This window comes from Nosocomiicoccus massiliensis (genome assembly GCF_002871345.2).
GTDB classification, from domain to species: domain Bacteria; phylum Bacillota; class Bacilli; order Staphylococcales; family Salinicoccaceae; genus Nosocomiicoccus; species Nosocomiicoccus ampullae_A.
In genome coordinates this window covers 1,153,432-1,211,102 of record NZ_CP136964.1, presented here as the reverse complement: position 1 = coordinate 1,211,102, position 57,671 = coordinate 1,153,432, and the positions used below count along the sequence as shown (strand labels likewise).

58 protein-coding genes (2 of these 58 only partly in view) are annotated in these 57,671 nt (G+C 35.9%); 37 read left to right on the top strand and 21 right to left on the bottom strand.

Features of this window, described 5'->3' with window-relative positions; genetic code table 11:
* From dnaB to dnaA, 14 genes are all read right to left on the bottom strand, one after another.
* Positions 1–246: the start of a replicative DNA helicase gene (gene dnaB / locus CJ229_RS06310; RefSeq protein ID WP_317846534.1), read on the bottom strand. Its footprint begins 1,161 nt before the window's first position; 246 of the gene's 1,407 nt are visible here — the first part of the coding sequence; it begins with the start codon at positions 244–246; its stop codon lies off the left edge, out of view.
* 11 nt (positions 247–257) lie between these two features.
* Entirely contained in the window at positions 258–704 is a 447-nt protein-coding gene (rplI, locus tag CJ229_RS06305) for a 50S ribosomal protein L9 (RefSeq protein WP_068129086.1), read from the bottom strand.
* The gene (locus CJ229_RS06300; RefSeq protein ID WP_070457162.1) at positions 701–2,677 is read right to left on the bottom strand and encodes a DHH family phosphoesterase; all 1,977 of its coding nucleotides are present in this window, start codon (positions 2,675–2,677) and stop codon (positions 701–703) included. Before CJ229_RS06300 ends, rplI begins: the two co-directional genes overlap by 4 nt.
* 3 nt (positions 2,678–2,680) lie before the next feature.
* On the bottom strand, positions 2,681–3,601 hold the full coding sequence (locus CJ229_RS06295; RefSeq protein WP_180953379.1) for a DUF2232 domain-containing protein: 921 nt from the start codon (positions 3,599–3,601) through the stop codon (positions 2,681–2,683).
* Positions 3,602–3,663: 62 nt separating this feature from the next.
* Positions 3,664–4,941: a serine--tRNA ligase gene (gene serS, locus CJ229_RS06290; protein WP_068129079.1), complete on the bottom strand. Its 1,278-nt coding sequence runs from the start codon at positions 4,939–4,941 to the stop codon at positions 3,664–3,666.
* A 297-nt stretch (positions 4,942–5,238) separates the two neighbouring features.
* Positions 5,239–6,477 (bottom strand): imidazolonepropionase, encoded by a 1,239-nt coding sequence (gene hutI, locus CJ229_RS06285; RefSeq protein ID WP_070457165.1) that lies wholly within the window; start codon positions 6,475–6,477, stop codon positions 5,239–5,241.
* Positions 6,477–8,135: a urocanate hydratase gene (gene hutU / locus CJ229_RS06280; protein ID WP_102167061.1), complete on the bottom strand. Its 1,659-nt coding sequence runs from the start codon at positions 8,133–8,135 to the stop codon at positions 6,477–6,479. Before hutU ends, hutI begins: the two co-directional genes overlap by 1 nt.
* 53 nt (positions 8,136–8,188) lie before the next feature.
* Positions 8,189–9,685: a histidine ammonia-lyase gene (gene hutH / locus CJ229_RS06275; protein ID WP_068129073.1), complete on the bottom strand. Its 1,497-nt coding sequence runs from the start codon at positions 9,683–9,685 to the stop codon at positions 8,189–8,191.
* Positions 9,686–9,779: 94 nt separating this feature from the next.
* Positions 9,780–12,251, bottom strand: a complete 2,472-nt coding sequence (gene gyrA / locus CJ229_RS06270) for a DNA gyrase subunit A (RefSeq protein WP_219718731.1) — start codon at positions 12,249–12,251, stop codon at positions 9,780–9,782.
* A 13-nt stretch (positions 12,252–12,264) separates the two neighbouring features.
* On the bottom strand, positions 12,265–14,184 hold the full coding sequence (gyrB, locus tag CJ229_RS06265) for a DNA topoisomerase (ATP-hydrolyzing) subunit B (RefSeq protein ID WP_070457168.1): 1,920 nt from the start codon (positions 14,182–14,184) through the stop codon (positions 12,265–12,267).
* Positions 14,185–14,198: 14 nt separating this feature from the next.
* Positions 14,199–15,296 (bottom strand): DNA replication/repair protein RecF, encoded by a 1,098-nt coding sequence (recF, locus tag CJ229_RS06260; RefSeq protein WP_070457169.1) that lies wholly within the window; start codon positions 15,294–15,296, stop codon positions 14,199–14,201.
* Entirely contained in the window at positions 15,283–15,510 is a 228-nt protein-coding gene (gene yaaA, locus CJ229_RS06255) for a S4 domain-containing protein YaaA (RefSeq protein ID WP_040928956.1), read from the bottom strand. Before yaaA ends, recF begins: the two co-directional genes overlap by 14 nt.
* A 176-nt stretch (positions 15,511–15,686) precedes the next feature.
* Positions 15,687–16,820, bottom strand: a complete 1,134-nt coding sequence (dnaN, locus tag CJ229_RS06250) for a DNA polymerase III subunit beta (RefSeq protein WP_070457170.1) — start codon at positions 16,818–16,820, stop codon at positions 15,687–15,689.
* 166 nt (positions 16,821–16,986) lie between these two features.
* Positions 16,987–18,315: a chromosomal replication initiator protein DnaA gene (gene dnaA, locus CJ229_RS06245; RefSeq protein WP_070457171.1), complete on the bottom strand. Its 1,329-nt coding sequence runs from the start codon at positions 18,313–18,315 to the stop codon at positions 16,987–16,989.
* Positions 18,316–18,762: 447 nt separating this feature from the next.
* Between dnaA and rpmH the strand changes: the two genes are divergently transcribed.
* From rpmH to CJ229_RS06140, 21 genes are all read left to right on the top strand, one after another.
* A complete protein-coding gene (gene rpmH, locus CJ229_RS06240; RefSeq protein WP_040928948.1) occupies positions 18,763–18,900 on the top strand; it encodes a 50S ribosomal protein L34 in 138 nt (45 codons plus the stop codon).
* Positions 18,901–19,006: 106 nt separating this feature from the next.
* Positions 19,007–19,342 (top strand): ribonuclease P protein component, encoded by a 336-nt coding sequence (rnpA, locus tag CJ229_RS06235; protein ID WP_068129064.1) that lies wholly within the window; start codon positions 19,007–19,009, stop codon positions 19,340–19,342.
* Between the two features lie 14 nt (positions 19,343–19,356).
* On the top strand, positions 19,357–20,214 hold the full coding sequence (jag, locus tag CJ229_RS06230) for an RNA-binding cell elongation regulator Jag/EloR (protein ID WP_070709152.1): 858 nt from the start codon (positions 19,357–19,359) through the stop codon (positions 20,212–20,214).
* Between the two features lie 12 nt (positions 20,215–20,226).
* Positions 20,227–21,603: a tRNA uridine-5-carboxymethylaminomethyl(34) synthesis GTPase MnmE gene (gene mnmE / locus CJ229_RS06225; RefSeq protein ID WP_317846533.1), complete on the top strand. Its 1,377-nt coding sequence runs from the start codon at positions 20,227–20,229 to the stop codon at positions 21,601–21,603.
* Between the two features lie 11 nt (positions 21,604–21,614).
* On the top strand, positions 21,615–23,495 hold the full coding sequence (mnmG, locus tag CJ229_RS06220; protein WP_070709155.1) for a tRNA uridine-5-carboxymethylaminomethyl(34) synthesis enzyme MnmG: 1,881 nt from the start codon (positions 21,615–21,617) through the stop codon (positions 23,493–23,495).
* Between the two features lie 42 nt (positions 23,496–23,537).
* Positions 23,538–24,254: a 16S rRNA (guanine(527)-N(7))-methyltransferase RsmG gene (gene rsmG, locus CJ229_RS06215; RefSeq protein WP_070709158.1), complete on the top strand. Its 717-nt coding sequence runs from the start codon at positions 23,538–23,540 to the stop codon at positions 24,252–24,254.
* 13 nt (positions 24,255–24,267) lie between these two features.
* Positions 24,268–25,077, top strand: coding sequence for a ParB/RepB/Spo0J family partition protein (locus tag CJ229_RS06210; RefSeq protein WP_068129056.1), 810 nt, complete (start codon positions 24,268–24,270; stop codon positions 25,075–25,077).
* A gap of 13 nt (positions 25,078–25,090) precedes the next feature.
* Positions 25,091–25,879, top strand: a complete 789-nt coding sequence (locus CJ229_RS06205) for a ParB/RepB/Spo0J family partition protein (RefSeq protein WP_102167060.1) — start codon at positions 25,091–25,093, stop codon at positions 25,877–25,879.
* On the top strand, positions 25,880–26,809 hold the full coding sequence (locus CJ229_RS06200; RefSeq protein ID WP_102167059.1) for a mechanosensitive ion channel family protein: 930 nt from the start codon (positions 25,880–25,882) through the stop codon (positions 26,807–26,809).
* A gap of 12 nt (positions 26,810–26,821) precedes the next feature.
* Entirely contained in the window at positions 26,822–27,007 is a 186-nt protein-coding gene (locus CJ229_RS06195; RefSeq protein WP_068129053.1) for a DUF951 domain-containing protein, read from the top strand.
* Between the two features lie 17 nt (positions 27,008–27,024).
* Positions 27,025–28,125, top strand: coding sequence for a redox-regulated ATPase YchF (ychF, locus tag CJ229_RS06190; RefSeq protein ID WP_068129051.1), 1,101 nt, complete (start codon positions 27,025–27,027; stop codon positions 28,123–28,125).
* Positions 28,126–28,453: 328 nt separating this feature from the next.
* Complete coding sequence (locus tag CJ229_RS06185) at positions 28,454–28,747, top strand: hypothetical protein (protein WP_317846532.1); 294 nt, start codon at positions 28,454–28,456, stop codon at positions 28,745–28,747.
* Positions 28,748–28,892: 145 nt separating this feature from the next.
* Positions 28,893–29,198: a 30S ribosomal protein S6 gene (rpsF, locus tag CJ229_RS06180; protein WP_102167058.1), complete on the top strand. Its 306-nt coding sequence runs from the start codon at positions 28,893–28,895 to the stop codon at positions 29,196–29,198.
* 24 nt (positions 29,199–29,222) lie between these two features.
* Positions 29,223–29,699: a single-stranded DNA-binding protein gene (gene ssb, locus CJ229_RS06175; protein WP_068129049.1), complete on the top strand. Its 477-nt coding sequence runs from the start codon at positions 29,223–29,225 to the stop codon at positions 29,697–29,699.
* 180 nt (positions 29,700–29,879) lie between these two features.
* A complete protein-coding gene (modA, locus tag CJ229_RS06170) occupies positions 29,880–30,725 on the top strand; it encodes a molybdate ABC transporter substrate-binding protein (protein ID WP_102167057.1) in 846 nt (281 codons plus the stop codon).
* Positions 30,726–31,487, top strand: a complete 762-nt coding sequence (gene modA, locus CJ229_RS06165; protein WP_102167056.1) for a molybdate ABC transporter substrate-binding protein — start codon at positions 30,726–30,728, stop codon at positions 31,485–31,487.
* A 7-nt stretch (positions 31,488–31,494) separates the two neighbouring features.
* Positions 31,495–32,160: a molybdate ABC transporter permease subunit gene (gene modB / locus CJ229_RS06160; RefSeq protein ID WP_083286855.1), complete on the top strand. Its 666-nt coding sequence runs from the start codon at positions 31,495–31,497 to the stop codon at positions 32,158–32,160.
* Positions 32,161–32,295: 135 nt separating this feature from the next.
* The gene (gene rpsR / locus CJ229_RS06155; RefSeq protein WP_040928931.1) at positions 32,296–32,535 is read left to right on the top strand and encodes a 30S ribosomal protein S18; all 240 of its coding nucleotides are present in this window, start codon (positions 32,296–32,298) and stop codon (positions 32,533–32,535) included.
* A gap of 126 nt (positions 32,536–32,661) precedes the next feature.
* Positions 32,662–34,185, top strand: a complete 1,524-nt coding sequence (locus tag CJ229_RS06150) for an AbgT family transporter (RefSeq protein ID WP_068129043.1) — start codon at positions 32,662–32,664, stop codon at positions 34,183–34,185.
* Positions 34,186–34,196: 11 nt separating this feature from the next.
* Entirely contained in the window at positions 34,197–35,471 is a 1,275-nt protein-coding gene (locus CJ229_RS06145; protein ID WP_102167055.1) for an amidohydrolase, read from the top strand.
* Positions 35,472–35,485: 14 nt separating this feature from the next.
* On the top strand, positions 35,486–36,916 hold the full coding sequence (locus tag CJ229_RS06140) for a M20 family metallopeptidase (protein WP_257993670.1): 1,431 nt from the start codon (positions 35,486–35,488) through the stop codon (positions 36,914–36,916).
* 17 nt (positions 36,917–36,933) lie between these two features.
* On the opposite strand, the gene CJ229_RS06135 is transcribed toward CJ229_RS06140, so the two are convergent.
* Positions 36,934–37,407, bottom strand: a complete 474-nt coding sequence (locus CJ229_RS06135; RefSeq protein WP_143861254.1) for a general stress protein — start codon at positions 37,405–37,407, stop codon at positions 36,934–36,936.
* Between the two features lie 133 nt (positions 37,408–37,540).
* On the opposite strand from CJ229_RS06135, the gene CJ229_RS06130 reads away from it, so the two are divergent.
* Both CJ229_RS06130 and CJ229_RS06125 read left to right on the top strand, forming a co-directional pair.
* Entirely contained in the window at positions 37,541–38,383 is an 843-nt protein-coding gene (locus tag CJ229_RS06130; protein WP_068129035.1) for a helix-turn-helix domain-containing protein, read from the top strand.
* A 186-nt stretch (positions 38,384–38,569) separates the two neighbouring features.
* Positions 38,570–39,040, top strand: coding sequence for a hypothetical protein (locus CJ229_RS06125; RefSeq protein ID WP_070622657.1), 471 nt, complete (start codon positions 38,570–38,572; stop codon positions 39,038–39,040).
* Between the two features lie 79 nt (positions 39,041–39,119).
* On the opposite strand, the gene CJ229_RS06120 is transcribed toward CJ229_RS06125, so the two are convergent.
* Complete coding sequence (locus CJ229_RS06120; protein WP_068129030.1) at positions 39,120–39,506, bottom strand: general stress protein; 387 nt, start codon at positions 39,504–39,506, stop codon at positions 39,120–39,122.
* 186 nt (positions 39,507–39,692) lie between these two features.
* Between CJ229_RS06120 and guaB the strand changes: the two genes are divergently transcribed.
* The gene (gene guaB, locus CJ229_RS06115; protein ID WP_068129028.1) at positions 39,693–41,162 is read left to right on the top strand and encodes an IMP dehydrogenase; all 1,470 of its coding nucleotides are present in this window, start codon (positions 39,693–39,695) and stop codon (positions 41,160–41,162) included.
* Positions 41,163–41,180: 18 nt separating this feature from the next.
* The gene (gene guaA, locus CJ229_RS06110; protein WP_070457180.1) at positions 41,181–42,725 is read left to right on the top strand and encodes a glutamine-hydrolyzing GMP synthase; all 1,545 of its coding nucleotides are present in this window, start codon (positions 41,181–41,183) and stop codon (positions 42,723–42,725) included.
* A 143-nt stretch (positions 42,726–42,868) separates the two neighbouring features.
* Here the strand turns inward: guaA and CJ229_RS06105 are convergent, their stop codons facing one another.
* Positions 42,869–43,720 carry a LysR family transcriptional regulator gene (locus tag CJ229_RS06105; protein WP_102167053.1) on the bottom strand — a complete coding sequence of 284 codons (852 nt, stop codon included), beginning with the start codon at positions 43,718–43,720 and terminating at the stop codon, positions 42,869–42,871.
* A 118-nt stretch (positions 43,721–43,838) separates the two neighbouring features.
* Here CJ229_RS06105 and tcuA point away from each other — a divergent pair, with 118 nt between their 5' ends.
* Together tcuA and nadX are read left to right on the top strand one after the other, a co-directional pair.
* Positions 43,839–45,302, top strand: coding sequence for an FAD-dependent tricarballylate dehydrogenase TcuA (tcuA, locus tag CJ229_RS06100; protein WP_102167052.1), 1,464 nt, complete (start codon positions 43,839–43,841; stop codon positions 45,300–45,302).
* Between the two features lie 56 nt (positions 45,303–45,358).
* Positions 45,359–46,117, top strand: a complete 759-nt coding sequence (gene nadX, locus CJ229_RS06095) for an aspartate dehydrogenase (RefSeq protein WP_102167051.1) — start codon at positions 45,359–45,361, stop codon at positions 46,115–46,117.
* Between the two features lie 66 nt (positions 46,118–46,183).
* On the opposite strand, the gene CJ229_RS06090 is transcribed toward nadX, so the two are convergent.
* Positions 46,184–46,624, bottom strand: a complete 441-nt coding sequence (locus CJ229_RS06090; RefSeq protein ID WP_102167050.1) for a hypothetical protein — start codon at positions 46,622–46,624, stop codon at positions 46,184–46,186.
* Between the two features lie 233 nt (positions 46,625–46,857).
* Positions 46,858–48,753 carry an acyltransferase family protein gene (locus CJ229_RS06085; protein WP_102167049.1) on the bottom strand — a complete coding sequence of 632 codons (1,896 nt, stop codon included), beginning with the start codon at positions 48,751–48,753 and terminating at the stop codon, positions 46,858–46,860.
* A gap of 197 nt (positions 48,754–48,950) precedes the next feature.
* Here CJ229_RS06085 and CJ229_RS06080 point away from each other — a divergent pair, with 197 nt between their 5' ends.
* Both CJ229_RS06080 and CJ229_RS06075 read left to right on the top strand, forming a co-directional pair.
* Complete coding sequence (locus CJ229_RS06080; RefSeq protein WP_102167048.1) at positions 48,951–49,982, top strand: M42 family metallopeptidase; 1,032 nt, start codon at positions 48,951–48,953, stop codon at positions 49,980–49,982.
* Positions 49,983–49,984: 2 nt separating this feature from the next.
* Entirely contained in the window at positions 49,985–50,431 is a 447-nt protein-coding gene (locus tag CJ229_RS06075; protein WP_102167047.1) for an SRPBCC family protein, read from the top strand.
* Between the two features lie 381 nt (positions 50,432–50,812).
* Here the strand turns inward: CJ229_RS06075 and CJ229_RS06070 are convergent, their stop codons facing one another.
* Positions 50,813–51,148 (bottom strand): hypothetical protein, encoded by a 336-nt coding sequence (locus tag CJ229_RS06070; protein ID WP_102167046.1) that lies wholly within the window; start codon positions 51,146–51,148, stop codon positions 50,813–50,815.
* Between the two features lie 395 nt (positions 51,149–51,543).
* Positions 51,544–52,404, bottom strand: a complete 861-nt coding sequence (locus tag CJ229_RS06065; RefSeq protein WP_102167045.1) for a polysaccharide deacetylase family protein — start codon at positions 52,402–52,404, stop codon at positions 51,544–51,546.
* A gap of 121 nt (positions 52,405–52,525) precedes the next feature.
* Here CJ229_RS06065 and CJ229_RS06060 point away from each other — a divergent pair, with 121 nt between their 5' ends.
* The 8 genes from CJ229_RS06060 to CJ229_RS06025 form a co-directional block, all read left to right on the top strand.
* Positions 52,526–53,068, top strand: coding sequence for a cysteine hydrolase family protein (locus CJ229_RS06060; RefSeq protein ID WP_102167044.1), 543 nt, complete (start codon positions 52,526–52,528; stop codon positions 53,066–53,068).
* A 34-nt stretch (positions 53,069–53,102) separates the two neighbouring features.
* On the top strand, positions 53,103–53,858 hold the full coding sequence (locus CJ229_RS06055; protein WP_102167043.1) for an SDR family NAD(P)-dependent oxidoreductase: 756 nt from the start codon (positions 53,103–53,105) through the stop codon (positions 53,856–53,858).
* Between the two features lie 33 nt (positions 53,859–53,891).
* On the top strand, positions 53,892–54,656 hold the full coding sequence (locus CJ229_RS06050) for a M15 family metallopeptidase (protein ID WP_180953378.1): 765 nt from the start codon (positions 53,892–53,894) through the stop codon (positions 54,654–54,656).
* A gap of 120 nt (positions 54,657–54,776) precedes the next feature.
* On the top strand, positions 54,777–55,211 hold the full coding sequence (locus tag CJ229_RS06045) for a hypothetical protein (protein ID WP_102167041.1): 435 nt from the start codon (positions 54,777–54,779) through the stop codon (positions 55,209–55,211).
* A 116-nt stretch (positions 55,212–55,327) separates the two neighbouring features.
* Entirely contained in the window at positions 55,328–55,576 is a 249-nt protein-coding gene (locus CJ229_RS06040) for a type II toxin-antitoxin system Phd/YefM family antitoxin (RefSeq protein WP_102167040.1), read from the top strand.
* Positions 55,569–55,838, top strand: a complete 270-nt coding sequence (locus CJ229_RS06035; protein WP_068129005.1) for a Txe/YoeB family addiction module toxin — start codon at positions 55,569–55,571, stop codon at positions 55,836–55,838. The genes CJ229_RS06040 and CJ229_RS06035 overlap by 8 nt, the downstream gene beginning before the upstream one ends.
* Positions 55,839–56,116: 278 nt before the next feature.
* Positions 56,117–56,845 (top strand): 5-oxoprolinase subunit PxpB, encoded by a 729-nt coding sequence (pxpB, locus tag CJ229_RS06030; RefSeq protein ID WP_070457201.1) that lies wholly within the window; start codon positions 56,117–56,119, stop codon positions 56,843–56,845.
* Positions 56,835–57,671 carry the 5' portion of a 5-oxoprolinase subunit C family protein gene (locus CJ229_RS06025; protein ID WP_257993669.1) on the top strand. Its footprint extends 156 nt past the window's final position, so the window shows 837 of its 993 coding nt (coding positions 1–837); its start codon is at positions 56,835–56,837; its stop codon lies beyond the right edge, outside the window. Before pxpB ends, CJ229_RS06025 begins: the two co-directional genes overlap by 11 nt.

Genomic DNA, 57,671 nt, shown 5'->3' with positions numbered 1-57,671 from the left:
ATTGACTATATTTTTTACTTTAAAGTGTTCCATGAGTAGTAGTGGGCTAATCTTTTTATTCGCTTGATTTACCTCGAGCATACTACTATAAATGAGTTGGTGTGCGCGTTCATAAAAATCATCGATTTCTAACGTCGTCTCGACGTCTATCATAATCTCTGGATTTATTAAAACCGCACCGAGTAGTGCTTGTTCTGCATCGGTACTATGTGGCATTTGACGCGGAAAATGATTGTTATTTTCCATGACGACACCTCTTACTGTTCTACGACGTGAATTTTAAGTACTGCAGTAACTTCTTGATGTAACTTCACATCTACTTTATGATATCCAAGTGCTTTTAGCGGTTCAGGCATATCTAATTTTCTACGGTCGAGTTTAATGTCATGTTCTTTTTTATACGCTTCAATGACTTGTTTAGAACTCACTGAACCGAATAGACGACCATCTTCACCAGATTTCATTTTAATCGTAACTTCTAACTGTTCTAATTTTTCCTTTAACGCTTTTGCGTCCTCAAGCTCTTCACGTGCTGCTTCACGTTTTTGTTCTTGTTGAGCTTCTAATTTTTTTAAGTTAGCTGGAGTAGCTTCTTCTGCAAGTCCTTTTTTAAATAAAAAGTTTTGTGCATAACCTGCAGCAACTTCTTTTACTTCTCCTGCTTTACCGATATTCTTAACATCTTTTAATAGAATGACTTTCATTCTTCTTCACTCCTAATATCTTTCATTTGGTCTATGACATGTTTTAACTCGTCATATAACTCGTCCATCGTCACATCTGTACGTCTCGTTGCAGCGTTTGTTAAATGCCCACCGCCGCCGAGCTCTTCCATAATAATTTGTACATTAATATCTCCTAAAGATCGTGCAGAAATTCCAATTGAATCATCTTCCCGTGTCGCAATAACAAACGATGCACGTACACCTTCAATTTGAAGTAGAGAGTCAGCTGCTTGTGCGACAGTGACTGGATGATATGTCATCGTTTGGTCTGCTTTAACGATCGCAATACCATCAGAGTCTATCTCAGCAGATTTTATGAGATCACTACGTGCGATAAACGTATCGATATCATCTTTTAAGAACGTCTGAGCGAGTACTGGGTCAGCACCGTTTGAACGTAAGTAACTCGCTGCATCAAACGTACGACTACCTGTACGTAACGTATAGTTTCTCGTATCGACGATAATACCCGTCAACATAATCGTCGCTTCTAAACGTGACATTTTATGTTCTTGATACTGATACTCAAGTAGCTCTGCGACAAGTTCACATGCACTAGATGCATATGGTTCCATGTACACAAGTAGTGGGTTAGAAATCATTTCATCCGCACGTCTATGGTGGTCGATAACAACTTTACGCGTTGCTTTATTTAAAATATCGGTATCGAGCACCATCGATGGTCGATGCGTATCAACGACGACGACTGTCGTGCCTGGCGTCATTAAGTCAAATGCATCTTCTGATGAAATAAATGTTTCATATATATGTTCGTGGTCACGTACTTCGTTCATCATACGTGTTAACGTATCGTCTAAGTCTGACTCATTTAATACAATATGTGCATCGATTCCGTTTGATTTTGCGATTTTCGCAACACCAATACTCGCACCGATTGAGTCGACGTCAGGATTTTTATGCCCCATAATTAAGACATTTTCACCTTCAAGTAACAAGTCACGTAGGGCATGCGCCATAACACGAGCTTTTACGCGTGTACGTTTTTCCATCGGATCTGTTTTACCACCATAAAAACGTGCTGAACCGTTCACTGCTTTAATTGCTACTTGGTCACCACCGCGTCCGAGCGCTAAGTCTAACGCAGATTGTGCGAGTTGTCCGATTTCAATGTAATCTGTCGATCCTTCACCAAGACCGATAGATAACGTAACCTGTGCGCCCATTTCTTGAGTAGATTCACGCACTTTATCGAGTAGTTGAAAACGTGTGTCCTCGACCGCTTCAAGACTGATATTTTCCATAACAATCATAAAACGGTCATTTGAAAATCTACGAATGTACACATGGTGTTCTTCAGCCCATTCGTTAATCGTTGACATAATGAGGTTATTTAACTCACTTTTTAAGTTTTCCGTCATGTTTTGAGTGACATCATCATAGTTATCTAGAAATAAAATACCAATTACAGGTTTTCTATCATCGAGTTTTTTTCTTAATTTCTTTTCATTTGTAATATCAATAAAATGAAGCATCGATAACTCTTCTTCATAAAAAACTTTGTATGACTTATCTTCATAGACTGTTTCCGTCTGAGTTAGATTGTTTGTTTTAATCATCGTTAACAAATTCGGAAATACGGTGTTAATCGGTTCGTTGTACAGTTCTTCTGGCATCTCTTCTTCCATGTAGGCGTTCATCCATATAATTTCGTCGTCATCATTGATCATAATCATACCGACTGGCATATGGTCTGCCGTGTACTCTTTTCCTTTTGCGATATCATCTGCTAACACTCTTAAATTTTTTTCTGATAATGTTAGCCAACGATTAGCGTATATATATACGAGCGCTAATAAAATCCCACTTACTAAGAAACTCAGTACTCCAAAACTAAAGTGGTTGATAAATATAAATGTACTCAATATCACGATGTGTAAAAGAATAATACTAAACGGAATGAGTATGAGTTTTTTATCGAGTACTTTAAACATGTGCTATTTCCCCCCTGTCTCAATACGTCGTCTAAATCTAAATAACATATCTATAAATCCAACAAATAATGTAATTGGTTTAAGAATGACTGAAACAATCATAATGAGTACAATCCATACAATGTTAAGTTCTTTATGTTTTAAAAAGTATAAAACAAATGCTAAACCATGTATGTATATAATCCACTCTAAAATTACCATTGAGTTCATGACAATCGCATAAACTGCATCACCTAACGTATTTTGAAATAGCGTTAAGATCATAAATCCAAAATAAATATAAGCGATATTTCTCGGGAAAACCCATTTACTAAATGGTACATATGTCCAAAGTTGAGATTTGTCTGTGACTAATACTCGAATCATTAGTACCGTATAGAGTGCAATCACAAAACTCACTACAAAAAATTGTGATGGAATTAATGTGAAAAATCCTTTTACAGATTGAATAATCATTTCTGTATCAAATGTTTGACCGGTAATGCTCGATACGTCATTTAATTGTTCTGTGTACCACGCAATCATTCGTGACTCTATATTTCCAAAAGATGGTATTACCTTAAATGCTTGAAGAATAAGCACACTAGATAACGATAGTATACCCATTAAAAACGTTAAATATGTAAGTGTAACTTCTTGTGTGAAACGTTGCTTCAACGTACCTTCAAGTAATAAGACTGAACACACGATAACGATAAACATCACAAATGATAGTATTGAAAATCCGTATAGTGTTGGAATCCATATGATGAAAACCGTTATAAAGAATGTACGATCAGATTTGAACTTAATATCTAATAATAAATAGATGACAAACGGAACGAGTAAAAATCCGAGTATAAATGTAAAGTCGGTTAGTAAAAATAATATTAAACTCACAGCGATTGCTGATACGACTTTTAAATAAGGTATATCTTGTTTCAAAATTACACACCCTAAGCTTATAAAAATATGCTCCTATGAAATAGGAGCATTCAATAATATTATTATACCTTTTCGATGATAGATTGACCACCCATGTACGGTCTTAGTACCTCTGGGATAGTTACCGTTCCATCTTCATTTTGATAATTTTCAATAATTGCTGCCATCGTACGTCCAACAGCTAAACCACTTCCGTTTAACGTGTGTACATATTCAGGTTTTGAATCTTTGTCACGCTTGAAGCGGATGTTTGCACGGCGTGCTTGGAAATCTGTCATATTTGAAATTGAGCTAATTTCTCTGTAGTCACCGTATTGTGGTAACCAAACTTCAACGTCATACGTTTTTGCTGAACCAAATCCGATATCACCCGTACATAAAATAACTGTGCGGTGTGGGATTTCTAATAAGTTTAAAATATTTTCAGCATGACGTGTCATTTCTTCTAACACTTCAAATGAATCTTCTGGCTTTTCAAAGCGCATCATTTCAACTTTATTAAATTGGTGAAGTCGGATAAGTCCTCTCGTATCACGACCAGCTGAACCCGCTTCACTACGGAAACATGCTGTAGCTGCTGCAAACTTTGTCGGCACATCTTCACTTTGTAAGATTTCATTCGCAAAATAGTTTGTTAATGTTACTTCTGAAGTTGGAATAGTGTACATTGATTCGTCTTGAATTTTAAATAAATCCTCTTCGAATTTTGGCAACTGTCCTGTTCCGTACATTGCGTCTCCACGAACGATTTGTGGTGTCATCATTTCTTTATAACCATTTTCTCTATGGACATCTAACATAAAGTTAATTAATGCACGCTCTAAACGTGCACCTTCACCTGTTAAATATACAAAACGTGAGCCTGATACTTTTGATGCACGTTCAAAATCAGCCATTTTAAGCTCTTCAAGAAGTTCCCAATGCGCTTTTGGTTCAAAGTCAAATGTTTTCTGTTCACCTGTACGACGTACTTCAACGTTTTCTGAGTCATCTTTACCAACAGGTACTTCATCGTCAATTAAATTTGGAACACGGTCTAAACGATAGTGTAATTCGTATTCGACTTCTTTTAACTCATTATCGATTTCAGAAATACGTTTACCGACTTCTTGCATTGCTTGAATATCCGCATCTGCATCTTCTTTGTTACGCTTTTTTTCTGCGATGTTTTGAGATACGGTATTACGTTCTGCTTTTAACTCTTCCGTTTCTTTTAATAACGTACGGCGTTTTTCATCGTACTCAATAATCTCATCGATAACGACTGGATCCATTTCACGTTTTTTTGTTTTGTCTTTTACAATGTCTGTGTTGTTACGAATAAACTTAATATCTAACATTTATTTTCCTCCTAAATTTACTTGTAGATACAAAAAACCACGCCCCAATATACAAAAGGGACGTGGTTATATACGCGTTGCCACCCTAATTACATACGTTTAACGTATGCATCTCATTTTAAAACGAAGTGAACTTCGTTTACTTGCTGTAATAGAGATAGAAATTCACATCGCTTACTAACTATTCTCACCAACCATAGTCTCTCTAAAAGTAGGGCGAATGTTACTGCATCTCACAAGTAAATGTTATTTGATTACTTTTATTATAATAATTTTCTTCGTTATTTTCAATAATGACTATAGGTTAAGTCCAGGTTGCTCAAAAACGACTTGACCATTAGCAATTACTTTTGATGCATGGTTTACACCATAATGATACGGTACGTATTCGTGGTTTGGTGCGTTCCAAATGACGAGGTTCGCATCATCTCCAGCATCTAACGTACCACGATCTGTTTTAATTGCGTGTGCTGCGTTTACTGTTACTGCGTTCCATACTTCTTTTGGTGTCATTCTAAGTTTGATTGCACCGATTGTCATAATCATTTGTAAGTTATCTGTCACACAGCTTCCAGGGTTAAAGTCCGTCGCGAGAGCTACAGCTCCACCGTTATCAATCATTCCACGTGCATCAGCATAATCGTCTTTTCCTAAATAGAACGTTGTACCTGGTAGAAGTACAGCGATTGTGTCGCTATCTTTCAATGCTTTTTTGTCTTTATCTGAAGCGGCGACTAAATGATCTGCACTGACTGCACCTTGTTCGATAGCGAGACCTAAACCACCGAGTGGATCGATTTCATCTGCATGGATTTTTAAATCGTATCCCGCTTCTTTAGCTGCTTCCATATAACGTCTTGACTCCTCAACGCTGAAAACTCCTGTTTCAGTAAATATATCTGCAAAATCAGATAGCTTTTTAATTTCATCGTTTTGAAGTAAATCTGTCATCTCTTGTAAAAATTCTTCGTTTTCTCGGCCTTTAGGTACTGCGTGTGGACCTAAGTACGTATGTTTCATTGTGATTGGAAACTTTTCTTCAAGTGCGTGTGATACTTTTAATTGTTTTAATTCATTTTCTAAATCGAGACCATATCCACTTTTTGATTCTACTGTTAATACACCGTGCTGAATCATACGGATAATGTTTTTCGATGCTTTTTCTAACAACTCATCAAACGATGCTTTTTTAGTCGCTTCAACAGTATTTAAAATACCGCCACCTTGTTCTAAAATCTCTAAATAATCGACACCCTGAATTTTTAACGCTAACTCGTGCTCACGTGATCCACCATGAACGACGTGTGTATGAGGGTCGACTAGAGCAGGTGTGACAAGCTTTCCTTCAGCATCAATTTCTTGATCTGCTGTATAATCATCTGTCTTTTCACCACTATAGATGACTTTACCGTCTTCAATGACGACCATACCGTCTTTCACGATTAATAACTCGTCCATCTCTTTTCCTTTTAATGCACGTGTTGATTTCTTTGGTAATACTAACTCACCAATATTTTTAATAATTGTTGTCGACATTATTTATTCTCCTTTAACATTGGTATATTCATGTTGTATTTTTTCGCTGTTTCGATTGCTATATCATATCCAGCGTCAACATGTCTTACTACTCCCATACCCGGATCTGTAGTTAATACTCTTTCTAATCGTCTCGCTGCTCTGTCTGTTCCATCTGCAACGACGACCATTCCTGCATGTAATGAGTATCCCATACCAACACCACCACCGTGGTGGAATGAAATCCATGATCCTCCTGCTGCCGTGTTCACTAACGCGTTTAATACTGCCCAGTCACCAACTGCGTCACTTCCGTCTTTCATCGACTCAGTTTCACGGTTAGGACTTGCAACTGAACCAGAGTCTAGATGGTCACGTCCAATAACGATTGGTGCGCTAATTTCTCCTGTACGAACCATTTCGTTTAATGCTAACCCCATTTTCGCACGTTCACCGTATCCTAACCAAGCGATACGTGATGGTAATCCTTGGAAGTGAATACGTTCTTCAGCCATATCTAACCAACGAATTAACTTGTCATTATCTGGGAATAATTCACGCATTTTTTTATCTGCCGCTTCGATATCTTTAGGGTCTCCAGATAACGCCGCAAATCTAAATGGTCCTTTACCTTCACAGAATAATGGACGAATGAATAGTGGCACGAATCCTCCAAAGTCAAATGCATTTTTTACACCGTAATCATACGCAACTTGTCGAATATTGTTTCCATAATCGAAAACAACTGCGCCTTTTTCTTTAAATCCGAGCATCGCTTCAACGTGTTTTGCCATAGAGGCTGTAGATAACTCAACATACTTTTCAGGATTTTCTTCGCGTAGTTTTTTTGCTTCTTCTAACGAGTATCCTTCAGGTACATAACCGTTTAACGGGTCATGCGCACTCGTTTGGTCAGTAACGACGTCGATTTTCGTATCGCTATTTAGAATTTTAGGTAAAATTTCTGCAGCGTTTCCTAATAATCCAATCGATAAATTACGTCCTTCATCTCTCGCTTCTTCAGCGACTTTTAATGCTTCGTCTAAGTCTTCAATCATAACGTCACAGTATCCAGTCTCAATTCGTTTTTCAATTCGAGATTTGTCGACCTCAACAGTAATCGACACACCATCACAAAACGATACCGCGAGAGGTTGTGCACCACCCATACCACCAAGTCCAGCAGTTAACGTAATCGTTCCTTTTAAACTACCACCGTAGTGCTGGTTCGCAAGCTCTGCAAATGATTCGTATGTCCCTTGAACGATTCCTTGAGACCCGATATAAATCCATGAACCAGCCGTCATCTGGCCGTACATCATTAACCCTTTTTTATCGAGCTCATTAAAGTGTTCCCAATTTGCCCACTTAGGTACGAGTACTGAGTTAGATAAAAGTACGCGTGGTGCCTCGTCATGCGTCTTAAAAACCGCAACAGGTTTACCAGACTGAACGAGCATCGTTTCATCGTCTTCAAGATTTCTTAACGTATCGACAATCGCATCAAATGCTTCCCAGTTACGCGCTGCTTTACCGATACCCCCGTATACGACTAAATTCTCTGGATGCTCAGCAACCTCAGGATCTAAGTTGTTATATAACATACGTAAAGCTGCTTCTTGTTCCCATCCTTTACACTCAATTTCTAAACCTTTTTTAGCTCGAATATTTCTTGACATAATTTAACACTCCTTGAAAATTAAAATAGTTCATGACATAAAAAAAAGACCGATTAAATACTTTGAATAGCACGTAATGCGAGTGATAGTTGTTTGATATCATCTGAGAATTTACGGTCTTGGTCGATAAACGCCGCAACTTTTCTATATTCGTCAAATTTCTCTTTCGTTTTTGGTGATAGTTTGTCCACACCACGAATTTCTACAGCACTTAGTGCGATGAACAACTCAGTTGCAAGGACGTTTCGAACGTTTTCCACGATGTCTCTAGCGTGTCTAGCACCAATTGTTCCCATAGAAACGTGATCTTCTTGGTTTCCACTAGACGGTATTGAATCAACAGATGCTGGATGTGCGAGTGTTTTGTTTTCAGAAACTAAACTTGCCGCCATATATTGTAAAATCATTGCACCTGACTGTAGTCCATCTTCTGGACTTAAAAATGCTGGTAATCCGTCGTTTAAATCTGGGTTTACTAATCGCTCGATGCGTCTTTCTGAAATATTTGCAATTTCTGCAACACCGATTTTTAATAAATCCATCGCGATAGCGATCGGTTGTCCGTGGAAGTTTCCACCAGAGTAGACTTCGTTTTCACTAAATATTAATGGGTTATCATTTGCAGCGTTCATTTCAATTTCTAACTTTTCTTTTACATATTTTAACGTTTGGAAACTTGCGCCGTGCACTTGTGGAATACAACGAAGTGAGTATGCATCTTGTACACGTAATTCACCTTGATGTGTAGTCAGTTTTGAGTCTTTTAAATACTCTCTCATTTTTTTCGCAACGTAAATTTGCTCATCGTATCCACGTGCAATGTGAATTTTTTCATCGTATGCGTCTGTAATACCATGTAAACTTTGATGTGTTAAAGATGAAATCCATAAACTATCTTCCATCAGCTTTTCTGCTTCGATATATGTAATGACACCAACTGCTGTCATCGCTTGTGTACCGTTAATTAAAGCGAGACCTTCTTTTGCAGCAAGTTCAATTGGTTCGATTTGTTTTTCTTTTAACACTTCAATAGTCGGAGTCACTTTACCGTCTTTTAACACTTCACCTTCACCAGTTAGTGGAAGTGCCATATGAGATAACGGTGCGAGATCTCCTGAAGCACCTAAAGAACCTTGTTCTGGAATGGCTGGAATAATTCTTTCGTTAATAAATGTTTTTAACTGATCGACGAGAATTGTTCTCACGCCTGAATGTCCTTTTAACATTGTATTTAAACGTAATACCATCATGAGTAGTGCAGTATTTTCACTTAAATAATTTCCAACACCAACCGCATGAGAGCGAATAAGATTTGTTTGAAGCTGTGATGTTTTTTCTTTTGAAATTAAGACGTCACTAAACAGTCCAAAACCTGTTGTAATCCCGTAAATTGTACGTTCATTATCGATGATGTTTTCAACGATTTGTCTTGATGCATGAACTCTTTTATACGCGTCTTCGGTCACTTCAATTTTAGAATTTTCATGTTGTAAAAATGATTTAATATCCTTAATTTCTAAAGCGCTTCCATCTAATTTTAAAACTACCAACTCAATTCCTCCTTAAAACTCTGAATTTAACAACAGTATAACGTTTACATTTTTTAAAATCAAAAAAAGTTGGAGAAAATCTCCAACTTTTAATTTATTCTTCGGTATTTTCTACTTCGTCTTCAATATCCGCTTCAACATCTTTAACAACCGCTACAGTAACAACGTTGTTAGAGTCATCTAAGCGCATTAGACGAACACCTTGAGTACTACGTCCCGTAATCGATACATCACTAATCGCGAATCGAATAATGACACCACGATTTGTAACGACCATTAAATCTTCGTTTCCGTCAACCGCAGCGATAGACTCGAGTTCTCCGATTTTTTCAGTTAAGTAAATCGTTTTAACTCCGAGACCGCCACGTTTCGTTTGACGATACGCACTTTCAATCGTCTGTTTACCGTAACCTTTATTTGTCACGACTAACACGTGTTGATTTTCTTTTAATATATCAATTCCAACGACTTCATCACCTTCACGTAGACGCATTCCAAGTACACCTGCTGCCGTACGTCCCATAGAACGAACGTCGTTTTCATCGAAACGAATGAGTTGTCCTTGTTTAGATCCAATGATTACTTCTGATTGACCGTCTGTAAGACGAACTGCGAGTAATTCATCGTTATCTCTAAACGTAATTGCGATTTTACCGTTACGATTAATACGGTTAAATTCTGATAGTTTCGTACGTTTCACAAGACCATTACGCGTAACGAATAGTAGGTGATAGCCATCCGTATCTCCGTCTTTATCTTTAACCGATAACATCGTCGTGATTTTTTCGTCTTTATCGACTTCAATCATATTAACGATTGGAATACCTTTAGATTGACGCGATAATTCCGCAACTTCGTATCCTTTGAGTCGGTATACACGACCTTTATTCGTAAAGAATAATAAATAATCGTGTGTCGACATCGCTACGATTTTTTCAACGAAGTCATCTTCCACCGTATTCATACCTTGAATACCGCGTCCACCGCGTTTTTGTGCGCGATACGTGTCAGCTGGGAGACGTTTAATATAGTTTTTATGAGATAACGTGACGACGATTTGTTCTTCTGGAATTAAATCCTCATCTTCGATATCTATTGCGCCTGCAGTGATTTCTGTACGGCGCTCATCACCATATTTATCGCGAATTTCAATTAATTCTTTACGGATAAGCTCTAACAGTTTATCTTCAGAATCTAAAATCGCTTGAAGTGATTCGATAGTTTTCATAAGCTCATCGTACTCTGATTGGATTTTGTCGCGCTCTAAACCTGTAAGGCGACGTAATCTCATATCTAATATCGCTTGTGCTTGCTTTTCAGATAAACTAAATTGCTCCATTAAGCCTAATTTAGCTTCTTCATCTGTTTCTGACGCACGAATTAAAGCGATGATTTCATCGATATGATCGAGTGCAATCATGAGTCCTTCTAAAATGTGTGCACGTACTTTCGCACGATCTAAATCGAACTCTGTGCGTCTTGTTACGACTTCTTTTTGGTGCTCAAGATAGTGATATAACATCTCTTTTAACGTGAGTGTTTGAGGTTCACCATTTACAAGAGCGAGCATGTTGACACCAAACGATAATTGTAGAGGTGTTTGTTTATATAAGTTGTTTAATATAACGTTCGCGTTTTGATCGCGACGAATCTCAATGATGATTTTAACGCCTTCTTGAAGTGACGTTTCATCACGTAAATCTGTAATACCTTCGATTTTTTTATCGCGTACAAGTTCTGCGATTTTTTCGACTAAACGTGCTTTGTTTACTTGGTATGGAATTTCAGAAACGACGATACGTTCTTTACCGTTTTTCATTTCTTCAATCGTACATTTCGCACGCATAATAATCGAACCACGACCTGTTTCATACGCTTTTTTAATACCAGAGCGTCCCATAATCAGTCCTGCTGTTGGGAAATCAGGTCCTTTAATAATATCCATTAACTCTAGCGTCGTAATGTCTGGATTTTCTGAAAGAGCAAGGACACCATTAATAGATTCTACTAAGTTATGTGGTGGTATATTTGTCGCCATACCGACTGCAATTCCTGACGCACCATTGACGAGTAAATTCGGAAAGTGTGCCGGTAATACGACTGGTTCCCGTTCTGTTTCATCGTAGTTTGGTGCGAAATCGATCGTATTTTTGTTAATATCTCTTAATAGTTCCATCGCGATTTTCGACATTTTTGCTTCTGTGTAACGCTGTGCAGCTGCTCCATCACCGTCCATTGAACCAAAGTTCCCTTGTCCATGAACGAGTGGATAACGCGTTGAGAAGTCTTGTGCGAGTCTCACCATCGCTTCATAAATTGAAGAGTCACCATGTGGGTGATATTTACCCATTACGTCTCCGACGATACGTGCTGATTTTTTAAACGGTTTGTCGTTCGTCATACCGTTATCATACATACCGTATAAAATTCTACGGTGTACTGGCTTTAATCCGTCTCGAACATCTGGTAACGCACGTGATACGATAACACTCATCGCATAGCTCAAGAAGGAACTCTTCATCGTTTTACTAATATTTACGGGTTGAATATTACTATGTTCAGCCAATTAAATTTCCTCCTTAAACATCTAAGTTTTCTACATATCTTGCGTTTTCTTCAATGAATTCACGGCGTAACTCTACGATGTCACCCATTAACATCTCAAATACTTGGTCCGCTTCAATCGCATCTGACAACTCAACTTGTAAGAGTGTACGATTTTCTTCGTCCATCGTCGTTTCCCATAATTGGTCTGCGTTCATTTCACCGAGACCTTTGTAACGTGAAATTGAGATTTTTGGTGTTTCTGGTAGTGTACGACGTAGTTCTTCAAGCGCTTCGTCATCATAGACATAATGTTTTTTCTTACCTTGCTCCACTTTATAAAGTGGTGGTTGTGCAATGTAAATATATCCTGCTTCAATTAACGGACGCATAAAGCGATAGAAGAACGTGAGTAATAGTGTACGGATATGTGCACCATCAACGTCTGCGTCTGTCATAATAACGACTTTATGATAACGTGCTTTTTCTAAATCAAATTCTTCTCCAATTCCAGTACCGAGCGCTGTGATAATCGCACGAATTTCGTTATTTTCTAATATACGGTCGAGTCGCGCTTTTTCAACGTTTAAAATTTTACCTCGTAACGGTAAAATAGCTTGTACTGTCGAGTTACGACCAGATTTTGCTGAACCACCTGCTGAGTCACCCTCAACGATAAATAGCTCAGAAATACTTGGATCTTTTGATGAACAATCTGCTAGTTTTCCTGGTAAACTTGATACTTCTAAAGCAGATTTACGTCGCGTCATTTCACGTGCTTTACGTGCTGCAACACGCGCATGTTGTGCGGTAATTCCTTTTTCGACAATCATTCTTGCTTCTTGTGGGTTTTCTAGTAAATAACGTTCAAACCCTTCAGAGAATAATTGATCTGTAATCGAACGTACTTCAGAGTTACCTAACTTAGTTTTTGTCTGTCCTTCAAACTGAGGATCTGTATGTTTGATGGACACAACTGCAGTCAGACCTTCTCTAACATCTTCACCTGATAAACGTTCGTCGTTTTCTTTTAAAATATTTTGACTAAATCCGTAGTTGTTTATGACACGTGTTAACGCACGTCTAAATCCTTCTTCGTGCGTACCACCTTCATAAGTGTGGATATTGTTTGCATATGTTAAAACGTTCGATGAAAAACCTCTATGATACTGCATAGATATTTCAACTTCTACGTTTTCTTTGTCACCATCTAGATAGATGACTTCTTCAGTTAAGATTTCTTTATTTTTGTTTAGTTCTTCAACATATGACTTTAAACCGCCTTCATAGTGGTACTCATATGTTTCACCGTCTGATGTACGTTCATCTTTTAGACGAATTGTTAAACCTTTATTTAAAAACGCGAGTTCTTTTACACGTTTTTCGAGTATTTCAACTTCATATTCTTGTGTCTCTGTAAATATTTCAGCATCTGCTTTGAAACGAATAACAGTACCTGTTTTGTTTGTTTTATCGATGACTTCTAAGTCAGCATCAGGCACTCCGCGCGTATAACTTTGGAAATGCACTTTTTTATCTCTATGAACATATACTTCTAATGACTCAGATAAGGCGTTTACTACTGAAGATCCTACACCGTGTAGACCACCAGATACTTTATATCCACCGCCACCGAATTTACCTCCTGCGTGAAGGACTGTTAAAATAACCTCTACCGCAGGACGTCCCATCGATTCTTGAATATCGACTGGAATACCACGTCCATCATCGATAACTTTTACCCAGCCATCTTTCTCTAATATAATGTCGACTGCTGATGCATAGCCAGCGAGCGCCTCGTCAATAGAGTTATCGACGATTTCCCACACTAAATGGTGTAACCCTCTAGAAGACGTCGAGCCGATATACATACCCGGACGTTTTCTTACTGCTTCCAAACCTTCAAGTACTTGTATTTGGGTTGCATCATAAGATTCATGTCTTTGTTCTGCCATTTTGTCACCTTCCGCTATTTTTTAACCGTACCTTCTTCAATCGTGTATAAATTCATTTCATCCATAATTTGATGGTTAATATCACTAATTGAAGTCGTCGTTACAAACGTCTGTACACGGTTACGTATCGACGTTAGTAGGTGTGCTTGACGGTGCTCGTCAAGTTCACTGAGTACATCATCTAACAGTAAAATTGGATACTCTCCAATTTCATTTGCGATAACATCGAGTTCTGCAAGTTTTAAAGACAACGCAGTCGAGCGTTGTTGACCTTGTGAACCGTATGTCTGCACATCCATATCATTAATATAAAACTTTAAATCATCTCGATGTGGACCGATTAAACATTGTCGACGTTCTATTTCGTTATCGATTACAGATGCATAAGTTTCTTTTAAAAACTGTAATCGTTCTTCTTTTTTAAGTTCTAAACATTTAATATTTGGACGATATTCAACTGTTAAATTTTCTTGATTATTTGAAATGTCGCTATGTATTTGTTTTGCATACTCATTTAAGGCTTCAACAAATGCTTCGCGCTTATTAATGATTTCTAATGCTGCTTCAACGAGTTGATCGTTAAAGATTTCGACCATCATTTTATCGACGTGTCTTTCTTTTAAATACAAGTTTTTTTGTTTTAAGACACGTTTATAGTCTGATAAGCTTTGTAAATATATTTTAGAAATTTGACCACACTCTACATCGATAAAGTTACGACGTACTTCTGGTGCACCTTTAACAATCTCTAAATCTTCTGGTGCAAATAATACACAGTTCAGTGCCCCGACATACTGAGATAATTTAGCCATCTCAATATGATTGATTTTTGCACGTTTTCCACTTTTAGAAAGTAAAAGTGATATCGGTATTTCACTAAATCTATTTTGTACATATCCAGAAATTAATGCTTCATCTTGATTCATTCGAATTATTTCTTTATCGCGCGTCGTACGATGACTTTTTGTCGTTGCGAGACAATAGATCGACTCGAGTAGGTTGGTTTTTCCTTGTGCATTCTTTCCGATAAAAACGTTCAACTTGTCGTGAAAGTCGAGTGACAATGACTCGTAATTACGAAAATTTTCTAAATGTATACTAGATAGTTTCATCTACATACTCTATTCGATATACTCCAAACTCACCTAGATCGAGGACGTCACCATGATGAAGCTTTTTACCACGACGATTTTCGGGTTCATCGTTTAAATACACTTCATTCTCTGCAAGAAACCACTTTGCTTCTCCACCAGACTGAATAATAGACTGGTGTTTTAAAAATTGACCGATTGTAATAATTCCATCACTTAATTGAACGATTTCCATCTGTTTTTCCTCCTCGTATTGTTTATATTATACAGTATTTTCGGTGTATTTTCATCTTAATCGCTATTTTAAGGGTCATAGAGGGCTTTTATATTATTTTGTACTCCACCTACTTAATAACAATTAAAAAAGCTATATGCTCATATTTTAAAACATGAGGCATATAGCTTATAAATTTAGTAAGTTCTAATTGGTAAAATTAATTGAACAACATCGTTTGATGTACTTGATTGAATCGTAAATGGTTTCATCGTTCCAAAGAACTCAATTGAGACTTCTTCTTCAGGGATTGCACGTAGCGCGTCCATCATATATCTTGAGTTGAATGAAATTTGTAGCGGTTCACCTTCTAAATTTAGTGCACCGACTTCTTCTTCTACGTTTCCAATTTCTGGACTATTTGACGATAAAAGAACACGACTATTGTCGATTGTCATTTTAATCGCGCTATTTCCACCCTCAAGTGCAAGTAATGACACTCGGTCAATCGCTTTTAAAAATTCATTATTATTGATTACTAACTTTGTCTCGAAGTTTTCTGGGAACAATCTTGACGTGTCAGGATAATTTCCTTCTAGTAAACGAGAGATAAATCTTAAATGACCGTATTTAAATAATACTTGGTTTTGTGAGAAGTTAATTTCCACATCTTCTTCACTATCTTCGATAATTTTATTTAGTTCGTGTAATGCTTTACCAGGAATAATCGCATTACTAATTTCGATAGAGTTTTCTTTGTCATTTAACTTACGTAGCGCAAGTCTATGTGAATCTGTCGCTGTAAAATGCAGTGACTCATCAAAGAATTGCCAGTTAACACCTGTTAAAACTGGGCGAGTTTCTGAACTTGATACTGCAAAGTTTGTCTCGTTAATAATCGTTTTTAAAACAGATGCTGCGATTTTAATACTTTCTTCGTTATTCACTTCAGGAAGTAGTGGGTAGTGATCTGGATTTGATCCACTAATGACGAAATTAGATTTACCGCCACTCACTTGAATTCCAAATTGATCTGTTGATTTTAATTGGACGTAATCTCCATCTAATTTTTTAACGATATCTGTGAAAAATCTTGCAGGTAAGACTGCTTCACCAGGTTCAGTAACTGTTAAAATTTCTTCGTTATCTACTTCTGTTGGAATTGTGATTTCGATTGAAATCTCTCCGTTACTCCCTATTAGTACTAATTTGTCAGAAGATACTTCTATTTTAATTCCTGACAAAATAGGAAGCGTTGTACGATTTGATATTGCTTTTAATACGTCGTTTAGTTGTTCTGTGAAATAAGCACGTTGAATTTGTATTTGCATATGATAACTCCTTTTATTCTATATATTATATATAAAAATAGTAAAAGTCGTAGTAGGCACTGTGAATATGTGGATAAGTGGAAAACACGTTGATATATCAAAGTTATTCACATGTGTATAAACTGTTGATATTAGTGTACCATTTATCCACATTACTCACATAATATTAACCGAGTTTATTTTCGATCTCTTTTAATTCCTCTACGAATTCTTCGTCAGTTTGTAGTAATTTAGAAATTTTTTCGTGCGCATGAATAACCGTCGTATGATCTCTACCGCCAAAAATCTCTCCAATTTTTGGTAAAGAGTTATCTGTGAGTTCACGCGATAAATACATTGCGACGTGTCGTGGAAATGCGATAGAGCGCGTTCTTTTTTTAGAACTAAAATCATCTATTTTAATGCTGTAATGTTCAGCGACAACTGCTTGTATGTCTTCTATACTAATTTTTCTTTGTTTTGGCTCTTTGACAATATCTTTTAGAGCTTCCGCAACAACTTCTGGAGACATTTCTTGATTTGTTAGTTTTGCGTATGCTGCGACTCGTGTTAAGGCACCTTCTAGTTCACGAATATTCGTATCAATTTGATTTGCGATGTACAGCATCGATTCTTTTGGAATGACGACGTTTGCTTCTTCACATTTTTTCTTTAATATTGCAATTCTCGTTTCAAGGTCAGGTGGAGTAATATCTGTAATTAACCCCCAACCAAATCGTGATCGTAATCTATCTTCTAATGTAGGGATTTCTTTTGGCGTACGATCACTTGTAATTACGATTTGTTTATCTTCATCATGAAGTGCGTTAAATGTATGGAAGAACTCTTCTTGTGTTTGCTCTTTTCCTGCTAAAAATTGAATGTCATCGATTAATAAGACATCAATATTTCGATATTTATTTCTAAATGCTTCAGGTTTGTTATCACGAATCGAGTTGATAAAATCATTCGTAAAACGTTCGCTTGATAGGTATGCGACTTTAGCATCTGGACGTGTTTTTTGAATATAGTTACCGATTGCGTGCATTAAATGGGTTTTCCCTAATCCAACACCACCATATATAAATAGTGGGTTATATGCTTTTGCAGGTGCTTCAGCGACTGCGAGTGAAGCAGCATGTGCAAATCGATTTCCATTTCCAATAACAAATGTATCGAATGTGTTTTCTTCGTTAATATTAAATACACGTTCTTCAGTAGGTTCAACTGGTTTTTCATCTTTAACTATAGATGAATTTACTGATTCTTCACCAGCGACAATGAGTGTAATCTCAGGCGATTCACCGACTACTTTAAAAATAGATTCTGCAATGAGATCTTTATAATGCTCTTCTAGCCAGTTACGATTGAATTCTGAACTTGATTCAATCACTGCATTTTCTTGAGAAAGTTCTACTAATTTTAAGTCTGCGAACCAAACACCAAAACTTGCACTAGACACATTTTGTTCGATTTCATCTAAAATCTTTTTCCAAATTTCTCCTAAACCATCCATAAATTTAACCTCACTTTTAAGTTAATTCACATACTGTGGATAAATATATAAACAATGGTGATAAAAGTTATCCACAACCTTTCCACAAATGTGGATAAAACACTTATGTTTTTAGTTATTCACATAGAATTCAATAAAAATTATAATAGATAAACGTTAATATATCAATGATCCAACAAAAGTATCCACAAATTCACAAGTTATCCACATAAATAATTAAATGTGTGTTATTTTGTTTATAAGTTATGCACAATGTGGTGGAAAACTAAAATTCATTGAAAAGTTATCCACATTTTTATGAAGAAAACATCTAATTTAATCTGTTAGAATACGTAATAATGCCAAAAAAATAATTGAAATGGTATTTGGATTCTGTTATTATGTAGTAGTTGCTAAAATTATTGACAGAAAAATTCATATAGCATTGGATTACATGGAGGTGTAGTTATGCCTAAACGTACGTATCAACCAAATAAACGCAAGCGTTCAAAAGTACACGGATTCCGTGCGAGAATGAGTACTAAAAATGGACGTAAAGTACTTGCGCGTCGCAGAAGAAAAGGTAGAAAAGTATTATCTGCATAATATGAAGATCATCTAGTCATAGGTGATCTTTTTTTGTGTCAATTCATAAAGTGTCATATCATGTCTATATTTTGTATAATATGTAATCATAAAGAGGTACAGTTGTATGAAAAAAGAGTATCGTATTAAAAAACAAAAAGATTTTCAGTATGTCTTTAAAAAAGGTAAGTCTGTTGCGAATCGACAATTCGTTATTTATACGAAAGAAAAGTCTGATGAAACACATTTTAGACTTGGTATCAGTGTTTCGAAAAAATTAGGCAATGCCGTAAAAAGAAATCAAATTAAACGTCGAATCCGCGCATTTTTCACTCAACATAAAGACACACTTAAAACAACAGAATACATTGTGATTGCAAGACAGCCTGTTAAAGATATGGACTATCACGACATTGAAAAGTCTTTATTACACGTTTTGCGAATCGCAAAATGCATAAAATAATGGAGGATAGACACATGTATAAAGTTTACAGAGGTGAAACTGTAGAAGACGCGCTGCAAAAAGGTTTAAACGATTTAAATGTCGAAGAGTCAGACATCAGTATTGACGTACTACAACAAGGTTCTAAAGGTTTCTTAGGTTTAATGAAAAAAGAAGCTGAAGTTAAACTTACGATTATTAATCCGGAGTTAAAACAATTAAATACAATTGAAGCAGTTCAAATGAGGCACCTGGAAGATTCTATAGAAGAAACTACAGAATTAGAGGTTATTGAACAAGAAGTTGTAGAAGAAGAGACAGACGTTAATCAATTAGATACTGTCGAAGAAGTTGTAGGTATGAAAGAAGATACTGTTGAACAACACGAAGAGCAATTAGACGATTCATATGAAGAGACTGATGTACAAACACCGAAATTTACGTTCGATGAAGCAGTCGAAAGTACAGCGAATTATATTCAGTCTGTTGTTAATGAAATGGGTATTTCTAACTATACAGATTATACAGTCGACGATCGTACAGTAATGATTAACGTATTTGCAGATAAAGCGGCAAAAGTCATCGGTAAACGTGGATCGACATTAAATGCGTTAAGTGAAATTGGCCAGCATTACTTCAATAGAATATATAAAGGTTACGGAAGAATTATTATCGATACAGAAAACTATCGCGAAAAACGCGAAGAAATACTTGAAAATCTTGCGATTAATATGTCGAAAAAAGCAGTACGTACAAACCTACCAGTACACTTAGAACCGATGCCAGCATATGAAAGAAAGATCATTCATAACGCTCTTTATAACGTTACAAACATCAAAACTTACTCAGCTGGTAAAGAACCAAATCGTCATATTGTTATTGAAAGAGAATAGAGGGATAATCCAATGAAATTTGACACAATTTCGAGTATATCAACACCGGTTGGTGAAGGAGCCATCGCAATTGTCAGACTTTCAGGAGATGAAGCAATCGCCATCGCAGACCGACTATATAAAGGTAAAAAGAGTTTAAAGGAAGTAGACTCTCATACGATCAATTACGGTCATATCGTCGATCCAAAAACGAACGAAGTAATCGAAGAAGTAATGGTAGCCGTTATGCGTGCACCAAAAACATATACACGTGAAGATATCGTTGAAATTAACTGCCACGGTGGTATTCATACAATAAATCATATCCTTCAGTTAACATTACAAAATGGCGCTGAAATGGCAGAGCCGGGAGAGTTTACAAAACGTGCATTTTTAAATGGACGTATTGATTTATCTCAAGCAGAAGGAATTATGGATTTCATACAATCAAAGACAGATGACGCGTCTAAAATTGCGAACCAACAAATGCAAGGACGCTTAAAAGAGTATATTGAACATTTACGACAAGAAATATTAGTCGTACTTGCTCAAGTTGAGGTTAATATCGATTATCCAGAGTATGATGATGTCGAAGAAGCAACGACGCGTCAATTACTCGAAGCATCGCGCACGATTAAAACAGAAATCGAGGACCTATTAAAATCATCACGTGAAGGACGTATTTTACGTGAAGGATTAAATACAGTAATCGTCGGAAAACCAAACGTTGGTAAAAGTTCTTTATTAAACTATCTCATTCAAGATAACCGTGCAATCGTTACTGATATCGCAGGAACAACGCGAGATATTTTAGAGGAATACGTCAACGTCAATGGTATTCCGTTAAAACTCACAGACACTGCAGGCATTCGTGAAACAGAAGATATCGTTGAGAAAATCGGTGTCGAACGTTCACGTGAAGCGTTACAAAATGCAGAATTAATACTTTATCTATTAGATCATACGACTGGTTTTTCAGAAGAAGATAAAGATATATTAAACAATTTAAAAGAGCGTAACGTCATCATTATCGTCAACAAGACAGATTTAGAAGGTACAATTGATATCGATACTTTAAAATCAGATTATGATTTTCCTGTCGTGTTAACTTCTGTTACAGAGGGCACAGGGATTAAAGATTTAGAAGAAAGTATTAAAGAGTTATTCTTTAGTGGTGGTATTTCGATACAAGATTCAACTTACGTATCAAATAATCGTCATATTCATCTACTAGAACAAGCGCATAGAAGTATTATTGATGCGATCGAAGCTGCTGAAATGGATATTCCAGTAGATATGATCCAAATAGATTTAGTAAAAACGTGGCAATTACTCGGAGAAGTAATTGGTCAAGATGTTTCAGAAGAATTGATTGATCAGCTATTTAGTCAATTCTGTTTAGGAAAATAGGAGGAAAAATTATGGAGCATAATAAATACGATTGTATCGTCGTCGGTGCAGGACATGCGGGTATTGAAGCGGGACTTGCAACGGCTCGTAAAGGGTTAAAAACTTTAATGCTGACAATCAACCTAGATAATATTGCGTTTATGCCATGCAACCCGTCAGTAGGGGGTCCAGCTAAAGGTATCGTCGTAAGAGAAGTGGATGCTCTTGGCGGAGAAATGGCAAAAGTTGTCGATAAAACAAATATTCAAATGCGTATGTTAAATACGGGTAAAGGACCTGCAGTTCGTGCATTACGCGCACAAGCAGATAAATTAGATTATCAAAAAGTGATGAAGCAAGTATTAGAAGATGAAGAAAATCTAGATATCCTTCAAGCGATGGTCGATGCTTTAATTATCGAAGATGATGTCGTAAAAGGTGTCCGCACTAATATTAACACTGAATATTATAGTGATGCAGTGATTATCACGACAGGTACATTTTTACGTGGAGAAATTATTTTAGGAAACTTAAAATATTCTTCAGGACCAAACCATCAAATGCCTTCATTAAAACTTGCAGATCAATTAAAAGAACTAGGATTTGAAATCGTTCGTTTTAAAACAGGTACACCGCCACGCGTGAATTCAGACTCAATCGATTACGAGGAAACTGAAATTCAACCTGGTGACGATGTACCACGTGCATTTAGTTATGACACAACAGAATTTAATATGAATCAACTCCCATGTTGGCTGACTCACACGAATGAATTTACACACGAAATTATAAACGATAACTTACATCTTTCAGCAATGTATTCTGGACTTATCGAAGGTACAGGGCCGAGATATTGTCCATCTATCGAAGATAAAATCGTCCGATTCAACGATAAACCACGTCACCAAATATTCTTAGAGCCTGAAGGTAGACATACAAAAGAAGTCTATGTACAAGGGTTATCTACGAGTATGCCAGAACATGTACAACAAGAAATGTTAAAGACAATTCATGGACTTAAAAATGCACGTATGATGCGTACAGGTTACGCAATTGAATACGATGCGGTCGTACCGACACAATTATGGCCAACACTTGAAACTAAAAAAATAGAAAATTTATTTACAGCAGGACAAATTAATGGAACAAGTGGTTATGAGGAAGCGGCTGCACAAGGTATTATCGCGGGTATTAACGCAGCAAACAAATTACTTGGTAAAGAACCATTAATTTTAAGTCGTACAGATGCGTATATCGGTGTGTTAATCGATGACCTAGTAACAAAAGGAACAGAGGAACCATATAGATTATTAACGTCTCGTGCAGAACACCGTTTAATTTTACGTCACGACAATGCAGATTTACGATTAACTGATATTGGATATCGTGAAGGACTTATATCAGAAGAGCGTTATGAGAGATTCCAAAGTAAAAAAGCAAGAATTGAAAATGAACTTGAAAGACTCGAATCGATTCGTATTAAACCAAATGAACATACGCAGTCTATTATTGAAAATAAAGGTGGATCTCGATTAAAAGACGGCATTCTCGCTAGAGATTTACTGCGTCGTCCAGAAATGAATTACGATGATATTATGGAAATTCTAAACGAAGAATCCGTACTTTCACCTGAAGAGAAAGAACAAATTGAAATTCAAATTAAATACGATGGCTATATTAAAAAATCTTTAACGCAAGTTGAAAAAATGAAGCGTATGGAAAGTAAACGTATTCCAGATAATATCGACTACGATCAAATTCATTCACTTGCGTCAGAAGCGCGCGATAAGTTAAAAGAAGTAAGACCGTTAGATCTCGCACAAGCGTCTAGAATTTCTGGCGTTAACCCAGCAGATATTTCTATCTTACTCGTTTATATCGAACAAGGGAAAATAGCGAAAATACAAGATTAAAGGCTTATTTAAGCCTTTTTTCTTAAATTCAGAGGGATAATGATGACAAGAGAAGAGTTTATAAGTTATTTAAAAGACGAAGGTATTGAAGTGACAGATTATCAGCTCGAACAATTCGATATATACTTTAAAATGTTAGTCGAATGGAACGAAAAAATGAATTTAACAGCAATTACAGATGAAGAAGAAGTGTATGAAAAACATTTCTATGACTCAATTACGCCGTTATTTTTCTTAGATATCGAAGAAGGTACATCAATTTGTGATGTTGGTGCAGGTGCAGGGTTCCCCTCATTACCGATGAAAATCATTCGTCCAGATTTAAAAATAACGATTGTCGATTCATTAAAAAAGCGTATTACTTTTTTAAATGAATTAACAGCAAACTTAAAATTAGATAAAATTACATTAGTACATGACCGTGCAGAAACATTCGGTCAACATGGTCAACGACATATGTTTGATATCGTAACAGCACGTGCAGTTGCACGCTTAAATGTATTACTAGAATTATGTTTACCACTCGTTCGTACAGGTGGGCGTTTAATCGTATTAAAAGGTCAAAAGGCAGAAGAAGAATTAAGAGAAGCGGAATTTGCTTTAGAATTACTTGGTGGAGAATTGAGTCAAGTGTTCTCGTTATCATTACCACATGAAAATAGCGAGCGTTATATTATCGAATTCGATAAAAAACGAAAAACTCCGAGAGATTTCCCGAGAAAACCAGGTACACCGAATAAAAAACCATTAGTAAAGTAAAGGAGGAATCACGTTGAAAAAGCCATTTTCAAAGTTATTTAATCTACTCGATAAAACGGATCGTCACGTTGAAGATAAGATTGAAAAAATACCGGTTGAAAAAATCGTACCGAACAGATTCCAGCCGAGAAAAGTATTTGATAACAAATCGATCAAAGAACTTGCCGATTCTATTGAAGTTCATGGTCTACTTCAACCGATTACGTTACGACCAATCGAAGAAGGTATGTATGAAATTATCGCAGGCGAACGCCGTTTTAGAGCAATAAAATCATTACATTTTGAAAATGTCGAATCGATTATTCGCTATTTTACAGATCAAGAAGCAGCAGTTATAGCGATTATTGAAAATATTCAACGTGAAGACTTATCTCCTTACGAAGAAGCACTTGCATATAAAGACTTATTATCTATGGATGACATTACACAAAAGGATCTCGCGCATTCACTTGGAAAAAGTCAGTCCTTTATCGCGAATAAATTACGATTATTAAAGCTATCATCACCCGTTATAACGGCGTTACAAAATAATGATATAAGTGAAAGACACGCGAGGGCAATGCTTTCTTTAGATAACGCTATGCAGTACGAAGTGTTAGAAAAAGTAAAAGACAAAGATTTAACCGTTAAAGATACCGAGCAGCTCGTTAAAAACCGTTTGAAACAAAAAGAAACGCAAATTAACTTTAATGATGACATGACATTTCTCATGAATGATTTAGATAATGAAATTCAAAAAATTAAACGTCACGGTCATGAAGTGTTATGTGAAAAAACAGAAGATGAAGATACGTATATCATTAATATAAAAATTAAAAAGTAGGAGAGATGCAGAAATGAGTCGTATAGAAAGTATTCGTGTTTCTGACATCAAACCGAATCCATATCAGCCGAGACTGCATTTTGACGAAAAAGAGTTAAATGCATTAAAAGTTTCTATACAAGAAAACGGACTACTTCAACCGATTATTGTGCGTCAAACTGTTATCGGGTATACGTTAATTGCTGGAGAGAGAAGATGGCGTGCGTTTAAAGCGTTAAACTTAGAAACTATCGATGCGATTGTCAAAGAAATGTCAGATGAAGAAATGATGACATATGCGATAATTGAAAACTTACAACGTGAAGATTTAGATCCATTTGAGGAAGCGATGAGTTACAAAAAATATATGGAAACGTTGAATCTCAATCAATCAGAAACGGCTAAAAAGCTTGGTAAATCGAGATCATATATCGCGAACATGATTCGTTTATTAAATTTACCTCATTCAGTAATACAACTTATACAAGATGGTAAACTAACAACAGCACACGGACGAACATTACTCAGTTTAAAAAATCAGTTACATATTGAAGAAATCGCTAAACGAATTGTCGATGAAAAGTGGAATGTTCGTGAGACAGAACGTTTTGTACGTAAATTCGAAGCAACTAAAAAAGCCGAAAAGAAATATGTCGAAAAACCCGCACCAATCGCACGTGTTGAACAGTCCTTAAAACGACGGTTAGGTACGGATGTTGATATTAAACAAGTCGGCAAAAAGGGACAAATTGTTTTATCTTTTACGAGTGTTGAAGAGTACAAGCGACTCGTCAAATTACTGAGTGAAATAGGAGAGGATTAAATGATTCTAAACTGGCTAACGTTGATGGCAGTCGAAGCGATCGATACACCATTAGATACGAGTTTTTTAGATACGATATGGAAAAAAATCACATCTGTAGAACTATGGGTTAACGTTGGAGAACGTGTATTATGGTCAATTTTTATAGTCATTTTAGGGATGATTATTATAAAAATTGTCAATCGGATTATCGAAAATTTCTTACTAAAAAAAATATCGCTACGTCCTGGTAAAGCACAAATTAGTTTAAAGCGTAATAAAACACTTCTAAGTATGTTACAAAATAGCGTGACGGTATTTGGATGGTTCGTTATTGTCGTGACAATATTAGAAATATTTAACATACCTGTTGGAACACTGCTCGCTGGGGCAGGGATTGCTGGTTTAGCAATCGGTTTTGGTGCACAAAGTTTAGTTAAAGATATGATTACTGGGTTCTTTATCATTTTAGAAAATCAGTTCGACAAAGGTGACTTTGTTAAATTTACTAATCAAGGATCACCAATTGCAGAAGGACAAGTCGTATACCTCGGACTGAGAAGTTCGAAAGTTTTAGGTTATAACTCTGAAATGTATATGGTGCCAAATGGTACAATAGGAGAAGTTGTGAATTTTTCTAAAGAAAATTCGATTGCGTTTTTAGAGTTTTACTTACCGATTGACACAGATATTAGTCGAATTGAAAGATTATTAAGTGTATATGTTGAAGAAAATTGGCAGAAAAACGAAAGTATCGTAGAACCACCACAATTACTCGGTGTTCAAGATTTCATTAGTGGTCAATTACAATATAGAATTATGTTTATTACGCGTCCAATGGAACAATTCCAGGTGCTACGTGATTATCGTAAAAATATTCAAACACTTCTTAAAAACAACGAAATTATTCTCGGTGTTCCATCTGTAGAATTTAATGAAGAAAAGAAGTAAAGAGGTAAATATATGAGTAAAGAATTCCAGCTTGGCAGTATTGTTGAGATGAAAAAACCACATCCATGTGGAAATAATGAATTTAAAGTCACGCGTCTTGGTGCAGATATCAAAATTAAATGTACAGCGTGTGATCGTACGATTATGTTACCGAGACCAGAGTTTATAAAACGTATAAAGCATGTCAAACAATTTTAATTTGAGGAGAGAAAATAATGGCATTAACAGCAGGAATCGTCGGATTACCAAACGTTGGTAAATCTACTTTATTTAACGCAATTACTAAGGCAGGGGCACTTGCTGCGAACTATCCATTCGCAACAATCGACCCAAACGTCGGAATCGTAGACGTACCAGATGAAAGACTTGATAAGTTAACTGAAATCGTCGTACCAAAAAAGACAGTCCCAACAGCATTTGAATTTACAGATATCGCAGGTATCGTAAAAGGTGCATCAAAAGGGGAAGGTTTAGGTAACAAATTCTTATCTCACATCCGTGAGGTAGATGCAATTTGTCAGGTTGTTCGTGCATTCGATGACGACAACATTACACACGTTTCAGGTAGAGTCGATCCAATTGATGACATCGAAGTAATTAATATGGAGTTAATTTTTGCTGACTTAGAAAGCATCGAAAGACGCTTACCACGTGTTGAAAAAATGGCACGTCAAAAAGATAAGGACGCAATGTTTGAAACAGATGTATTAACTAAAATTAAAGTCGCACTTGAAGAAAACAAACCAGTACGCTCAGTTTCACTGACAGCTGAAGAAAAAGCAGTTGTAAAACATTTAAACTTCTTAACACAAAAGCCAATTATATACGTGGCAAACGTTGCTGAAGATGAATTAGCTGATTTAGAAAACAACGAATATTTAAAGAAAATCATCGATTACGCAAAAGCGGAAGATGCACAAGTTGTACCAGTATCTGCGCGTGTCGAAGAAGAAATGGCAGTACTCGACGATGAAGATAAAAACGAATTTTTAGAAGCACTCGGACTTGAAGAATCAGGACTTGATAAATTAATTCGTCAAACATACGACTTATTAGGACTTGCGACATACTTCACAGCGGGCGTTCAAGAAGTACGCGCATGGACGTTTAAAAAAGGGATGACTGCACCAGAATGTGCTGGAATTATCCATACAGATTTCCAAAAAGGATTTATCCGTGCGGAAGTAATGAGTTACGATGATCTCGTAGAACTAGGAAGTGAAGCGGCTGTAAAAGAAGCGGGTAAATCACGATTAGAAGGAAAAGATTATATTATGCAAGACGGAGACGTCGTGCACTTTAGATTTAACGTATAAACACTAGTCAATAACTGCATCACTAAATGATGCAGTTTTTAATTTATTAATTTTAAATGTAGGTTTATAATAATTATAAATTTATAGAGGGGTTACTAGATGAATACACCATTTAACATTGATTCTTAGTCAAACCAACATTAGTCCTTACCTGCATGCAAGAAAAACAAATAGAGTAAGATTCGATTTTGATTGTGTAAATGAATATATTTTTAACTTTATTATAAGTTTATTTAAAGAAGATGAATCCTTTCATATCTTTTATCTAGACAGTTACTCAATTAATGGATTATCACGAGAAATATTAAATTTAAAATTAAAAAGTTATATGGATGCGTTTAAGAATAAACATGATTTTAAACTAAAACAAGTGAACTATACAGAAGAGGACGACTTAATTGAATATATTTTTGCTGAAATTAAAAATGTAAGTCCTGAGGTAATTCGTTATTATTATCAATATATGAAATCATTAGATGCTGAAGATAATTATCTTTATTTTTATAATAAAAATTTCATTGTTTATATAACTACAGATGTATTGGATGTTGTGAGTAGTGATAAGGAATTTATTAAACGTATAAAACATTCAATTATTTCATATGATAAATATTATGAGTGATTTAATAGTTAAATATAAAAGAATATCTCACATTAACAATTGTATTTCGTAAACCTAACTGGTATAATATCTGATTGTGAGTAATGAAAATTATTCCTTGCCAAAACGAATGTTTTGGCCGCAAAGTCCATAAGGAGGTGTAAAGATGAAAAGAGCATACGAGATTTTATATATCGTACGTCCGGATTTAGAAGAAGATGCAGTAAAACAACTCGTTGAGTGTTTTGACGAAGTGCTTACTTCTAACGGTGCTGAAATCATCGAATCTAAAGAGTGGGGTAAACGTCGTTTAGCTTACGAAATCGAAGACTACAAAGACGGTTTATACCAAATTATTAAATTAGATGCAGAAGATTCAAAAGCAGTTGACGAGTTTGACCGTCTTGCTAAAATCAGCAACGACATCATTCGTCACATCGTAGTTCGCGACGAAGAACGCGAAGAAAAGTAATGAATAGAAAATGGAGATGATTACATGCTGAATCGTGTCGTTTTAGTTGGCCGTCTCACAAGAGATCCTGAACTCCGCGCTGGTCAAAGTGGTGTACAAGTAGGTAACTTTACCTTAGCAGTCAACAGACCATTTACTGACAGAAACGGAGAACGTGGTGCTGACTTTATCAACTGTGTTGTATTTAGAAAACAAGCAGAAAACGTTAAAAACTACGTTCAAAAAGGTAGTTTAGTAGGCGTTGATGGAAGACTCCAATCACGTAGCTACGAAAACAAAGAAGGCCAAAGAGTATATGTTACAGAAGTAGTATGTGACAGTGTTCAGTTCTTAGAACCGAAAAATCGACAAAACAGCAGTAATCAGGCAAGTCATGCGGCAGAAAGTTATTCTGAGCCGTATAACAGCGGAAATCAATCTTACGGTTCACGTCCACCTGAGAATCCATTTGCGAATTCTACAGGAAACGTAGACATTAGTGAAGACGATTTACCGTTCTAACATAGAGAATTTAATTTTATAACTACGAATTGTATGTGTATTAGTAGTGTTAAAACTGAAATCAATGTGTGGATTTCGGTGTGTGCAAACCGAGACAATCGTCTCGGTTTATTTTTTTACATAAGTTATTTTAAAATATTTATATAGTGTGTTTAATGCTATTTTTTAAGGAGTTTAGTTATGAGTTTTATAAATAAAAGACAGTCGATCATACTATTTGTACTTATGTCGGTGACATTTGTATTGGTCGCATGTCAAAATAATTCATCTTCAAATAAAGAGGAGCCGCCGAGTAAAGACAAAACGGTAGAAGAAAAAGAAGAAGAAAAAGTAAAAACGATAGAACCAGAAGTTGTAACGATATATGTACGTGAAAACTTACAAGAACCATTTGAGGAAATTGCGAAAAACTTCCAAGAAAGTCATGAAGACATCATTCTCGACGTTAAATATTTAAAAAATGATGAAATGATTGATGAAACAATCAATAATGATAAAAATGCAATTGTATTTACAACAGAAGATATTGTAAATGAAATGATTGATGAAAAATTAATCGAACATAAAGACACTGGTGTTGGCATGATGGATGAGCTTGTATTATTTACAAAAGTAGATTCACCAGATATTCAAAAGACATCAGATATCGATGAAGATACGCGTATTGCTATCTTAAACCCTGAGCTTTATGAAGAGGGTGAGTTGAGCAAAAAAGTATTTGAAGACGATGAATTTAAAGATGTAAGCACGACAGACAATCTAATTCTCGGCGATAGTGTAGACGATGTAAAACAAGACATTGCAAATAACAATGCATCTGTTGGAGTCTTATATCTATCAGAAGTTGAAACAGATGAAGATTATCATGTCCTGAAACGATTACCACGTAACATTGTTGAACCGTATATCTACAAAGTAGGAATTATAAAAAAGGAAGAGCTCGAGAGTAGCACACGAACTGTTTATAGTTACCTATTATCAAACGATAGTTTAGATGTATTCTCTGAGTATGGGTATATTATTTAAATGAAAAGAATACTATTCTTAATCTCACTTATTTTTGTATTAGTATTAACTGCTTGTAGTAATGATTCAAAACAAGAAAGTAAAAAAGAGACAAAAGCAGAAACGATTACAGTATCTGCAGCAGCAAGTTTACAAGATGCGCTAAATGAAGTAATCGAAGAGTACAACAAAGAAAGTGACGTAAAAATCGATGTCAACTATGGTGGTTCAGGCGCGTTACGTGAACAGATTTTAAAAGGTGCACCAGTTGATCTATTTATTTCAGCGTCACAAGATGATTTTAAACAAGTCGATGACGAAGGGTTAATTTTTGAAAAGAAAGATTACCTTGAAAACAAACTCGTTTTAATTCGTCCTGAAGACGGTACTGTAAATTCAATTGATGATTTAAAATACGTATCACAAATCGCAATTGGTGAGGTAGAAACAGTACCAGCAGGAAAGTATGCAAAAGAAGCGTTCACATCTCTTAATTTGTTTGATGAATTAGAGAGTAAATTTATATATGCAAGTGATGTACGTGCAGTACTCACTTACGTTGCTCAAGGTGAAGTAGACGCTGGGGTTGTTTATGAAACAGATGCTGAAACTGAAAAAGACAAAGTCGATATCGTCGATGAATTTGGTAGCGACACACATAAACCGATCATTTATCCGATTGGGACACTAAGTGAGTCTGAATCAGTAAAGGAATTTTATGATTTCTTAAATAGTGACGCTGTATTAGATATCTTTAAAAAGTACGGTTTTACTGTAGAGTAGGGTTTATATGAATATTACTGATATGGCCTTTTGGACCCCGGTAATTTTATCGCTAAAAGTGGCGTCAGTTGCACTTATACTTGCATTTATATTTGGTGTACTTGCAGCGCGTCTCATGACGAAGTATCAATTTAAAGGTAAAGTCGTTTTAGAAACGATACTCATGTTGCCAATTGTACTTCCACCAACAGTAGTTGGATTTATACTCATTATCGTATTTGGTAAAAAGTCGTATATCGGTCAGCTGATACATATGATTTTTGATCACGGAGTACTCTTTACGATATATGCAGCAATTATCGCGAGTACGGTTGTTGCATTCCCTTTAATGTATCAATCGGCGAAAAATGGTTTTTTATCAATCGACCAACATATTATTGAAGCGGCACGTGTTGATGGGAATTCAGAAGCACGTATATTTTTTAAAATAATTATCCCGCTGTCAAAAAATTTACTCATTACAGGTGCGATGTTAAGTTTCGCACGTGCACTCGGTGAATTCGGAGCGACGTTAATGTTTGCAGGTAATATCCCTGGTAAAACACAAACGTTACCTACAGCAGTATACTCAGCGATTCAATCTGGTAACATGACACTCGCTTGGATGTGGGTGATTTCCATTATTACAATTAGTTTTGTAATGATGCTATTTATCCGCGTAAAAGAAAATTGACATTAAAAATTAAACACTATATAATAGTAAAGCACATAAAAACACACTACTATACACGTTTTGAATATGTAGTTATAGATACGAATATCGATCACACACATCGATAGTGAATCTATAATCAAGAGGAGGATTACTATGGCAGGTCCAAGAAGAGGCGGTCGTCGTCGTAGAAAAGTTTGCTACTTTACTGCAAACGGAATTACGCACATCGACTATAAAGAAGTAGATCTTCTGAAAAAATTCATTTCAGAACGTGGTAAAATTTTACCAAGACGTGTTACAGGTACTTCAGCGAAGTATCAACGTCAGTTAACAACTGCAATTAAACGTGCACGTCACATGGGATTACTTCCTTTCATTAAAGAAGAAGCTTAATCTTAACACCCTCACTGTACTAGAGGTTACAGCGAGGGTATTTTTTTCTGTTTTATTTTGAAAACGATTGCTTTATAGGCTAAAAATATTTTATGATTACTATAACTATAAGTGGAGGTGTATTCCATGGAAAACACGAAGAAAAGTCTATTTCAAAGAACGTTAGACGTGATTGAAAAAATTGGATCACGTTTACCGGATCCCTTTGTACTATTTTTAATATTTGCAGTCTTAATAGTTGTTATATCAGTTATTGCAACAAGTCTTGGTGCATCAACAGTACACCCTTCAACAGGTGAAGTTGTTGAAGTTAAAAGTTTACTGTCACGTGAGGGTATTGAATTTATATTAACTGAGACAGTGACGAACTTTACAGGATTCGCACCACTTGGTCTTGTTTTAGCGATGATGCTCGGTGTCGGACTTGTAGAAAAAGTCGGATTTTTTGATTATGTAATTAGAAAAACATTACTTAAAGCACCACCATTTATACTTACGTATACAGTTGTGTTTGTTGGTATTATGGGGAACATTGCGTCAGATGCTTCCGCAGTTATCATTCCACCACTCGCTGCGCTCGTGTTCTATAAAGTAGGTCGTCACCCACTTGCTGGTCTTGCAGCAGGTTTCGCGGGTGCAGGTGCCGGATTTACAGCGAACTTATTAGTCGCGGGTACAGACGTATTACTTTCTGGTATTTCTACAGAAGCGGCGAGAATTATTGATCCAGAATTTGTAGTGACTCCATTAGATAACTACTTCTTTAACGTAGTATCAGTATTTATGCTAACGATTATCGGTGGGTTAATTACAACAAGATTCATTGAGCCAAGACTCGGTACATATGAAGGTGCAGTAGAAGATGAAGAAGAAACTGAAGTTCAAAATGGTGGACGCGGTGTGTTATTAGCGGTAATCGCATCAGTTATTTACTGGGGACTTATCGTTGGTGGATTCTTCTTACCAAACTCATATTTAGCAGGAGAAGACGGTGGATTTTTAAATTCTCCATTATTAAAAGGAATTGTACCTGTTATTTTAGTATGGTTCATGATTGTTGGTGTGACGTTTGGCTTTACGACAAAAGTGTTAAAGACTTCAACAGATGTCACTAATAAAATGGCGGAAGCGATAAAAGATATGGCACCTTATATCGTATTAGTGTTTGCGATTGCTCAGTTCATCGCGTACTTTAACTGGTCTAACTTAGCAATTTGGTTAGCAGTAAACGGTGCAGCATTCTTTGAAAGTATCCAATTCACAGGTATTCCGCTAATTATTCTATATGTCATATTTACTGGTTTATTAAACTTCTTAATTACTTCAGGATCAGCAAAATGGGCATTAGAAGCACCGGTATTTATACCGATGTTTATGCAACTCGGTTATGACCCAGCATTTGTACAAGCAGCATACAGAATCGCAGACTCTAGTATGAACATCGTAACACCACTGTATCCTTTAATGATTGTTATTATTTCATTTATGAGACGTTACGATAAAAATTCAAATATTGGAACATATATGTCATTAATGATTCCATACGCATTCTCATTCTTATTTGCATGGATCATATTACTATTAGTGTTCTACTATACAGGCCTGCCACTCGGACCAGGTGCATATACGTTATTAGAATCTAGAGGATAGAAGGGATATTTATGGACGAGCTAATTAAGTATGCAAAAGAAAATCGTAGGTTACTACATCAAGTTCCAGAAGTTGGATTTACAGAGTATATTACGACATACTTAATTTATGAAAGACTGTCTCAAACAAACTTTAATTTATATGTTGGAGACGACGCACTCGATATCGACAGGCAAGTCGGTTTACCGAGTGATGACGTAATGGCAAACACATATCAACGTGCATTAGATTACGGAGTACCGTGTTCATTTCTAGAAAAACTACACCCGTATAAAACAGGTGTAGTTGCGACAATCGATACAAATCAAAAAGGACCTCATGTGGTCCTTCGATTTGATATCGACGCGTTACCAATTAAGGAAAGTAATGAGATTGAACACGTTCCGTTTAAAGAAGGATTTCAGTCGAAACATGACGGTGAGATGCATGCTTGTGGTCATGACGCTCATGCAGCGATTGGAATTAGCGTAGCGACGTATATCGACGAACATATCGATGAGTTAACAGGAAAGTACACAATTATATTTCAAAACTCTGAAGAAGGTGTTAGAGGTGCGGCAAGTTATGCTAAAAAAGGTTGGTTAGATGATGCGGACTACTTTTTAAGTGGACACGTCGGGACAATCAGCGAAGAAGTCGGTACAGTAGGAGCGACGGCGACAAACTTTTTAGCAAGTACAAAGTTCAACGTTGAGCTTTTCGGTCAGTCATCTCACGCGGGGTCTAATCCGCAAGACGGCAACAACGCACTTCTCGCAGCATCAGCGATTGCTTTATCATTAAATACGATCGCACCACATAGAGAAGGTGCAACAAGGCTAAACGTCGGTATACTGCAAGCAGGACAAGGTAGAAATATTATACCGGATTATGCAAAACTCGAATGTGAGTCACGTGGAGAAACGACACAGTTAAATGAATATATGTTTGAACGTGCAAAAGAGATTATCGAAAACGGTGCAAAGATGTACGGCTGTGAGAGTAAAATTACGGTTGAAGGATTTGCACCGAGTGCGACATGTTCTAAAGAGATGATCGATATTGTGAAAAGTGCGACTGTAAGTAATGACGCTGTAAAAACAATTGTCGATGAAGTGTCTATGGACGCATCGGAAGATGCAGCAGTATTTATAAATATTGTTCAGGAGAATAATGGGAAAGCGACGTATTTAATTTTTCCATATCACTTAAAGTACGGTCACCATCATCCGTCGTTTGATGTTGATGAAGCAGTTCTAGAAGTTGCGATTACGACATTTATTAATATTTTAAATGAGTTAAAATGAAGGATTTGAAATTAATGAAACATGAAGAATTTATAAAAGATATTATTGAGTCAAAATCAAAATTTTTAAACGAGGTTAGTACGTATATATTTGAACATCCAGAGACGCGCTTTCAAGAATATAATTCATCAAAAAAGTTAATCGAAACGTTAAAACATGAAGGATTCGAAGTTGAAGAAAATGTCGCAAATATCGATACGGCATTTTTAGGAAAATTTGGTTCTGGGAAACCAGTCATTGGTTTTCTTGGAGAATTCGATGCATTATCTGGTTTAAGTCAAGAGCCAGGCATTGCTGAGCATAGTCCTATTGAAGATGGAGGGAATGGTCACGGTTGTGGACATAACCTACTCGGTATCGGGTCACTTGCTGCAGCAATCGCTGTAAAAGAATATCTCGAAGCTAATAATCTAGAAGGAACTGTAATTTACTACGGAACACCAGGAGAAGAAGGCGGATCTGGTAAAACATTTATGAGTCGTGAAGGCGTATTTGATGATTTAGATTATGCATTTTGTTGGCATCCAGCGCCAATTAACGCTGTAATGATGAACAAAACACTCGCAAACTATCAAGTGAAGTTTAAATTTAAAGGTACGAGTGCACACGCTGCACAATCTCCTGAACTTGGTCGTAGTGCGTTAGACGCTGTAGAACTTATGAACGTTGGCGTTAACTATATGCGTGAACATATGAGTGACACGGCGCGTGTCCATTACGCAGTGTTAAATACAGGAGGAACGTCTCCTAACGTCGTTCAATCAGACGCAGAAGTGCTGTATTTAATCCGTGCAGAAACGTTAAAAGAAACACGTGAATTATTTGAACGTGTTAAAAAAATAGCTCAAGGTGCTGCATTAATGACAGAAACAGAAACGTCATTTGAAATTCAAAAAGCATGTTCAGACTACGAACCGAACCGCGCACTTGAAGCGGTAATATACGATTATCTTAAAAGAGAAGAAGCGGAAATTACTTTTACAGATGAAGAACTCAAATTCGCTCAAAAAATTGTCGATACACTTTCAGATAGTGAAAAAGAAGGAGCAATTAAAGCCAATGAGAGTTTTGGTGCGGTTGTAGATGGCGAAAAAGTAATCGGAAAACCATTAAGTGACGTCGTTCATGATTACGTTGTAACGGGCAAGGTAATGCTCGGATCAACAGACGTTGCAGATGTAAGTTGGGTCACTCCAACTGCACAAATATCTGCAGCAACGTCAGCATTTGGAACACCACTTCATACGTGGCAAATGACAGCGCAAGGACTGTCAAGTTATGCATTTAAAGGGATGTACAGAGCAGCGAGAGTCATGGCAAATACAGCAGTTCACGTACTTCATGACGAAACACTTCTAAGTGAAATGAAAGAAGAACACGAAGAAAAACTAAAAAAACAACCATATGAAAACCCGATTCCAAAAGATGTAAACCCGCAACCATAAAAAACGAAGAGAGGATATTATCCTCTCTTCGTTTTTTTATTATTCCCTTCTATAAATGAACGCTCAGAGTTCAGCCCATAGCTATCCAGTATTTCTACAAATTCTTCATCTTCTAATACGTGATTCGCCTCAGATTTTGGCTTTAAATCTGTTTCATCATCTATTTCGACTTCTTTTTTACCATCATTGATAATAAGTATAAACTCACCGTTTATAAGTGCTTCATGATACGTATTTAAACTCTCGCCATCTAGGTTAAAGCGGCGTGATATGAGTGATTCTGGAGATTTGTTAAAAAGCCCTCCAACGGTTCTTTCCCATATCGTTCCATCACCTTTTACAAATTCAACATCTGTATTATGTTTAAATTCTTTCGTTGGTCGTTTATTACTGACTACAGTCATTTGGCGCGTCTTAATAAAATTTAATTTTAATTCAGTAATTTTATCAACGAGCGATTTTTCGTCTTGGAATGTATATAGCGTCATCATTTCAACCCCTATTATTGATCTATGTACTTAAATGATACCATAATCGTCTATATGATAACTCGCTCTGTTATAAGTTGTACTTTTATAATTTATAGGATATGTTTATATCAAATATATTTATGAGGTAAAAATAATGTTGAAAGAATTGATGTTCTATTTAAAAGATAAACGACAACGACTCAAATGGACTCAGCACGATTTATCTCTTGAGAGTTCAATTAGTCAAACGGTGATTTCACGCATTGAAAATGGACACGATACGGGAAGTGTACGAGAGTTTTTTGCCTTGTTAGAAACGTTAGATATCGACAGAGAAGAATTCATAATGCAACTCGATTTAATTAGTCCGAGAAAGCAATTAGATGACGCAAGGAAACATAAAGATTTTACTAAAATGAAAGAAGTACTTGAAGGTATTCCAAGCTACATACGTGAGAAAAATTCATACTTAAATACATATTGTATATACCATGAAGCACTTTTAAGCTATAGAGCAGACGATTTAGTTCGTGCAATCCACTTGTTACAAGAAGCTAAATCAATGCTAGAAATATACAATCCTATCGACGTGATACTCGCAGAGATTCATTTAATGATAGGGATTATAGAGTTACAGTTAGGACGAGAAGCGTTTCAACATTTTAAAAAAGCGAATCATGTTATCAAAAATGTCCTTGTTACTCGACAAAACTTTAAACATATCATAAGAGTTTATGGTAACTTAGCAGCAATTTATTGCCGTAAAGGATGGTTTCATCTTGTAAAAAGAGAGTTAGACAATGCAACAGCGCTACAAAAGCAATTCGAGTCGACGTATTTAAAAACAGACATCGAGTATTCACGACTGTTGTTATACATGAATACAAAGGACCCCTTACTACATGATCAATTCACGTATATGAAATGCTTATTAAAAGATTATCCAAATGAGAAAATCAAGCAAAGATTAAGCAATATTCGTATACGAATAGATTAAAATTAATCGATAACATTTAAAATACGCTCTGCTATAATCGATTTAAATTTACAATCATTTAAATTAAGAGGAGAGATATTTAATGAGAATGTTATATTTAGTCACTACGATGTTAATTACAATACAACAGTTGGACGACTGCATCTGTCCGGATTTTATTATTTTTTAAAATAGTGAGGCATATTGATGAAGTCGTTAAATGATCGATTATTGATATGTGATATTTTAGAATGCAAGAAACGTGAAAGCAGCTGCGACGAAGTAAAGCGTTACTGTGATTATTGTATCGATATTATTAAAAGCGGAATTAGCAGTATGTATAAAGAAGTGTTCCAGTTTTTAGAAATGGATGAAGAAATTAACAACCAACTGATTAAAGAAGTAAATCGAATTATTAAGATGTATGAAGAAGTTGAACATTTATTAAAACACAATGATGCGTTATACAAACGATATCAACATCAACTATTTACTGGATTTACAGACCATCTATGTGAGAGCTATTATCTATTTTTAAAACGTCATAACAAAGTAACGATTCCGCGTCACCCTGGAAAACGTAAATCATTAAAAGAATATCGAAACTTTTTAAAGCGCTTTAATTACTCGATACGAGAGGAATATTTATTTGTAAATGAAAAAGAAGATACGAATTGATGTGCTACCCTAAAGTTGGATTTTAGTGTCCAACTTTAGGGGTGCAGCTCAAATTAACGTCTCTTCTTTTTCATTAATTTTAGTAATTGTCTCTTTTACTTAGATCGATTTTTTCTTCATCTTCAAGTTGTACTTGCGCTATACTCTGATACGGAATATAAAGTACGTATTGATCAGCATCCATAGCGTTACTAAACTCTGTTTCTTCATAAGGAGTAAATTGTAAATCTTCAGTAGCTCGCTCTTCGCCGTCTTTATCAGTAAATAAAGACTCAAACTTTTGCCATAAATTTCCTTCTCCCATACGAATTTCTACATCATGCTCGCGAGTAAATTCTGTCGGAGGAGAATGTTTTGAGAAAAGAATGACACGTCTTTCATCGACACCTTCGTGTCTTAATTGTTGTACTCTTTTACTTACGTTACCGATATCATCAAACACTTCTATATTTCTATTTTGTTCCATAATAGAACACCTCGTTTATTTTATAGTCATACTTATATTTACCCTAAATAAATTCATGTAAACAGATATAATTAAATTCATACACAATTTAGACAATTTAAAATATTTAATCTTGAAAATAATATACTTTAAATACGTTTTAGACTGGTCTATAATAGTACTAATCTATTTTAGGAGGCTAGTTCAATGTGGGAAAACAAATTTACTAAAGAAGGATTGACGTTTGACGACGTACTACTTATGCCAGCTCATTCAGAAATTCTACCAAGAGAAGTAGACACAAGTGTGCAACTGACTGACAAAATTAAGCTCGGCATTCCAATAATCTCTGCAGGTATGGATACTGTTACAGAGTCTAAAATGGCGATTGCGATTGCACGCCAAGGTGGTTTAGGTGTTATTCACAAAAATATGTCAATCGAAGCACAATGCGAAGAAGTAGAGAAAGTTAAACGTTCAGAAAACGGTGTAATTACAGATCCATTCTTCTTAACAAAAGAAGAAAAAGTATTCGCGGCTGAACATTTAATGGGTAAATATCGTATTTCAGGTGTTCCAATTGTAAATAATCCAGAAGAGAAAAAACTCATTGGCATCCTAACAAATCGTGACTTACGTTTTATTACAGACTATTCAGTAGTAATTGATGACGTAATGACTAAAGAAAATCTGATTACAGCACCAGAAGGTACTACGTTAGAAGATGCACAGAGCATTCTTCAACAACATCGTATTGAAAAGCTTCCAATTGTCGATGAAAACAACGTATTAAAAGGTTTAATTACGATTAAAGACATCGAAAAAGTCATCGAATTCCCAAATGCTGCTAAAGATGAGCATGGACGCTTACTTGTAGCTGCAGCAGTTGGTATTTCTAGAGATACAGACAAACGTATTGAAGAATTAGTAAAAGCTGGTGTAGATGCGTTAGTTATCGACACAGCACACGGACATTCAGCAGGCGTTTTAAACGCAATCAAAAAGATTGTTGAAGAATATCCAGAAGTCGAAGTAATCGCAGGAAACGTTGCCACAGCTGAAGGTACGAGAGCTTTAATTGAAGCGGGTGTTGACGCAGTTAAAGTAGGTATTGGACCAGGATCTATTTGTACAACGCGTGTCGTTACAGGTGTTGGTGTACCACAAATCACTGCAATTTATGACTGTGCAACTGAAGCACGTAAACATGGTAAATCAATCATCGCAGATGGTGGTATTAAATTATCAGGAGATATCGTTAAAGCTTTAGCAGCAGGCGGACATGTCGTAATGCTAGGTAGTTTACTCGCAGGTACGACAGAATCTCCAGGTGAAATTGAAATGTTCCAAGGTCGTCGTTATAAAACATATCGTGGTATGGGATCGCTCGGTGCAATGGAACAAGGTTCAAGTGACCGTTACTTCCAAGATGAAAAAGAAGCGACTAAATACGTTCCTGAAGGTATCGAAGGTCGTACAGAGTACAAAGGACCTGTAGCAGATACAATTTATCAGTTAATGGGTGGATTACGTTCAGGTATGGGTTACACAGGCTCTAAAGACCTTAAAGCATTAAGAGAAAACAGTCGATTCACACGTATTACGTCAGCTGGACTTATCGAAAGTCACCCACATAACGTTCAAGTTACTAAAGAAGCTCCGAACTACTCTATTTAAGAGAGAGGCTATAAACTTATGGAAATGGCAAAAGAACAAGAACTTATTATTGTAATAGATTACGGTAGTCAATATAACATGCTTTTAACACGTCGTATTCGTGATTTAGGTGTATATAGTGAATTACGTAATCCAAGTATTACTTTAGAAGAAATTAAAGAACTAAATCCTAAAGGTATCGTATTATCAGGTGGACCAAAATCAGTATACGAAGAAGATGCATATACTGTTGATAAAGGTATTTTTGACTTAGGAATACCAGTTCTCGGTGTCACGTATGGTATGCAGTTAATTGCATACAATAACGGTGGAGAAGTAAAACCATTAGACAACGCATTTTCAGGTGTTGATACGATTGAACTTAATACTGAAAGTCCATTATTTAAAGGATTAGACAAAGAAGTTAACGTTGCGATGAGTTACCACGACGAAGTGGCGTCAATCGGTGATGACTATGAGATCATCGGAAGTACGAAAGACTCAAAATACGCAGCAATTCAGCATAAATCAAAACCTATTTACGGTATTCAGTTCCACCCAGAATCAAAATCAACAGAGAATGGTGATACATTCATCGAAAACTTCGTAAGAGATATTTGTGAATGTCACGGTGAATGGACGATGGGTAACTTTATCGACATCGAAGTTGAGAAAATTCGTGAAGAAGTTGGCGACAAAAAAGTAATCTGTGCGATGAGTGGTGGAGTAGATTCATCAGTTGTTGCGGTACTTATGCAAAAGGCAATTGGCGACAACTTAACATGTATCTTTGTAGACCACGGCTTACTTCGTAAAGGTGAAGCGGAAATGGTAATGGAAGCGTTCGGTAAAGGATTTAATATCAACATCATTAAAGTCGACGCACAAGACCGTTTCTTAGGAAAATTAAAAGGTGTATCTGATCCAGAGCAAAAGCGTAAAATTATCGGTAACGAATTTATTTACGTATTTGACGATGAAGCGGCGAAACTTAAAGATATTGACTATCTTGCACAAGGTACGATTTATTCAGACGTCGTTGAATCGGGATCTGAAACGTCAGAAACAATTAAGTCACACCATAACGTTGGTGGATTACCAGAAGATATGGAATTTAAACTCATCGAACCAATCGCGACGCTCTTTAAAGACGAAGTGCGCCAATTAGGGCTTGAGTTAGGTATTCCTGAAGAACTCGTATGGCGTCAACCATTCCCAGGACCAGGTTTAGGTATCCGTGTCCTCGGAGAAGTGACAGAAGAAAAATTAGAAATCGTTCGTGAAACAGACTATATTTTACGCGATGAAATTCAAAAAGCAGGCTTAAATAAGAGCATTTGGCAATACTTTACAATATTACCAGGTATCCGTTCAGTCGGTGTAAAAGATGATAAAAGAACATATGACTACACAGTAGGAATCCGTGCTGTACACAGTGTAGACGGAATGTCATCAGACTTTGCGAAAATCGACTGGGATGTGCTTGAAAAGATTTCAAAACGCATGGTAAAAGAAGTTAAAAATGTAAACCGTGTCGTGTATGATATTACTAGCAAACCACCAGCAACAATTGAGTGGGAATAATAACAAAACCGTAGCCAAGACTGATATGCTACCGAGAAGTTGGGCTTTTGGAATTAAGCAGATTGTAAGGCATGTTTCCTGAATTGTTCAGGCGACATGCCTTTTAATTTTATCTTTATCATATTGTCTATACTATTAAATGATTAGGCGTTTAAAATTAATCTCACGAATTCATCGACAACTTTTAAGTTTAAGCTCTCTTCTTTATAAGCTAGCCATGTATTTCTATAAATGTTTTCACCATTAACTTTAATTGGCATCGTATAGAGGTTGTTTTCATTTTGAATGTTAATAGCTGGAACGATTGTATAACCGAGTCCACGTTTTACCATCTCTATACTCGTTTCTATTCGGTCAACTTCCATTGTTGTATAGACTGGAGAATTATAATTATCTCTCCACCACTTATCGATTGTATTTTTTAAACTGAGATCTGTTAGGTATTGTATATAGTTCTCTCCTGGTAAGGAATCTACATCTAACTGCTTTGTTGAGATAATATGTAGATTATCCTTTTCAAGTATGTGCTTTTTACTGTTCCACTTAAAATCTCCTCTTAAAAATGCGACGTGGATTGTTTCGTTTTGGAGCTTTTCTAATATTTCACTACTCCATCCGGTTACGAGTTCAACTTCAATATTCGGATATTTTTTTATAAAGTTTTCCAGTAAATCTGGTAATTCATAATGCGCATAGTTACTCGAAGACCCGATGCGAATGGTCCCTTGAAGTTCATCTTTCATATTTTTTAAATGATCCAGTAGCTTTCTTTCTTCTTTTAACATTCTCTTTGAATGTTCAACTAAATAAATACCTTCAGCAGTAAAAGAGATTCCTTTATTTCCTCGATGTAAAATTTGTATTCCAAGAGATGATTCGATTTGTTTAATTCTGTAAGTTAATGATGGTTGTGTCGTGTACAATCGTTTAGCGGTGCGTGTTAAATTCATTTCTTCATATAGAGTAATTAATAATACCCAATCTTTCGTATCCATTTTTAACCTCTTGATATAAATAAATTCTATTAGTTTATATTTAATATATATATTTTACTTATGTCAAACGATTTCATAAAATTTATATAAGAGAACTTTTAAAAGGAGTAATAAAAATATGGAATATAAATTTGACATTGTCGTTGTAGGTACTGGTAATGCTGCGTTATCAGCAGCAGTTGCTGCAAGTGAAGAAGGTAAAAAAGTATTGATGCTAGAAAAGGGACCAAAAAATAATAGAGGCGGAAACTCGTTTTTCACAGACGGCGCGATACGCTTTGCATATAAGGATTTAGATAGCTATAGAGAAATCGTGTCGGATATTTCAGAAGATGATGAAATCGTACTTCCGAAATACGATAGTGAAGACTTCTATAATGACATGATGAAAGTCACGCAAGGTAAATCGAAACCTGAACTCGCAAGACATTTCGTAGAAAATTCATATGACACAATTCTTTGGATGAAAAAACAAGGCGTAGAATTCATAGCAAATGAAAACCAGTATTTTGAAAAAGACGGTGTAAAAACGTTTTGGGGAGGATTACCTACAAAAACATATCGTAAAGGGATTGGTTTAGTAGAAGCATTATTTAAAAAAGCTGAAGAGAACGGTGTAGAAATATGGTATAGCTCACCTGCAGTTAAACTTGAAGCAAGTAATAATAAAATTACTGGTGTACACGTGAATAAAGACGGTGAGAACGTACAAATTGCTGCAGATGCAGTCATCTTAGCATGTGGTGGATTCGAAGCAGACGCTAAAAAGCGTACAGAAAATCTAGGTGAAGAATGGTCTGAAGCAGTCGTTCGAGGCACAAAACATAATACAGGTGACGGTATTTCTATGGCGTTAGAAGTCGGGGCTGTAAAAGCTGGACAGTATGATGGATGTCACGCACATACGACAGATTACAATGCACCAAAATTCGGTGATTTCGAAAAGCCTGGCGATATATACAAAAAATCCTCATATCCACTCGGTTTAATTGTAAACGCTGAAGGTAATCGATTTGTAGATGAGGGTGCGGATTTTAGAAACTATACGTACGCAAAATACGGAAAAGAGACGTTAAAACAAACAAATCATAAAGCGTTTCAAATTTACGATAGCCAAGTAAAACCACTCCTACGTGTAGAATACGAAATAGACGAAGCGACTAAAATCGAAGCAAATACTTTAGAAGAACTTGCTGAAAAAATGAATGTCGATACAAAACAATTTTTAAAAACAATTGAAGAATATAACAACGCGGTTGTTGATGGTGACTACAATCCGAGTGTTAAAGATGGTAAATCAACATCTGGCATTGACCCTAAAAAATCAAACTGGGCATTAAAATTTAACGAAGCGCCGTTTTATGCATATCCTGTCACTTGTGGAATTACGTTTACGTTCGGTGGTATTAAAGTAAACGACAAAGCAGAAGTATTAAATGAAAATGACACACCAATCACAGGGCTATATGCAGCTGGTGAGATGGTCGGTGAATTATTCTATCATAACTATCCAGGTGGATCAGGACTCATGTCAGGATCAGTATTCGGAAAAACAGCAGGGAAAAATGCTGCGAAATTATAAATAGAGACGATATCATCGTATAATGAATAAATAACAATCTAATTAGGAGAGATACGATGAATATTGGCTTAATTGGTGCAGGTGCGATTGGACAGTTTTTATTAAAACATACGAAAGAACGTAGTGACTTACGTATTACGAATATTTTAGTACGAGATAAATCTAAGTATCAGCATTTAGAAGAGGCGTATAATGTAGATTTGTATACGGATCTGAACGAATTTTTAAACTCAAACATTGATATTGTAGTAGAAGCCGCGAATGTTGAAGTAGTTAAAACGTATTTAAAAGATGTCTTAAACGTAAAAGATATGATGGTAATCAGTATCGGTGCGTTTAGTGACACTTCGTTATTAGAGAGCGTAAGTGCGAGTAAACATAAACTCTATTTACCATCAGGCGCAGTTGGTGGTCTAGATTTAATACAAAACGTAAACACTCTAAATCATTTAAGTAGTGTCACACTTACGACGACAAAACCAGCATCATCACTTGTAGACGATGAACTATCAGAACCAACAGTCGTATTCGAAGGTGATGCAAAAGAAGCCATCGACAAATTTCCTAAAAACATGAACGTATCGATTATTTTATCTCTCGCAGGATTAGGGATAGAAAAAACAAAAGTTCGACTCATCGCGGATCCGAATGCGACAGAAAATGTACACCACGTAAAAGTAACGGGAGAATTCGGAGAAGCGACAATTGAAGTTAAAAATCATCCGTTAAAAGAAAATCCAAAGACAAGTGCACTTGCAGCTCTTAGTGTCTTAAGTTCGTTAGAGCGTCTTGATAGTAATGTTTTTATTGGATGAACTTCGTAGAATAAACAAAGGACGTATTCTAAAATGTTTTAGAGTACGTCCTTTTAATTATGAATATTATTCAACTTCATAGAATCCCATATATTCATTTCCAGAATAATTTCGTAGTAGTATATTCAGACCATGATTTTCAAGGTGAGTAAAATCTGAGAAAATACCTGTATATAATTTCTCGTTTTTAGGATGCTTTTTAAAATCTGTAAATAATAAAGAGACTTCATTTTTATCTTTATCCAGAACATCTATGGATAAATTCGTGCCATTTAATTTATAAGAGCCAGGATAACTTTCACCAAGATATTGAATAGAAACTTTATTGTTTTTATTAAAATCAAAGATTAAGTAAGCACTGTTTGTCGAGAAATCATCTAGCGTATTACCAATCTGAATCACAGTAAACACAGAGAGCTTTTTGTCGGTTAATTCATTAGCTTCTGAAGAACATCCATTCAGCAGGAAAGCTACAGATAAAATAAGAGCAATACATAGTTTCTTCATAATGAAATCCTCCTTATATATAGTAATTTTATTATAAAAAAATAATTGTGAATTGCAATTATTTTAACTTATAAAATACTTTTTACTTAATATGTACCAGAATACTTGATTTAAATACTTGCTGATTATATTTACTTTAAATTCAAACTATACTTTCTACACTTCGTAAAAAATACCCTTAAAGTTGATTGTCGTTTTCAACTTTAAGGGAGTAGGTCATTGTGATGTACCTGTTATTTTTTGTTCTGCTCTTGTTCTAAGATATGATCAATGATTAGGTCGACCATTGCTTCTACACCGTCTGCGTTTAAGTGAATACCGTCTGGTTCAAAGTATTCGACATGTCCTTCTGATGCTTTGTACCAGTCGATGACTGTGACGTTTTCAAATTCTTCTCCTGCAGTGTGTATTTTTTTGTTAACATTGCCTTCCCAGTCTCTTGGGACACGTATTGTCACGAGGTAAATGTTTGCACGGTTAAATGTTTGAATGAAGTCTTCAAGTTGTTCTAATGAAAAGTCTCCGTTTGTTCCAAGTTCGAGTACGATGTTTTCGTTTTCGCTATTAAAGTGTGGGTATTTCGTTCTTGAAATTTCAATTGCTTGGTACATTTGACGTCCGACTTCACCGTTGATGACGGCGTTTGGTATACGGTATTGTATGTTACTACCGATATTTACCATGATTGAGTCTCCGATAAATAGTGGCGATGCATGTGATAAATATTCACTCGCAAAGTCTTGTTTTTCTTTTTCAAGTTCGGCTTGTTCTTCTTTGTCAGCTTCTTCTTGAGCGATTCTCGCTTTTTCATCGGTAAATTGCTTATGATTTTTCTTTATGTTCCATGCAACGCTTTTTGGTGTACTAGAAAACTGCATCGTACCATCTTCAGTGTTGAATGATGATTGTTTGTTCACATCTTTATGGAGGTGATCAAAAACTCCTAGCAATGTGACGAGTAAACCTGCGACTAAAATGACACTTACTGTGGATTTCACAATGAGTGCGCGACTCGTGTTATATGCGGGCTTAAAGAAGTTAAACCCTTGTTTACGAATCGGTGTTTCAACAAATCTAAATGAAAGCTCAGCAGCAATACAAGTCAGTATCACTTGTAGTAGGATAATGTGAAGTGGGATTTGTCCTGCTACGTAATGCATGTTCATAAATACGATAATCGGGTAATGCCATAAGTAAAGACTATATGAGCGTGTCCCGATCCAAAGCATCACCGGATTTGATAACGCGTGGCCGAGCTTTGACACCGGATGTACACTCGCAGCAATTGCTGGAAGTGTTAATAGAGTAACAAAGAATAGTCCGCCTGCATATAACCAGTTTGAGTAATCTTTTGTAAAAATCATAAATAAAATCAGTATGATGAGTGACGTAATACCAATAGTATCAATGACTTGCTGATATCTTTTAGGTGTTTCTGTTTTTAAGTTAAATGGTGGCCAAATGAATGCAAGTAATACACCGAGTAAAATCGTATGTGCACGTGTATCTGTTCCGAAATACACGCGTGAGTTGTCCATATCTGGCACCATGAATAAAGTCATTAAAAAGAGAGACACAAAAGTCATTAGTAAAACGGCTATCGGCATCGTTTTATTTGAACGCCCGAATTTAAGTAATAAGACGAAAATCACAGGCCAAATAATATAAAATTGTTCCTCAATTGCTAAACTCCATAAGTGCATTAAAGGTTTTGGTTCACTTGCTTCGAAGTAACTCACATCTTCAAATATGTACCACCAGTTCGACACGTAAAATAGAGCAGCGAGTGAATCATGTTTAATTGTTTTAATCATTTGAGGTTCAAATATTAACGTATAAAGGATGACGACCCCGATTAAAAAGAACACAGCCGGGATTAGTCGTTTAATACGGCGAATCCAAAAGGCGATTAAATCGATAGATCCTTTTGATTGGTACTCATGAATGAGTAAACTTGTAATTAAATATCCTGAAATTACAAAGAACGTATCTACACCTAAAAATCCACCAGGAAGCCATAGTGGATTTAAATGATATATAATAATCGCAATAACAGCGATTGCACGTAGGCCATCGAGTCCTGTTAAATAGCGTTTCGGTTTTACTGAAAAATGAAATTTATCCGGCATGAGTATCTGTGCCTCTCTATAATATGATTCAATATAATAATTTTATAATATAGAATGTTACTGTATCATGTCAATTGTTACACGAAAAAGACAAAAATAAATCGTTATCATTACTAATTATACCATTTTTATTATTTGATATAATGAAATTGTGTAAAAATAAATTGACGAAAATTCAAAATAACGGGGGTTACATTATGTTTAATCAAACAGATACTTTACAGTTTTTAGAAGACTTACTTAATATCAATAGTCCAACAGGATATACGAAACAAGCGATAGATTTCTTAAGAACTGAAATAGAAAAACTCGGTGTAAAAACTTCGACGACACATAAAGGGAATTTAATTGCGTATATCGAGGGAGAAGATACGTCAGTGACGCGTGCATTATCTGGACACGTGGACACACTTGGTTTGATGGTACGCTCTATTAATAGTGACGGTACGTTAAATTTAACAAAACTTGGAGGTCCTCTGACACCAACATTAGACGGAGAATACTGTGACATTATTACGAGAAGCGGTCATGTATATACGGGTACGATACTATCGACGTCACCATCGATTCACGTATTTAAAGACGCATCGAAAAAAGACAGAGAAATCGATAACTTAGTCGTAAAGATGGACGAACGTGTCGCGTCAAAAGAAGATGTTGAACGTAAACTTGGTATTCAAAACGGTGATATCGTCGCGTATGATCCGAAAACTGTAGTGACATCATCTGGTTTTGTTAAGTCGAGATTTTTAGATGATAAAGCATCTGTAGCGTTATTAGTAAGTCTCATTAAAGCAATTAAAGCAGAAGACGTTAAACCGAAAACAAACTTACAGTTTATATTCACAGCGTACGAAGAAGTCGGTCACGGCGCGTCGTATTTACCTGAAGAAATTACAGAGTTACTTGCGGTAGATATGGGCTGTATTGGAGAAGACCTCGAATGTACCGAATACGACGTCAGTATTTGTGCAAAAGACTCATCAGGTCCGTATGATTACGAAATGGTTTCGAGTTTAATAGAATACGCAAAAGAAGAGGAACTCGACTACGCTGTAGATATTTACCCAATGTACGGCAGTGATGCGAGTGCAGCACTGAGTGGTGGCGCAAATATTAAGGCCGCGTTAATTGGACCAGGTGTTGCAAACAGTCACGGCATGGAACGTACGCACGTCGACGCGTTACTAAACACGTATAAATTACTCGTGAAATACGTAGAAAACTAACGATGAAGTGGCATAAAACGGTCACCATATCCGCGCCGATTGATGAGGTGTTTCATCTATTTAATGTTGAACACTTCAATAAAGTGAAGCCTGAGTTGAAGCGGATCGAAGTGATTCGTAAGACTCCTGACAAGGTCGGTAGCACGTACAAAGTGACGCACGAAGAACACGGCAAAACGATACAGTATGTTGTGACGCTCGATAGTTATGAGGACGAAGCAGACTATAAGTTACTACGATTCTCTTATACGATTAGCAACTTCTTTCAAAAGAGTGCACAATATAAGTTGATAAAAAAACAACAAAGAGAGACTGAACTCATCTACAGTGGAGAGATGCGCGGTAAATATTTCCTAGGAAATATTATATTGAAGATGTTATCAAAATCTCAACACGACCAGACGATTGAGACGTTTCTCTTACGCATAAAAAATTTGTATAAAGATTGATAGATAAAAAACCTCTTTCCCGTTCAGATGAGTGGGGAAGAGGTTTTGATGTTGTAGATTGGTGTGCGTAGGTATTTTAACGTAACTTTTTAGAAGTTGAAAATCCACGTAACATGTAAATTGTAGATTTCATGTACATATTTTTATCTAATGAGCAAATAAATATTCTACTATTATTTATAAATAACTTTCAAATATGAATGATTAATTGTTTTTCTATAAAAATAAGTTGGGGCGTGCATGTTGGGATAAAAACGTTTATATTTTTTAATTGTAACATCTGCATATATACCTAGCTGACTATATCTTGCTGAATTAGCAGGTATGTTTGTGGTTACTGTATTCTTATAAGTAAATGACAGTTTGATACCGGAATAGAGATCAGGAAAATTTGTAAGATTCACCTTGAGCAATACTGTAACCTGAAGACTTAGACCAATACTTCGTCGCATATCCACCGAAAACTCCATAAACTTTTTGTGTTGAAACTAGTTTATCTGCAGCGATTGTGTTTAATTCGTTATTGTTTCTAATACTTTCTAAATATAATTGCATATCATTCTCATTAGTAAAAACTAATACCTCATTATCGTTAATCATTAACTCAAAAGTTGATGGGTGACTTAGTTCATCTGTAGTCGTAAGTGCCTGTGCTTCTAACTCATTTAAAAAACCAATAGAGATGAACAATAAAATCGAAAAAATTACCTTTTTCATAAATACCTCCTAGATTAAAAGTAATTGATTTTTTATAAATTTTATTTTAAATTTAAAAATATTACAAGCGTTTTCTTAAAGGAGGTCATTAATGTGACAAATAGTCAAAAGACGATTTTAATTAATGTAATGTGGATGGTATTTATTGTGTTTTTAATATTTATGTGGAATTTTCGTAGGGGGACAATCATACCTTATTGGTTATTAATTTTCCCTGCGGTTTTGTTCTCATTTATATTTATAAAAGATAAAAAAATCGATCGATTCATGTGAAGGTAATTCCCACATGAATCGTTTTCGCAGCAAAATTCCAATCCAGTCATCCAGTAATTAGCCCCAGTAAAACAAAAAATCGTATGCGACTCTCTCCGTTCGCATACGATTTTTTATCACTTTTACGGTCTAACTTCTAATTTTTTTGGATTTACAAACTCATAGCCTTTATATCTCAGGCCTTCAAGTATTTTTGGGAGTGCGTCTCTCGTCCATTGACGGTCGTGCATAAGTAAGTTTGCTCCGTGATCGAGGTATTCTGAATGTACCATCTTATATTCGAGAATGTCTTTGTCGAGGTATCCAGGAGTTGCATCGTATCCATACGTCCAGTTCATGGACTGCATACCTTCATTTTTTAAAATTTGTTCAGAAGCTTCTGTATTAATACCAAAAGGAGCGCGGAAGAATCTCGGTTTTTCTCCGGTAATTTCTTCGATGAGATTATTTGTTGATATAATTTCTTCGTTTACTGCTTCATAAGATAATTTTGATAAGTCTGGGTGATTTTGTGTGTGGTTTCCAATTTCAAAACCTAAATTATAAATTTCTTTTAACACATTTTTACCGCGCTCCGAGTTTAAAAACATTCCGTTTACAAAAAAGATTGCAGGTGCGTCGTACTCTTTTAATATATATGCGATGTCTAGCGCATAATCTGCGGGTGCATCATCAAACGTGAGTAACGCAACTTGTGTGTTAGTACCTTCTTCGATTGGAAGGACTCTATACGTTTCGTGATCTATATAATACTCTCTCGCTATTTCTTCATCTTCTTCTACAATTTCAGTTTCAGTGTCTTCTTCACTCTCATCATGATCATTTTCGTCTTCTTCAGGTTCAGTTTCCTCTTCAACAATTGTTTCAGTGTTGTCATCAGTTTGTTCGGGTACTTTTTCTGTATGTTCTTGAGTGTCTTCTTTTGATGTACATGCAGATAAAATAAGGAAAGATAGTAGTAACATATAAAGAATTTTCTTCATAACAATTAAACACCTCTTACTTCATATTATATATGAAATTTTAAGAAGTTTAATAAACTTAAAGGAATTTCTATGAAAGATTAGTATAATAATGTTAAACATGTTTATTGAGGTGGTATAAGTGAGTAAAGAAGCTTTATTGATTGTTGATATGAGTAACGACTTTGTAGATTTAGACGGGCCATTAAACGTTGGAGAAGCTGGACCTGCCATTACGCCTTATATACGAGATTTAGCGGACGAATTTTTAAAAGACGGTAAGTATGTAGTGATTTCTATGGATGACCATGCGCCGGATGATGCGCACTTTGATTCTTGGCCAGTGCATAACGTAACAGGAACAAAAGGACAAGAGTTATATGGACCACTTAAAGAATGGTACGATGAAAACAAAGATAATGATCACATTATTTATTCAATGAAAGAAAACTATAATGCATTTTTTAACACTGGTTTAGATGAAGTGTTACGTGAGCGTGACGTTGATACGGTACACATTTGTGGTGTTGCAACGGATATTTGTGTATTTTTAACAGCGTCAGGCGCAGATGCGAATGGCTTTAAAACAGTCATCCATAAACGTGGAGTTGCGACGTTTACGGATCAACAAGAGTCGAGTCTAGAACATATGAAACGTTGCTTCCATTCAGAAATTGTAGAATAAGATCACATACATAATATTGAATAGGAGGAATAATATGTTTGATTTAACGAAAAAAATTGCACTTGTTACAGGTGGCGCAAACGGAATTGGTAAAGGGATTTCGACGATGCTTCAAAAAGCTGGAGCATTCGTTATTATTGCAGATTTAGACAAAGAAAACGGTGAAAAAGTCGCAAAAGAATTAAACGGAGAATTTTACGATCTTGATGTGACAGATCTCGATGGTATCGAAAAAACTGTCGATAGTATTGTTGAATCTCACGGAAAAATCGACATCCTCGCTTCAAATACAGGGATATTCCCTCAAAAATTCATTGAAGACATGTCTGAAGCAGATTACGACAAAGTACTTGACGTTAACTTAAAATCATCTGTCTTTGTAAGTAAAGCTGTGTTAAAGCATATGAAAAAGGCGAATTACGGCCGTGTTATCTTTACATCTTCAGTAACAGGACCAATCACTGGATATCCAGGGTGGGCACATTACGGTGCGTCAAAAGCAGCACAACTTGGATTTATGAGAAGTGCAGCGTTAGAGTATGCAAAGTACGGTGTAACAGTAAACAGTGTGCAACCAGGTAACGTATTAACAGAAGGGTTAAAAGCACAAGGTGAGGAATATTTAGAAGGTACAAAATCTATCATTCCGATGCATGAATTAGGAAAGCCCGAGGATATTGGTGCAGCAGTTGCATTCTTTGCATCTGACGAAGCGGGTTATATTACAGGACAAAGTATCGTCGTCGATGGTGGACAGATTTTACCAGAAGAGCCAGACGGTATTTTATAGAACGATTTGAAAGTTTAAATGGAGCGTATTTTTATGAAAAAAATGATTGGACTTTCAGTGCTTACGATATTTTTAGTCGGATGTACTGGAAACAACGGCATTATTAATAAAGACGATCACAAAGTAACTTCAACGCCTGCTGAAACAAATGAGCAGGTAGAAGAAGAAGTTGTCGAAGAGACACCACTTGTAACGGAAGAAAATGTGTTTACAGAAGGTACGATCGAACAACTCGTAAACCCAGCGTATGCATTATCTGAAACATATGAACCGTCTGACTTAGTACTCGTTGACTTACTGAGCACGCAAGAGACATATTTAAGAAGTGAAGCATATGAGGCACTAAAAGAACTATTTGAAGCTGCAAATGAAGAAGGTCTACAACTTTATGCAGTGTCTGGATATCGATCATATGCAATGCAAGAAACGCTTTACAATAACTATGTATATCAACATGGACAAGAAGAAGCCGATCGATTTAGTGCAAAGCCAGGGACAAGTGAACACCAAACAGGACTTGTGATGGACGTCAGTAGTGAAAGTGCGTGGTTTGGTTTATCAGAAAGCTTTGAAGCAACACCAGAAGGTGAGTTTGTAAAAAACAACGCACATAAATATGGATTTGTCGTTCGTTATTTAAAAGGTAAAGAAGATATTACGGGGTATATGTATGAACCGTGGCATATACGTTACTTTGGTAAAGAACTCGCACAAGAATTATACGATAGCGGGTTAACATACGAAGAATATCTAGAAAATAACAATATATCGTTAACACCAGTGAGTCAAGCAAAGTAAATTTTAATAAGATTAATAAGCTGTATCCTTTTTAATATAGAGGATACAGTTTTTTGTTTCTATTAAACAATATTATAATGTATAATTATTTGTAATATTATATATAAAGGAGATGAACTAATGAAGAAGTTTGTATACGTGATAAGTTTATTGGGACTTATGTTACTATTAGTTGCATGTAATCAAACGAAAAATATGTTAGAAGGCAATATTTATTCAGTAACTTCTCATTCTCCAACAATCGAGTTATCTGAATACAAAGAACCTCCGAACAGTAGTGTAAATTTTCGATTTGATACGAATAAAAAGATGAAAGTGATTTATATGGGAGAAGAGCACGATGCAGAGTATAACTTTGATGAAGATCTATTATCTCTAACAGTCATCGATAAAAATGATAAAGAGGGTAAGATGTTCTTTAAAGATGTACAACAATACGAAAAGAATGAAGATATAGTTATAGCTAAACTGGAGGAATCTTCTGTGCCAAGTGATCATTTAGCATACCACGCTCTATCTGGTTTCTCGATTGGTGAAATGGTTCTCTTATATTAAGAAATAAATTTTTTTAATACTAACGCCCTTTGCCCAATCAACATCTCTTCTGAAAAAGATATATCGCTTTTATAGTTGTACAATATATTGTACAATTCAATTAGGAGATGATAGTAATGAGTGTAGAAACATATTCAAATGCAAGAAAAAATTTCAGACAACTAATTAATCAGGTAAATGAAAATAGCGAAGTGATAACAATCACAACAAATGAACATAATGCTGTTTTGATGTCTGAAGATGATTATAATTCTATTATGGAAACTTTTTATTTACAAAAAAATCCATACAATAACGAGCACTTAAAACGTTCAATTTCACAATTAGAAAATGATGAAGTAGTTAAGGTTAATATTGATGACTAAACTACTCATTACATTTTCAACTGATGCTTTTGAAGACTATAAAGAGTGGCAAATACAAGATAGAAAAACTTTGAAAAAAATTAACCAACTCATCAAAAGTATTGAGAGAGATGGAGTACTTGAAGGTATCGGAAAACCAGAAAAATTAAAAGGAAATTTAAGTGGCTGGTATAGTAGGAGAATTACACAGGAACATAGACTTGTATATAAGATTGATAAAGGATCAATTATGATTGCTTCATGTAAATATCATTATAAATAAATGCAGTGTATACTATGTTCACATCGGTGATAAAATGAAAAATATGAGCTAGAAAAGTGGAAATATAATGAACGATATAATTAACGGAAAAGAGATATAAAGCAAGATTCGTGTTGTTTAAACAGAATCTTGCTTTTTTATTTCTTAACAGTGATTAAGTCAACTGATACAGGTCGGTTTTTATATTGAGATAGTATTATTCATACAAAACGTTGAATTATTTATCTATTTTCGTTACATTTTAGAAAAGAGAACGCTTTTTGTGAGGAGTGTGTCGGATGGATATTAAGCAATTTTCCGAGGATTCTTTAACGATTTACCTCGGTGACACAGTGGATGTTGAGACGAATCAAAAGTTGATGATTTTAAAATCGATAATTGAGTCTTGGAATTTTCATGGCATTTATGAAATTGTACCGTCTTATACGTCGCTTACGATTCATTATAACTTATTAGAAACTGATGTGACAAAGTTAAAAGAGAAGCTAGGTGAAGTGGATACGGCTCTACTTGACATTTCTGAATTGTCTTATAAAGTTGTCGAGATACCAGTATGTTACGGCGGAGACTATGGGCCAGACGTCGAACGTTTTGTAACGGATGAGTTTACAGAAGACGATTTAATACATCTTCATGCAGGTAGAGAGTATCATATTTTTATGCTCGGATTTATGCCAGGATTTCCGTTTCTCGGTGGGTTAGATGAAAAACTATATAAAGAACGTTTAGACAACCCACGCACAAAAATCCCTGGAGGATCTGTAGGGATTGGTGGAGAGCAAACGGGTGTGTATCCGTTTGATAGTCCAGGTGGTTGGAATATTATCGGTCGTACGCCAGTCCCGTTATACGATAATAATCGAAGTGAACCGATACTGTATGAAGCAGGAGACCGTATTGTGTTCCGTTCAATTTCTGAAGAAGAATATGACACGATTGTCGAGGCATATAATAACGGTGTTTATAAAGCAAAAGTGACGAAGCGAGGTAGTAATAATGACAATTAAAATTATTCATCCTGGAATGTATACTACAATACAAGATAGAGGGCGTTATGGATATGAGTCACTCGGTTTTTCACCAGCTGGTGCGATGGATTATGAGAGTTATTATTTAGCAAACCAGTTGATCGGTAACGACTTAAACACGCCTGTCTTAGAGATGACATTAAAAGGCGCGAAGTTTCAAGTGACGAGCAACGTGACAATTGGAACGGCTGGAGCAGATATGCCGCTACTCATAAACGATGAAGAATATAGAGTCGGAGCAGCGATTGATTTAGTAAAAGGCGATATCGTTGAATTTGGATACGCGCGTCACGGTGTGCGTACATATGTCGCATTTTTAGGTGGATTTGATATCGATGAAGAGCTTGGGAGTTATTCTACTCATTCGAGAAGTAAAATTGGTGGGTTCCAAGGTAGAGAACTTCAACCGTTTGACGTCTTATATATAAACGGTGGGCTCGCGCGACATGGTTATAAAGTAGTAACGAAAGAGCTCGACACGTCAAACGTAATTCGTGTAGTTAAGGGACAACAATATGACCGCTTCGATGAGGAAAACTTAGATCACTTTTTCCATAGCGAATATACAGTATCAAAAGAAAGTGACCGAATGGGATATCGTTTAGATGGTGAATCTGTTGAAGCGACGAGTCACGATATTATTAGCGAAACGATACTGTTCGGGAGTATTCAGGTGCCTAAAAACGGAAAGCCAATTATATTGCTTTCAGACCGACAAACAGCGGGCGGTTATACAAAAATTGCGACCGTTGCGAAAGTCGACATTCAAAAAATCGCACAAAAGAAACCTGGAGATAAAATACAA

Excerpts from the sequence above, each read along its gene's own strand:
- rplI (WP_068129086.1), bottom strand. The coding sequence starts at position 704 with ATGAAAGTCATTCTATTAAAAGATGTTAAGAATATCGGTAAAGCAGGA.
- CJ229_RS06300 (WP_070457162.1), bottom strand. The coding sequence starts at position 2,677 with ATGTTTAAAGTACTCGATAAAAAACTCATACTCATTCCGTTTAGTATT.
- serS (WP_068129079.1), bottom strand. The coding sequence starts at position 4,941 with ATGTTAGATATTAAGTTTATTCGTAACAACACAGACATTGTAAAAGAC.
- hutI (WP_070457165.1), bottom strand. The coding sequence starts at position 6,477 with ATGTCGACAACAATTATTAAAAATATTGGTGAGTTAGTATTACCAAAG.
- hutU (WP_102167061.1), bottom strand. The coding sequence starts at position 8,135 with ATGTCAAGAAATATTCGAGCTAAAAAAGGTTTAGAAATTGAGTGTAAA.
- gyrB (WP_070457168.1), bottom strand. The coding sequence starts at position 14,184 with ATGGCAGAACAAAGACATGAATCTTATGATGCAACCCAAATACAAGTA.
- recF (WP_070457169.1), bottom strand. The coding sequence starts at position 15,296 with ATGAAACTATCTAGTATACATTTAGAAAATTTTCGTAATTACGAGTCA.
- yaaA (WP_040928956.1), bottom strand. The coding sequence starts at position 15,510 with ATGGAAATCGTTCAATTAAGTGATGGAATTATTACAATCGGTCAATTT.
- dnaN (WP_070457170.1), bottom strand. The coding sequence starts at position 16,820 with ATGCAAATACAAATTCAACGTGCTTATTTCACAGAACAACTAAACGAC.
- dnaA (WP_070457171.1), bottom strand. The coding sequence starts at position 18,315 with ATGGATGGTTTAGGAGAAATTTGGAAAAAGATTTTAGATGAAATCGAA.
- rpmH (WP_040928948.1), top strand. The coding sequence starts at position 18,763 with ATGCCTAAACGTACGTATCAACCAAATAAACGCAAGCGTTCAAAAGTA.
- rnpA (WP_068129064.1), top strand. The coding sequence starts at position 19,007 with ATGAAAAAAGAGTATCGTATTAAAAAACAAAAAGATTTTCAGTATGTC.
- jag (WP_070709152.1), top strand. The coding sequence starts at position 19,357 with ATGTATAAAGTTTACAGAGGTGAAACTGTAGAAGACGCGCTGCAAAAA.
- mnmE (WP_317846533.1), top strand. The coding sequence starts at position 20,227 with ATGAAATTTGACACAATTTCGAGTATATCAACACCGGTTGGTGAAGGA.
- mnmG (WP_070709155.1), top strand. The coding sequence starts at position 21,615 with ATGGAGCATAATAAATACGATTGTATCGTCGTCGGTGCAGGACATGCG.
- rsmG (WP_070709158.1), top strand. The coding sequence starts at position 23,538 with ATGACAAGAGAAGAGTTTATAAGTTATTTAAAAGACGAAGGTATTGAA.
- CJ229_RS06205 (WP_102167060.1), top strand. The coding sequence starts at position 25,091 with ATGAGTCGTATAGAAAGTATTCGTGTTTCTGACATCAAACCGAATCCA.
- CJ229_RS06200 (WP_102167059.1), top strand. The coding sequence starts at position 25,880 with ATGATTCTAAACTGGCTAACGTTGATGGCAGTCGAAGCGATCGATACA.
- CJ229_RS06195 (WP_068129053.1), top strand. The coding sequence starts at position 26,822 with ATGAGTAAAGAATTCCAGCTTGGCAGTATTGTTGAGATGAAAAAACCA.
- ychF (WP_068129051.1), top strand. The coding sequence starts at position 27,025 with ATGGCATTAACAGCAGGAATCGTCGGATTACCAAACGTTGGTAAATCT.
- CJ229_RS06185 (WP_317846532.1), top strand. The coding sequence starts at position 28,454 with ATGGATGCGTTTAAGAATAAACATGATTTTAAACTAAAACAAGTGAAC.
- rpsF (WP_102167058.1), top strand. The coding sequence starts at position 28,893 with ATGAAAAGAGCATACGAGATTTTATATATCGTACGTCCGGATTTAGAA.
- ssb (WP_068129049.1), top strand. The coding sequence starts at position 29,223 with ATGCTGAATCGTGTCGTTTTAGTTGGCCGTCTCACAAGAGATCCTGAA.
- modA (WP_102167057.1), top strand. The coding sequence starts at position 29,880 with ATGAGTTTTATAAATAAAAGACAGTCGATCATACTATTTGTACTTATG.
- modA (WP_102167056.1), top strand. The coding sequence starts at position 30,726 with ATGAAAAGAATACTATTCTTAATCTCACTTATTTTTGTATTAGTATTA.
- modB (WP_083286855.1), top strand. The coding sequence starts at position 31,495 with ATGAATATTACTGATATGGCCTTTTGGACCCCGGTAATTTTATCGCTA.
- rpsR (WP_040928931.1), top strand. The coding sequence starts at position 32,296 with ATGGCAGGTCCAAGAAGAGGCGGTCGTCGTCGTAGAAAAGTTTGCTAC.
- CJ229_RS06150 (WP_068129043.1), top strand. The coding sequence starts at position 32,662 with ATGGAAAACACGAAGAAAAGTCTATTTCAAAGAACGTTAGACGTGATT.
- CJ229_RS06145 (WP_102167055.1), top strand. The coding sequence starts at position 34,197 with ATGGACGAGCTAATTAAGTATGCAAAAGAAAATCGTAGGTTACTACAT.
- CJ229_RS06140 (WP_257993670.1), top strand. The coding sequence starts at position 35,486 with ATGAAACATGAAGAATTTATAAAAGATATTATTGAGTCAAAATCAAAA.
- CJ229_RS06135 (WP_143861254.1), bottom strand. The coding sequence starts at position 37,407 with ATGATGACGCTATATACATTCCAAGACGAAAAATCGCTCGTTGATAAA.
- CJ229_RS06130 (WP_068129035.1), top strand. The coding sequence starts at position 37,541 with ATGTTGAAAGAATTGATGTTCTATTTAAAAGATAAACGACAACGACTC.
- CJ229_RS06125 (WP_070622657.1), top strand. The coding sequence starts at position 38,570 with ATGAAGTCGTTAAATGATCGATTATTGATATGTGATATTTTAGAATGC.
- CJ229_RS06120 (WP_068129030.1), bottom strand. The coding sequence starts at position 39,506 with ATGGAACAAAATAGAAATATAGAAGTGTTTGATGATATCGGTAACGTA.
- guaB (WP_068129028.1), top strand. The coding sequence starts at position 39,693 with ATGTGGGAAAACAAATTTACTAAAGAAGGATTGACGTTTGACGACGTA.
- guaA (WP_070457180.1), top strand. The coding sequence starts at position 41,181 with ATGGAAATGGCAAAAGAACAAGAACTTATTATTGTAATAGATTACGGT.
- CJ229_RS06105 (WP_102167053.1), bottom strand. The coding sequence starts at position 43,720 with ATGGATACGAAAGATTGGGTATTATTAATTACTCTATATGAAGAAATG.
- tcuA (WP_102167052.1), top strand. The coding sequence starts at position 43,839 with ATGGAATATAAATTTGACATTGTCGTTGTAGGTACTGGTAATGCTGCG.
- nadX (WP_102167051.1), top strand. The coding sequence starts at position 45,359 with ATGAATATTGGCTTAATTGGTGCAGGTGCGATTGGACAGTTTTTATTA.
- CJ229_RS06090 (WP_102167050.1), bottom strand. The coding sequence starts at position 46,624 with ATGAAGAAACTATGTATTGCTCTTATTTTATCTGTAGCTTTCCTGCTG.
- CJ229_RS06085 (WP_102167049.1), bottom strand. The coding sequence starts at position 48,753 with ATGCCGGATAAATTTCATTTTTCAGTAAAACCGAAACGCTATTTAACA.
- CJ229_RS06080 (WP_102167048.1), top strand. The coding sequence starts at position 48,951 with ATGTTTAATCAAACAGATACTTTACAGTTTTTAGAAGACTTACTTAAT.
- CJ229_RS06075 (WP_102167047.1), top strand. The coding sequence starts at position 49,985 with ATGAAGTGGCATAAAACGGTCACCATATCCGCGCCGATTGATGAGGTG.
- CJ229_RS06070 (WP_102167046.1), bottom strand. The coding sequence starts at position 51,148 with ATGAAAAAGGTAATTTTTTCGATTTTATTGTTCATCTCTATTGGTTTT.
- CJ229_RS06065 (WP_102167045.1), bottom strand. The coding sequence starts at position 52,404 with ATGAAGAAAATTCTTTATATGTTACTACTATCTTTCCTTATTTTATCT.
- CJ229_RS06055 (WP_102167043.1), top strand. The coding sequence starts at position 53,103 with ATGTTTGATTTAACGAAAAAAATTGCACTTGTTACAGGTGGCGCAAAC.
- CJ229_RS06050 (WP_180953378.1), top strand. The coding sequence starts at position 53,892 with ATGAAAAAAATGATTGGACTTTCAGTGCTTACGATATTTTTAGTCGGA.
- CJ229_RS06045 (WP_102167041.1), top strand. The coding sequence starts at position 54,777 with ATGAAGAAGTTTGTATACGTGATAAGTTTATTGGGACTTATGTTACTA.
- CJ229_RS06040 (WP_102167040.1), top strand. The coding sequence starts at position 55,328 with ATGAGTGTAGAAACATATTCAAATGCAAGAAAAAATTTCAGACAACTA.
- CJ229_RS06035 (WP_068129005.1), top strand. The coding sequence starts at position 55,569 with ATGACTAAACTACTCATTACATTTTCAACTGATGCTTTTGAAGACTAT.
- pxpB (WP_070457201.1), top strand. The coding sequence starts at position 56,117 with ATGGATATTAAGCAATTTTCCGAGGATTCTTTAACGATTTACCTCGGT.